At 60.3% G+C, this 48,979-nt stretch carries 48 protein-coding genes and 1 tRNA gene; 35 read left to right on the top strand and 14 right to left on the bottom strand.

Going from position 1 to position 48,979, the window contains the following annotated elements; genetic code table 11:
* Positions 1–329, bottom strand: a 329-nt coding sequence (locus VIH17_01780) for a hypothetical protein (protein HEY4681962.1), incomplete at its 3' end; no start/stop codon positions are given.
* Positions 330–525: 196 nt separating this feature from the next.
* Between VIH17_01780 and VIH17_01775 the strand changes: the two genes are divergently transcribed.
* From VIH17_01775 to VIH17_01735, 9 genes are all read left to right on the top strand, one after another.
* Positions 526–1,671 carry an acyl-CoA dehydrogenase family protein gene (locus VIH17_01775; protein ID HEY4681961.1) on the top strand — a complete coding sequence of 382 codons (1,146 nt, stop codon included), beginning with the start codon at positions 526–528 and terminating at the stop codon, positions 1,669–1,671.
* Positions 1,672–1,686: 15 nt separating this feature from the next.
* Entirely contained in the window at positions 1,687–2,670 is a 984-nt protein-coding gene (gene meaB, locus VIH17_01770) for a methylmalonyl Co-A mutase-associated GTPase MeaB (GenBank protein HEY4681960.1), read from the top strand.
* A gap of 29 nt (positions 2,671–2,699) precedes the next feature.
* The gene (gene mce, locus VIH17_01765) at positions 2,700–3,101 is read left to right on the top strand and encodes a methylmalonyl-CoA epimerase (GenBank protein ID HEY4681959.1); all 402 of its coding nucleotides are present in this window, start codon (positions 2,700–2,702) and stop codon (positions 3,099–3,101) included.
* Positions 3,098–3,952: an MBL fold metallo-hydrolase gene (locus VIH17_01760; protein HEY4681958.1), complete on the top strand. Its 855-nt coding sequence runs from the start codon at positions 3,098–3,100 to the stop codon at positions 3,950–3,952. The genes mce and VIH17_01760 overlap by 4 nt, the downstream gene beginning before the upstream one ends.
* A gap of 25 nt (positions 3,953–3,977) precedes the next feature.
* Complete coding sequence (gene mtnP, locus VIH17_01755) at positions 3,978–4,844, top strand: S-methyl-5'-thioadenosine phosphorylase (protein HEY4681957.1); 867 nt, start codon at positions 3,978–3,980, stop codon at positions 4,842–4,844.
* Between the two features lie 29 nt (positions 4,845–4,873).
* A complete protein-coding gene (locus VIH17_01750) occupies positions 4,874–5,542 on the top strand; it encodes an MgtC/SapB family protein (GenBank protein HEY4681956.1) in 669 nt (222 codons plus the stop codon).
* A gap of 3 nt (positions 5,543–5,545) precedes the next feature.
* Positions 5,546–6,490: a diaminopimelate epimerase gene (gene dapF, locus VIH17_01745; GenBank protein HEY4681955.1), complete on the top strand. Its 945-nt coding sequence runs from the start codon at positions 5,546–5,548 to the stop codon at positions 6,488–6,490.
* Positions 6,491–6,573: 83 nt separating this feature from the next.
* Positions 6,574–6,837, top strand: coding sequence for an Lrp/AsnC ligand binding domain-containing protein (locus VIH17_01740; protein ID HEY4681954.1), 264 nt, complete (start codon positions 6,574–6,576; stop codon positions 6,835–6,837).
* Positions 6,838–6,967: 130 nt separating this feature from the next.
* The gene (locus tag VIH17_01735; protein HEY4681953.1) at positions 6,968–7,804 is read left to right on the top strand and encodes a hypothetical protein; all 837 of its coding nucleotides are present in this window, start codon (positions 6,968–6,970) and stop codon (positions 7,802–7,804) included.
* 60 nt (positions 7,805–7,864) lie between these two features.
* Here VIH17_01735 and VIH17_01730 read toward each other — a convergent pair whose 3' ends face one another.
* Positions 7,865–8,551, bottom strand: a complete 687-nt coding sequence (locus VIH17_01730) for a class I SAM-dependent methyltransferase (protein HEY4681952.1) — start codon at positions 8,549–8,551, stop codon at positions 7,865–7,867.
* A gap of 154 nt (positions 8,552–8,705) precedes the next feature.
* On the opposite strand from VIH17_01730, the gene VIH17_01725 reads away from it, so the two are divergent.
* The 6 genes from VIH17_01725 (at position 8,706) to VIH17_01700 (ending at position 16,280) form a co-directional block, all read left to right on the top strand.
* A complete protein-coding gene (locus VIH17_01725) occupies positions 8,706–9,185 on the top strand; it encodes a metal-dependent transcriptional regulator (GenBank protein HEY4681951.1) in 480 nt (159 codons plus the stop codon).
* A gap of 26 nt (positions 9,186–9,211) precedes the next feature.
* Positions 9,212–11,116, top strand: a complete 1,905-nt coding sequence (locus VIH17_01720; GenBank protein HEY4681950.1) for an Nramp family divalent metal transporter — start codon at positions 9,212–9,214, stop codon at positions 11,114–11,116.
* A 162-nt stretch (positions 11,117–11,278) separates the two neighbouring features.
* The gene (locus VIH17_01715) at positions 11,279–12,967 is read left to right on the top strand and encodes an ABC transporter substrate-binding protein (protein HEY4681949.1); all 1,689 of its coding nucleotides are present in this window, start codon (positions 11,279–11,281) and stop codon (positions 12,965–12,967) included.
* A 32-nt stretch (positions 12,968–12,999) separates the two neighbouring features.
* Positions 13,000–13,914 carry an ABC transporter permease gene (locus VIH17_01710; protein HEY4681948.1) on the top strand — a complete coding sequence of 305 codons (915 nt, stop codon included), beginning with the start codon at positions 13,000–13,002 and terminating at the stop codon, positions 13,912–13,914.
* Positions 13,911–14,942 carry an ABC transporter permease gene (locus VIH17_01705; protein HEY4681947.1) on the top strand — a complete coding sequence of 344 codons (1,032 nt, stop codon included), beginning with the start codon at positions 13,911–13,913 and terminating at the stop codon, positions 14,940–14,942. The genes VIH17_01710 and VIH17_01705 overlap by 4 nt, the downstream gene beginning before the upstream one ends.
* A 165-nt stretch (positions 14,943–15,107) precedes the next feature.
* Positions 15,108–16,280 (top strand): metal-dependent hydrolase, encoded by a 1,173-nt coding sequence (locus VIH17_01700; GenBank protein ID HEY4681946.1) that lies wholly within the window; start codon positions 15,108–15,110, stop codon positions 16,278–16,280.
* Between the two features lie 159 nt (positions 16,281–16,439).
* Here VIH17_01700 and VIH17_01695 read toward each other — a convergent pair whose 3' ends face one another.
* The 5 genes from VIH17_01695 to VIH17_01675 form a co-directional block, all read right to left on the bottom strand.
* Positions 16,440–17,051, bottom strand: coding sequence for an HD-GYP domain-containing protein (locus VIH17_01695; GenBank protein ID HEY4681945.1), 612 nt, complete (start codon positions 17,049–17,051; stop codon positions 16,440–16,442).
* 8 nt (positions 17,052–17,059) lie between these two features.
* Positions 17,060–18,406: a S8 family serine peptidase gene (locus tag VIH17_01690; GenBank protein HEY4681944.1), complete on the bottom strand. Its 1,347-nt coding sequence runs from the start codon at positions 18,404–18,406 to the stop codon at positions 17,060–17,062.
* Positions 18,403–19,023 (bottom strand): hypothetical protein, encoded by a 621-nt coding sequence (locus VIH17_01685; GenBank protein HEY4681943.1) that lies wholly within the window; start codon positions 19,021–19,023, stop codon positions 18,403–18,405. The genes VIH17_01690 and VIH17_01685 overlap by 4 nt, the downstream gene beginning before the upstream one ends.
* A 91-nt stretch (positions 19,024–19,114) precedes the next feature.
* Entirely contained in the window at positions 19,115–21,943 is a 2,829-nt protein-coding gene (locus VIH17_01680) for a CHAT domain-containing tetratricopeptide repeat protein (protein ID HEY4681942.1), read from the bottom strand.
* Positions 21,940–22,563, bottom strand: coding sequence for a sigma-70 family RNA polymerase sigma factor (locus VIH17_01675; protein ID HEY4681941.1), 624 nt, complete (start codon positions 22,561–22,563; stop codon positions 21,940–21,942). Before VIH17_01675 ends, VIH17_01680 begins: the two co-directional genes overlap by 4 nt.
* Before the next feature lie 270 nt (positions 22,564–22,833).
* Between VIH17_01675 and VIH17_01670 the strand changes: the two genes are divergently transcribed.
* The 4 genes from VIH17_01670 to VIH17_01655 all read left to right on the top strand — a co-directional run bounded on the left by VIH17_01670 (position 22,834) and on the right by VIH17_01655 (position 25,784).
* A complete protein-coding gene (locus VIH17_01670) occupies positions 22,834–23,364 on the top strand; it encodes a sigma-70 family RNA polymerase sigma factor (GenBank protein ID HEY4681940.1) in 531 nt (176 codons plus the stop codon).
* Between the two features lie 28 nt (positions 23,365–23,392).
* Positions 23,393–24,427, top strand: coding sequence for a S8 family serine peptidase (locus VIH17_01665; protein HEY4681939.1), 1,035 nt, complete (start codon positions 23,393–23,395; stop codon positions 24,425–24,427).
* Positions 24,428–24,624: 197 nt separating this feature from the next.
* Positions 24,625–25,047 (top strand): hypothetical protein, encoded by a 423-nt coding sequence (locus VIH17_01660; protein ID HEY4681938.1) that lies wholly within the window; start codon positions 24,625–24,627, stop codon positions 25,045–25,047.
* A gap of 170 nt (positions 25,048–25,217) precedes the next feature.
* Positions 25,218–25,784 carry a hemerythrin domain-containing protein gene (locus VIH17_01655; protein ID HEY4681937.1) on the top strand — a complete coding sequence of 189 codons (567 nt, stop codon included), beginning with the start codon at positions 25,218–25,220 and terminating at the stop codon, positions 25,782–25,784.
* 15 nt (positions 25,785–25,799) lie between these two features.
* Here the strand turns inward: VIH17_01655 and VIH17_01650 are convergent, their stop codons facing one another.
* Positions 25,800–26,543 carry a hypothetical protein gene (locus VIH17_01650; GenBank protein HEY4681936.1) on the bottom strand — a complete coding sequence of 248 codons (744 nt, stop codon included), beginning with the start codon at positions 26,541–26,543 and terminating at the stop codon, positions 25,800–25,802.
* A gap of 195 nt (positions 26,544–26,738) precedes the next feature.
* Here VIH17_01650 and VIH17_01645 point away from each other — a divergent pair.
* Both VIH17_01645 and VIH17_01640 read left to right on the top strand, forming a co-directional pair.
* Positions 26,739–26,812 (top strand) — tRNA-Gly (locus tag VIH17_01645).
* A 62-nt stretch (positions 26,813–26,874) separates the two neighbouring features.
* Positions 26,875–27,507, top strand: coding sequence for a hypothetical protein (locus VIH17_01640; protein HEY4681935.1), 633 nt, complete (start codon positions 26,875–26,877; stop codon positions 27,505–27,507).
* Between the two features lie 206 nt (positions 27,508–27,713).
* Here the strand turns inward: VIH17_01640 and VIH17_01635 are convergent, their stop codons facing one another.
* Positions 27,714–29,213, bottom strand: coding sequence for an aldehyde dehydrogenase family protein (locus tag VIH17_01635; GenBank protein HEY4681934.1), 1,500 nt, complete (start codon positions 29,211–29,213; stop codon positions 27,714–27,716).
* 447 nt (positions 29,214–29,660) lie between these two features.
* Here VIH17_01635 and VIH17_01630 point away from each other — a divergent pair, with 447 nt between their 5' ends.
* The 7 genes from VIH17_01630 to VIH17_01600 all read left to right on the top strand — a co-directional run bounded on the left by VIH17_01630 (position 29,661) and on the right by VIH17_01600 (position 37,282).
* Positions 29,661–29,966 (top strand): hypothetical protein, encoded by a 306-nt coding sequence (locus tag VIH17_01630; GenBank protein ID HEY4681933.1) that lies wholly within the window; start codon positions 29,661–29,663, stop codon positions 29,964–29,966.
* 155 nt (positions 29,967–30,121) lie between these two features.
* Positions 30,122–30,514, top strand: coding sequence for a hypothetical protein (locus tag VIH17_01625; protein HEY4681932.1), 393 nt, complete (start codon positions 30,122–30,124; stop codon positions 30,512–30,514).
* Between the two features lie 166 nt (positions 30,515–30,680).
* On the top strand, positions 30,681–31,556 hold the full coding sequence (locus VIH17_01620) for a hypothetical protein (GenBank protein HEY4681931.1): 876 nt from the start codon (positions 30,681–30,683) through the stop codon (positions 31,554–31,556).
* A gap of 240 nt (positions 31,557–31,796) precedes the next feature.
* A complete protein-coding gene (locus VIH17_01615) occupies positions 31,797–33,467 on the top strand; it encodes a GMC family oxidoreductase (GenBank protein HEY4681930.1) in 1,671 nt (556 codons plus the stop codon).
* A gap of 16 nt (positions 33,468–33,483) precedes the next feature.
* Positions 33,484–35,109, top strand: a complete 1,626-nt coding sequence (locus VIH17_01610) for a hypothetical protein (protein HEY4681929.1) — start codon at positions 33,484–33,486, stop codon at positions 35,107–35,109.
* Between the two features lie 65 nt (positions 35,110–35,174).
* Entirely contained in the window at positions 35,175–36,788 is a 1,614-nt protein-coding gene (locus VIH17_01605) for a hypothetical protein (protein ID HEY4681928.1), read from the top strand.
* 14 nt (positions 36,789–36,802) lie between these two features.
* On the top strand, positions 36,803–37,282 hold the full coding sequence (locus VIH17_01600) for a hypothetical protein (GenBank protein ID HEY4681927.1): 480 nt from the start codon (positions 36,803–36,805) through the stop codon (positions 37,280–37,282).
* Positions 37,283–37,313: 31 nt separating this feature from the next.
* On the opposite strand, the gene VIH17_01595 is transcribed toward VIH17_01600, so the two are convergent.
* A complete protein-coding gene (locus VIH17_01595; protein ID HEY4681926.1) occupies positions 37,314–38,609 on the bottom strand; it encodes an aspartate aminotransferase family protein in 1,296 nt (431 codons plus the stop codon).
* Positions 38,610–38,713: 104 nt separating this feature from the next.
* Between VIH17_01595 and VIH17_01590 the strand changes: the two genes are divergently transcribed.
* From VIH17_01590 to VIH17_01580, 3 genes are all read left to right on the top strand, one after another.
* Positions 38,714–39,592 carry a YihY/virulence factor BrkB family protein gene (locus VIH17_01590; protein HEY4681925.1) on the top strand — a complete coding sequence of 293 codons (879 nt, stop codon included), beginning with the start codon at positions 38,714–38,716 and terminating at the stop codon, positions 39,590–39,592.
* Positions 39,593–40,094: 502 nt separating this feature from the next.
* Positions 40,095–40,319, top strand: coding sequence for a hypothetical protein (locus VIH17_01585; GenBank protein HEY4681924.1), 225 nt, complete (start codon positions 40,095–40,097; stop codon positions 40,317–40,319).
* 227 nt (positions 40,320–40,546) lie between these two features.
* Positions 40,547–41,458: an NAD(P)-dependent oxidoreductase gene (locus VIH17_01580; GenBank protein ID HEY4681923.1), complete on the top strand. Its 912-nt coding sequence runs from the start codon at positions 40,547–40,549 to the stop codon at positions 41,456–41,458.
* 122 nt (positions 41,459–41,580) lie between these two features.
* Here VIH17_01580 and VIH17_01575 read toward each other — a convergent pair whose 3' ends face one another.
* Positions 41,581–42,519, bottom strand: coding sequence for a proline dehydrogenase family protein (locus VIH17_01575; GenBank protein HEY4681922.1), 939 nt, complete (start codon positions 42,517–42,519; stop codon positions 41,581–41,583).
* A gap of 44 nt (positions 42,520–42,563) precedes the next feature.
* A complete protein-coding gene (locus tag VIH17_01570) occupies positions 42,564–42,995 on the bottom strand; it encodes a universal stress protein (protein HEY4681921.1) in 432 nt (143 codons plus the stop codon).
* A gap of 261 nt (positions 42,996–43,256) precedes the next feature.
* On the opposite strand from VIH17_01570, the gene pruA reads away from it, so the two are divergent.
* Both pruA and VIH17_01560 read left to right on the top strand, forming a co-directional pair.
* Entirely contained in the window at positions 43,257–44,837 is a 1,581-nt protein-coding gene (pruA, locus tag VIH17_01565; GenBank protein HEY4681920.1) for an L-glutamate gamma-semialdehyde dehydrogenase, read from the top strand.
* 120 nt (positions 44,838–44,957) lie between these two features.
* Positions 44,958–45,557 (top strand): CPBP family intramembrane glutamic endopeptidase, encoded by a 600-nt coding sequence (locus tag VIH17_01560; protein ID HEY4681919.1) that lies wholly within the window; start codon positions 44,958–44,960, stop codon positions 45,555–45,557.
* 391 nt (positions 45,558–45,948) lie between these two features.
* Here the strand turns inward: VIH17_01560 and VIH17_01555 are convergent, their stop codons facing one another.
* On the bottom strand, positions 45,949–46,203 hold the full coding sequence (locus tag VIH17_01555; protein HEY4681918.1) for an Ada metal-binding domain-containing protein: 255 nt from the start codon (positions 46,201–46,203) through the stop codon (positions 45,949–45,951).
* Positions 46,204–46,623: 420 nt separating this feature from the next.
* Here VIH17_01555 and VIH17_01550 point away from each other — a divergent pair, with 420 nt between their 5' ends.
* Entirely contained in the window at positions 46,624–47,130 is a 507-nt protein-coding gene (locus VIH17_01550; protein ID HEY4681917.1) for a hypothetical protein, read from the top strand.
* Between the two features lie 330 nt (positions 47,131–47,460).
* On the opposite strand, the gene VIH17_01545 is transcribed toward VIH17_01550, so the two are convergent.
* Positions 47,461–47,775, bottom strand: a complete 315-nt coding sequence (locus VIH17_01545) for an RNA-binding protein (GenBank protein HEY4681916.1) — start codon at positions 47,773–47,775, stop codon at positions 47,461–47,463.
* 451 nt (positions 47,776–48,226) lie between these two features.
* On the opposite strand from VIH17_01545, the gene VIH17_01540 reads away from it, so the two are divergent.
* Positions 48,227–48,595, top strand: coding sequence for a PilZ domain-containing protein (locus VIH17_01540; protein ID HEY4681915.1), 369 nt, complete (start codon positions 48,227–48,229; stop codon positions 48,593–48,595).
* The last annotated feature ends 384 nt before the right edge of the window (positions 48,596–48,979 follow it).

Genomic DNA, 48,979 nt, shown 5'->3' with positions numbered 1-48,979 from the left:
TTGGTCATGTCATAGAGGCGGTCAAGAATAAGCCACCGGCCGTCGGTGGAAAGATGCACCGTGAATGACTGGACCCGACCAGCCGAACCAATTTCCAGCTTGCCGCGCAGGAACCCGGGCGGGCCGCCGGACTTCAAATTTTTGATCTCCACCCGCATGACAGCCGGAACGTCAAACAGAACGCGAATGAATTGCTCCGCTGCCTCGCTGGCCCGGCTGAACTCGGAAGGATGCTGAGTTTCAGTGGCCTGACCGCTCCGGGCAAACCCCGGCAAGGTGGCGCCAGTCACGAGCACAAGCAGGATGACTGTCGGCCATCTTGGAACCATGCATTCCCCCCTTCCGAAAACTCCGGATAGGCATTCTCGCCGAAAACATTGCGTTTGGGAAGAGGCTGGAGGCGACCTTGGTGCCGAGCGGCAGGTTGATTGGCGCCGGCTCCGCCACTATCGGTTGCTCATGCCTGCCGCGCGTGATATAAAAAGTTTGGGTGCGCCGCGAGTATTGCCCGCTGAGGAAAAGAAAATGGATTTTGAACTTTCCGACGAACAGAAGCAGCTTCAAAAAAGCGTTCGCCGGTTCGCGGAAGCTGAAATCCGGCCGCACGTGATGGAGTGGGACGAAGCTTCCCACTTTCCCATGGGGCTGATCCCCAAGTTGGCCGAGATGGGGCTGATGGGCGTTATCTTCCCGGAAGAGTATGGCGGCGCCGGGATGGGCCATGTCGAATACGCGATCGTCATCGAAGAGCTGGCGCGGGTTGATCCCTCGATCGCATTGAGCGTTGCGGCGCACAACTCGCTCTGCACCCATCACATCTTCCAATTCGGCACCGAGGAACAAAAACGGAAGTATGTGGTTCCGCTGGCGCAAGGCAAAAAGCTGGGCTGCTGGAGCCTCACCGAGCCGGAAGCGGGCTCCGATGCCGGTGGCACGCGCACCACGGCGGTCAAGCACGAAGGTGCCTGGGTGCTGAACGGGTCGAAAACGTTCACGACCAATGGTCACCACGCCGACATTTGCGTGGCGATGGCAATGACGGACAAAGCGAAGGGCCATCACGGCATTTCTGCGTTTGTCATCGAGACGAATGCGGCGGGCTTCAAGCTGGGAAAAAAAGAAAACAAACTGGGGATGCGCGCCTCGGCAACCTCCGAGGTGATTTTCACCGATTGCCGGATACCCGGGGAAAATTTGCTGGGCGCGGAAGGCGCAGGTTTTTTGAACAGCCTGGCCATCCTCGACGGCGGCCGCATCTCGATTGCCGCGCTGGCGGTGGGATTGGCCCAGGGAGCATTTGAAGCTTCCGTCAAATACGCCAAGCAGCGCAAGCAGTTTGGCAAGCCGATCGCCGAGTATCAGGCTATTCAGTGGAAGCTTGCCGACATGGAATCGGAGATTCAAGCCGGGCGAGCGCTGACGTTCCAGGCGGCCTGCCTTGCCGACCGGGGCGCCAAACATACGCTCGAATCTTGCACGGCCAAGCTCTTTGCCGGCGAAATGGCCTGCCGGGTGACGAGCGAAGCGGTTCAGGTGCATGGCGGCTATGGTTTCGTGAAGGATTACCCTGCCGAAAAGTTCTACCGCGACGTCAAGTTGACGACCATCGGCGAGGGAACGAGCGAGATTCAGCGGCTGATCATCGCCCGGCAATTGCTCGGCAAAGTCTGAGGCCGGACGGAGCCTATGGACTCATCCGAGGCGCCTACCTTACAAATCCAGGATTGGGTGGAGCAAATCCGTTCCGGCGAAATGCGCGCCATTTCTCGCGCCATCAGCGCCGTCGAAAACGGCGAACCGGAAGCGCTAGAGATTCTCCGGCAGTTGTTTCCTCACACCGGAAAGGGCTATCTGATCGGGGTTACCGGTTCGCCGGGGACAGGGAAGAGTTCGCTGGTGGACCGCCTGGCGGCGGCGTACCGCAAACAAGGCAGGCGCGTTGGCATCATTGCGGTGGACGCGAGCAGCCCCTTCACGGGCGGCGCCATCCTGGGCGATCGCATCCGCATGCAGCGACACTCGACCGACGCCGGTATCTATATCCGCTCCATGGCGACGCGCGGCTACCTGGGCGGCCTGGCGCGGACATCGGCGGATGTCGCTTTGATCCTGGAAGCGGCCGGCAAGGACGTAATCCTGATTGAGACGGTCGGGGTAGGTCAGGATGAAGTAGAGATCGTCCGGCTGGCCGACTGCACGCTCGTCTTGATGGTGCCGGGAATGGGCGACGATGTTCAGACACTCAAGGCTGGGTTGATGGAGATCAGCGACATCTTTGTCATCAACAAAGCCGACTTGCCAAACGCCGCCCGGCTGGAGCAACAGATCAGGGCAATGCTGTCGTTTGCCGGAACGCGCGAGGGTTGGACACCGCCGGTGGTGCCGACGGTGGCGACGGAAAACAAGGGGGTGGAGGAGCTGGCCGCTTCGATCGAGGGCTATCGGGCTCACTTTGCATCGCCAGCCCGGCGCGATACGCGGCAAAGAGAGCGTTGGCGGCAGCGGCTGATGGAGATGGCCCGAGAGCGCCTGGTGGAGCGGGTGCTGGAAGAGCAGATTGGCGAAAAGCGGCTGCTGGCTTACGCCGACGCGGTGGCCCGCCGGGAGCGCGACCCTTACAGCATCATTGAGGAAATCCTGCGCCAGGTTGGCCTGAGCCAACAACGCTAAGGATTCACCCTGAAGGACACTGGAGGACCATGAAGCTCGACCATGTCGGGATTGCCGTGCGGTCGCTCAACGCGGCTTTGAAGTTTTATCAAGAGACCCTGGGGATTCCCCTCGAGGGTTTTGAGAATATTCCGCAGGAGAAGGTGCGCGTGGCCATGTTGCCGCTCGGCGACACCCGTGTTGAGTTGCTGGAGGGCACTTCCGGAGATTCGGTGATTGCCCGGTTCTTGGAAGAGCACGGCGAAGGCCTCCACCACATTGCTGTCGAGATAGAGCATCTCGAAAAGCGCGCCGGGGAACTCCTGGCGGCCGGCGTGCGCCTGGTGACGCCCCGGGTGCAGGAGGGAGCAGGCGGCCATCGCTATGTCTTTGTTCATCCCTCGAGCACCGGCGGCGTTCTGGTGGAGCTGGTTGAAGCAAAACCAAAATGAAATTTGGCAACCTCGAGTTGTTTGTCATCTCCGACGGCACCTGGTGTTTGGATGGCGGCCAGTTTTTCGGCATTGTGCCGCGTGTCCTCTGGGAGAAGAAATTTCCACCCGATGCTTTGAATCGGGTTCGTCTGGCTGTGAATTGCCTGCTGATTCATACGGGCGATACCTGGATTCTGGTGGAAACGGGCGCCGGGGATCGCTGGACGGACAGGCAGCGTGAGATTTACGGCTTCGCCCGGAGCGGCCGGCTGCCGGAAAAGCTTGCCCGGATGGGTCTTCAGCCAGAGGATATCCACATCGTCGTCAACACCCACCTTCATTTTGACCACTCCGGCTGGAACGTAAGAACGGACAGCGCCGGGAAATTGGCGCCGATGTTTCCCCACGCGCGCTACTTTACGCACCGCGATGAGCTCTCCCACGCGCGCCTGCCGACGGAGAGGGATCGCGGGAGCTACCTGAGCGATACCTTTGAGGCGGTCATGGCAGCCGGTCAGTTCCAACTCCTCGAGGGCGACCGGGAAATCGCGCCGGGGATTGAGCTTATTCGCACCCCCGGCCACACCGCCGACTTGATGGCCCTGAGGATCACCTCCGGCGGGAAGACCGCCTTCTTCTTCTCCGACAATGTTCCTTCCACCGCCCACTTGTCCTATCCATGGATCATGAGCTTTGACCTCTATCCCTTGAAGACACTCCAACAGAAACAAAAATGGATACCGGAGGCGGTGAAGGGCGATTGGCTCTGTTTTTTTGTGCATGACCCGAATACCCCGGCGGCCTACTTGCGCGAGAGGGAAGGTCGCGTAGAAGCGGTGGCGGTCCCGGAAGCTTGGGCGATGAAATAGACAAGGTGCCATGCGGGAGGCAGCGGTGGCTCAAAAAATCCATGTGGGGATCATCGGCGGGAGCGGACTCTATGCCATGGAGGGGCTGACCCACGTTCGGGAGAAGCGAGTGAGCACGCCCTTTGGAAAACCTTCCGACGCATTCTTGATCGGAACGCTGGAAGGGAAGCGGGTGGCCTTTTTGGCTCGTCATGGCCGGGGGCATCGCATTCTGCCTTCGGAATTGAATTTCCGTGCGAATATCTATGCCTTCAAGTTGCTTGGGGTAGAGCGCCTCCTGTCGGTCAGCGCGGTGGGATCGCTCAAAGAAGAACTTGCGCCGACCGATTTCTGCGTGCCGGACCAGTTTTTTGACCGCACGCGGGGCCGTATTTCCACTTTTTTCGGGAAGGGCGTCGTCGCGCATACCAGTTTTTCCGATCCCATCTGTCCGGAACTCGCGGCATGGCTGGCCAGGGCGTGCTCGAGGGCGGGGGTCAAGGTGCACCGCGGCGGCACTTATGTCTGCATGGAAGGTCCCATGTTTTCCACCAAGGCGGAAGCCGAGGTGAACCGAAAGTTTGGTTTTGACGTGATTGGCATGACCAATCTCCAGGAAGCGAAGCTGGCGCGCGAAGCTGAAATTTGCTACGCCACCTGCGCCATGGTCACCGATTACGATTGTTGGCATCCGGGGCACGATGCGGTGACGGGCGAGCAGGTCATGGAATACCTTTCCCGGAACATCGAGAATGTGAAGAAAGTCATCCGCGAGGCCGTGGGCAGCATCAGCAGGGAGCGGCATTGCAAGTGCGGCTCGGCGCTCGCCCATGCCATCATTACCGACCGGAAGCTCATCCCGGCAGCGACGAAAAGGAATCTCAAGCCGATCCTCGGGAAATATCTGAAGTAGCCGGAGGGCTATCCTCCAGGGAGGCGAATATGCGGATTGATCTTACGCTCTCGATCGCCGGGCGGATCTTGCTGGCGGCTTTCCTGGGAGGCATCATCGGTCTGGAACGCGAGATTCGCCGCAAGCCGGCCGGGCTGCGCACGAACATGTTCATCTGCGTGGGCTCAGCGCTTTTCACGATCCTGTCCGCCGAACTGGCAAAGATATTTGGCGGCGAACCGGTTCGCATCGCCGCCCAACTCATCCCGGGCATTGGTTTCATCGGCGCGGGATCGATCCTTCATGCTCGGGGTTCGGTGGTGGGCCTGACCACGGCGGCGACGATCTTTGTGATTGCCAGCATCGGGATGGCGGTGGGCGGCGGCATGTACCTGACCGGAATCTTCACCACCTTCTTTCTCTTGTTTGCCCTCTGGGCTTTGGGGCGGTTTGAGCGGCGTTTCGACCTGAAGACCCAGACCATGAGCTACAACGTGACCTGTCAGAACATCGAGGAAGGGATGAGCGGAATCAACGCCACGCTCGAAAGCCGCAAGCTCGCCTTGCAAAACCTGCGGGTGCAGCGAGTGGGGAAGGAATACGTTGTCGAGTTTGAAGCTGATGTCACGGACTCGCAGCATCGGGAACTGATGAAGCAGATTGAGAGAATGGAAGCCACGTCCGAGCCGGGCTCACCCCGAGGTTCAGCGAAGGATTAAGCCTTGCCACGCTCGATCCCGTTTAGTAAAGCACAGGCTCATGGCAACGATTTCTTGCTGGTGGAGGCCCGGCTCATTCCAGCGCGCCACGCCGGCGCCCTGGCAAGGGCCATCTGCGATCGCCATTTTGGCGTAGGCGCAGACGGCCTCATCCTGGCTCGCCGCGGCGAGCGTGCCGGGCGGGCGAGCGTGGTTCATCGTGAGCCGCGAGACCGGGGCTTCAGGCCGAGGCCTTCCGCGCGGGCGGCGCGAGTGGCGATTCGCATCATCAATGCCGACGGATCCGAGGCTGAAATCTCCGGCAACGGAGTGCGGTGTGCGGCAGCGTGGTTTCTGGATCGTCACCAAAGAGTCGCCGAGACTCTTTTCGTCCTCACCAAGGCCGGGGCGCGTAAAGTCGAACTGCTGGAGCGTGGCGGGCGTCGTTTTCTCTTCCGCACTGAGATGGGGAAACCAATCTTCGCTCCGGAGCGGATCCCGTTTGCCCCCTCGCGCTCGCTGCGGCGAGCGGGCCAGGCCGCCGGGCCGATTCTGGATTTTGCCATTCCGGTGGGAGATGAAGTGGTGCATGCCACGGTTCTTTCAACTGGCAACCCCCACTGCGTCCTTTTTGTGGATGATTTCGAGATGATCGACTGGATGGCGCTCGGCCAGGAACTGGAAAGCCATCCTTTCTTTCCCCAACGAACGAATGTCGAATTTGTGAAGGTGAAGTCGCCGACTGAAATCGAAGTGCGATTTTATGAGCGAGGCGTGGGAAAGACTCTGTCTTCCGGCACCGGCTCATGCGCGGCGGCGGTGGCGTCGCATCTTGCCCGCGGGACGGAAAGAGAGGTGGATGTCCATACTCTCGGCGGAGTTTTGCAGGTGCGGTGGCGGGAAGATGGGATGCTCGCGCAGGTGGCGGGAGCGGAAATTTTGGCGAATGGAAGGTTTTTCTGGAGGTAATGTCTTGGAAGCTGGAGGCTTGACGCTTGAGGGTCCAGCTTCTAGCCTCGAGCTTCTAGCCTCCAGAATTAGGAGGAAGCGCCATGCTGCGAGCCTATATCCTTGTTGACACCTCGACGGACGCCGATCTGCTTCACTCGGCCAGCCAGATTCTCCACATCAAGCACGTGCGCACGATTGCCACGACCACCGGGAGCCATGACTTTGTGGTGAGAGTCGAGTGTGAGGAGGAGGGCGCCCTCGAAGAGACCATTATTGAGATTCGCAAAATGGAGGGCATCAAGAAGACGGAAACTTTGGTGGTCCTCTCCGAATCGACTCCCGAGCGCGATCGGGCCATACGCTAGCGCCGTTCCAACCAGAGGAGGATGGCCGAGGAGTTGGCTCAGACTTTGTGCGTGCGCCCGGGTCGCTCGAAAAGCGTTCTGGTATTAGAATCGCCACAGGATCGCTCTCTTCCGCGTTGAGAAGGTAACCGTGCGCAACGGGCAGCGGCAGCGGCGACACGTCCTCTATAAGTCTGGTTGGGCGCTTTTGTTGACTTTCTTTCCCTTCTTTTGGCAGCCAGGAGCCTTTGTCAACGGGGTTGGCCAGCGAGGCGCAAGCGGTTCAGGCCCGCCTCAAGTCTCGGAATACAAAATCATCTTTGGCGGAAAAGAGGTGGGGAACGAAAGGCTGGAGCGAGGCGAGGCGCCTACCGAAACGCTGCCGGGCGTGCGCTCGGCCAAGGCCAGCAGCCACGTCACCCTCTTGGACACGGTCTATCGCCTTACCGAGGAGATGCAGTTTGACCGGCGCGGTGAATTGGTCTCGTTTTCGCTGGTTGGCGACATGGGGGCGCGGAAAATCTCCCGCCATGTGCGAGTGGAAAACGGCCAGGCGATGATTGATTTTGACGGTGACAAGATGAGCAAAGCATCTGTGCCCACGAGCTTTGTCGCCTCGGATGATACGCTCGCCTCGATGAACGCCTTGCTCTTCGAAGGCATGATGAAAAGCGCCGGGCAGCGCTTTGTCGTGCCGCTTTTGCCGCAGGGCAAAGCCCGCGTCAACCGTCGCGGCGAAGATATCTTTCAAGTTGACGGGAGAGAAGTCCGCGCCACCCGCTTCTTCGAAACGGGCATGACAACCAGGAGCAGTTTTGCCTGGCTGTTGCCGAGCGGGGAAATGCTCGTCACGACGGGCGCGGACGCGACGGCGTTTGTCGTGCTTGCCGGCTATGAGTCCATTCTCGCTCAAATTCCTGACATCGTCGCGGGCGACCTTCAGGCCATGAAGCGGGGAAAAACCAATCGCACCGACAAACGGCCCTAACGGCTTACAAGGCAGGAGGGTGCCAGAGGCGGACATCCCGCAGCGCGCGACGTGTCCTCCTCAAGCCGGTCTGCGCGCCGTCAGCCAAAGAACCCAATTCTTCTTGATTGGTCCTGGATCGGGAACCAACGACGAATCGAGTTTCTCAAATCCAGCCGCTTTCAGGTAAGCGTCCATTTCGGATGGCTTGTACTTGCAACCGCGCCAGGTGCTCTTCTTGGTGAAGAATTCGCGCACGGAGTGCCACAGCGTATCCGGAACTGCGAAAACTTGAAAACGAAAAATGCCCCCGGGCTTCAGTACGCGAAAAGTCTCCCGGATGTACTTCCGGGCCACCTCTTTTTGGGGAAGATGAATGAACACCAGCATCGAGTAACAAAGGTCGAAGTATTGGTCGGGGAAGGGAAGGGAGCCGTGACCATCCACCTCTTCTAGGCGAATCCGGAGGAGATGCCGCAGTTGCTCGCGGCCCTGGCGTACCATTTCGCCGGATACATCCACGCCAATCACTTCGGGAAAATGACGCGCCATGGGTCCCAGCAAGCGGCCGGTGCCGCAACCGATTTCGAGAGCGCCGTCTCGGCCGGGCAGCCAACGCGCCACTGACTCCAGGATGAGAGCGGCATGCTCCTCGCCCGAGCGGCGGAAATCCTCCTCTGTAAAATCGCGAGCCGAACAGATATAGAAGCGGCTGGCCTCGCGAGCGCGGGCGTTCCACTCCCCTTTCATACGGTCGAGCGCTTTCACCAAGGCCTGCGAGTGTACCACACAGAAATACACCGGCACGAGTTGGTGGCTTGGGCGGCCACGGCCGGGCAAGCCTTGGAAATACTATTGACATAGCCCCCGGGGCGAAAGTAAATTAGCATTGGCTAATTAGTGCAGGCTAATATCGGCTGAAATGTTGACACCGAGCCAGCAGGATTACCTGGAAGCGGTGCTTACCTTAAGTGAGAAGAACCGCGTAGTGCGGGTGACCGACATTGCCCGGACGTTAAAGGTGCGGCTGCCGACCGTCACCCGCGCGGTGCAACACCTGCGAAGGCTTGGCTATCTCCGGCAGGAGGAACGCGGGCCGGTCCGCATCAGCCACCGAGGGCAGGCGGTCGCCGCTGCCCTTCGCCATCTTCACCGGGACCTCATCCATTTTTTGGTGGAGGTGCTGGGAGTGCCGCGCCAGGTGGCGCGGCGTGACGCCGGCAGGATGGAACACAGCCTCAGTTCGCTTTCGGCTCAGCGCCTCCACGAGTTTCTGATTTATTTGACCGGGCAGGAGGAAAGATTCCGGCAGCGATTGGACGGGTTCAAGCGCGCCGGTGCCCGCCGGGCAGGATTGTTCCGCCGGCTGACGGCAAGCCGGGCTTCCGGCTGGCGGGCTTGAGCAAGATTTTTGGGAACGGGAACCGGATGGTTACTGAGCAAAAAAGCGTCTCCCTTCCGGAAGTGCACGCCACGGTCGGTGTGCCGCTCAACGGGCGGTTTTGGCGGCGGTTGTTTGCCTTTGCCGGGCCAGCTTATATGGTCAGCGTCGGCTACATGGACCCCGGCAACTGGGCGACGGACATCGAGGGAGGGGCGCGATTCGCTTACCAGTTGATCTGGGTCCTCCTGATGTCCAACTTGATGGCGGTGCTTTTGCAGACCCTTTCGGCGCGGCTGGGGATCGTCCACGGCCGGGACCTTGCTCAAGCCTGCCGGGACGCCTACCCCCGGCCCGTCTATCTTACCCTTTGGTTCGTCTGCGAAATTGCCATTGCCGCCTGTGACCTGGCTGAGGTGCTGGGCACCACGATTGGCCTCAATCTGCTTTTTGGCATTCCGATGCAATGGGGCGTGCTCCTCACCGCGCTCGATACTTTCCTGCTGCTTGCCATCCAACGCTTTGGCATCCGCAAGATGGAGGCCTTCATCCTCAGTTTGATCACGATGATTGGCGTTTGCTTTATTCTCGAGATTTTTCTGGCCAAGCCGGATTGGCACGGAGTCCTGGGCGGGTTCCTGCCGCGTCTGAATTCGGAGAGCCTCTACATTGCCATTGGCATCATCGGGGCAACGGTGATGCCCCACAACCTCTATCTTCATTCAGCGCTGGTGCAGTCGCGGCAGATTGCGAACGGCGGCAACGGCAAAGCCGAGGCCTGTCGCTTCAACCTGATTGACTCGGCCATCGCCCTGAATGCGGCCTTCTTCGTGAACGCGGCCATCCTGGTCATGTCGGCCGCCGTCTTCTTCCGCAACGGGCAGATGGTGAGGGAGCTGCAGCAGGCGCATCAACTGCTGGCTCCGCTCTTGGGGACGGCACTGGCGGGCACCGCTTTTGCGGTGGCGCTTCTTTGCGCGGGGCAATCTTCCACGCTGACGGGAACGCTTGCCGGGCAGATCGTCATGGAGGGCTTCTTGCACATTCGTCTCCGGCCCTGGGTTCGCCGGCTCCTGACCCGTTCCATCGCCATCATTCCGGCGGCCATCACCATCGGGATCGCCGGCGAGCACGGCACCTATCAGTTGCTGATCCTGAGCCAGGTCATCCTGAGCCTGCAGTTGCCCTTTGCCATCGTGCCGCTGGTCCACTTCACCAGCGACCGGGAGCGCATGGGATCATTTTCGAATCGCGTCTGGGTTCAGGTCTTGGCCTGGTTGGCCGCCGGGATTATCATTGCGTTGAACGTGCGGCTGGTGGCGCAGCAAATGACGGAATGGGCGGCAGCAGCGGGGCAGTGGGGCTGGCTGGTGGGGTTGCTGCTGGGGACAGTGGCGGGAGGTCTCGGTCTGCTCCTCCTCTGGCTTATCTTTCGCCCCTGGGTGCGCCGTTGGCGCGGCCTGGTGCCGGTGGCAGAAGTTGCTGGCTTGGGCAGACTGCCTGAGCCCCGGTATCAGCGCATCGGGGTCGCCCTGGAGAATCAACCGGCCGACAAGCTCATTCTCCAGCACGCCATCCCCGTGGCGCGCGCCCATCAAGGCACGCTCATACTGATCCACGTGGTGGAGGGCGTTTCGGGCCAGGTGTTTGGCGCTCAGGCCGCTGACCTGGAGGCGCGGGAGGATCATGCCTATTTAGAGCGCGTCGCCAGCGAGCTTGCCGCCATGGGCATCAAGGCAGAAGTGGACCTGCGATTTGGCAGCCCGCCGGCCGAATTGATCGCTGCCGTTTCGGGCAAGCAACTCGACCTCATGGTGCTGGGCGGCCACCGCCACCGGGGTCTCGCCGACCTGATCTTCGGCAAGACGATTGACCCTGTCCGTCACAAGGTCCCCATCCCGATCATGACCGTCGCCAAGCCGGAAAGTCCGCGTAGATTGCCCCGCCCCTAAATCGCCCGTGAAGACCACGCTTGCGCCCACGAATGGCTTGCGCTGGTGCCGTTCCCAACTACTTGGGGCTATTTCTCGTGAGCCACAGGCATCCCGGATGCTTGCCGGACGCAGGTATAATGCATAGGCTCTTTAGGTGGGAACAGCAGTAGGAGCCAGCGCATGAGCCTACCTCGATCGAAGCGCCCGTGGGTTCGACTCTTTCCCGTTTTTCTGGCGTTTGGACTTCTGATCCAATCTGACGCGGGGGCGCAACCCCGCCCCCTCACGGTGGCCCAGCTTGCCGGCCCGCGCACCTTCAACTTCCTTCTCGCCAACGACGAGCAAACCAACTCGATCGCAGCGCTGGTGATGGGCAACTTGATCAATGTCAACCGGCAGACCCAACAGCTCGAACCGGGGCTGGCTGAGAGATGGCGGTTGTCGCGCGACGGCAAGACGTTGACCATGAGCCTCCGCCAAAACGCGAAGTTTTCCGACGGAGCGCCTTTTACCGCTGCCGATGTGCTCTTTACCCTGGAAGTTCTTTACGACGAAAAGTTACATCCGCCGCTCCAGGACGCCTTTTTGATCGCGGGCCGGAAGATCACTGCCGAGCGCCTGGATGATCGCACCGTTCGCTTTCGCCTGCCTGCCCCGCTCGCCGCCATCGAGCGGATCTTTGACGGACTCTATATTTTGCCCCGCCACAAGCTGGAAGCGGCGTATCGGCGAGGCGAGTTCGAGCGGACATGGTCGCTCGGCACACCGGTGGAAGAGATTGTGGGGACCGGACCCTATCGCCTTCAGGCGTACGTCCCCGGCCAGCGCACGGTGCTGGCGCGGAACCCGCATTATTGGAAGAGAGACGGCACCGGGCATCGCCTGCCCTATCTCGACACGGTGATCGTCGAAATTGTTCCCAGCCGGGCGACCCAACTGCTCAAGTTTCAAAAAGGCGAAATTGACATCCTCAGCCCGGTCAGCGCCGAGGATGCCCTTGCTTTGCGCGAGGAGCAGAAGCAGGGGCGATTTGTCCTTTTCAACGCCGGCCCAAGCCTCATCCACGAGGTGTTTTGGTTCAACCTGCAGCCCGGCAAGGCAGACGAGAAGAAACGGGCATGGTTTGAGGATCGGCGCTTCCGCCAGGCAGTGGCCTATGCGGTTGACCGCGAGGCAATCATCCGGAACGTTTTTCTGGGAATGGCCCACCCGGTGTTTGGCCCTACCTCGGAGGCAAACCGGGAGTGGTTCTATTCCGGTCTGCGGAAGTACAGCCGCGATCTTTCCCGGGCGCGAACGCTGCTTTCTGAAGCCGGCTTTCGGTGGGAAGGGCAGGAACTGCGAGATCGAGCGGGCAATGCGGTCGAGTTCACGATCATCTTCAATACCGGGGTGAAATTTCGCCAGAACCTGGCCACGGTGCTGCAGGAAGACCTGGCCGCGCTCGGCATCAAGGCAAGTCTTGTGCCGCTCGAGGGGAAGACGCTCCTCGAGAAGATCAATCGCACGTTCGATTACGACGCCTGCCTGCTGGCCACCGCGAGCGGCGACACCGATCCGGTGGCGGAGAGCGCCGTGCTGCGGTCGAGCGGCACCAACCACTGGTGGTTCCCGCGGCAGGAGCGGCCGGCAACGAGCTGGGAGGCTGAGATCGATCGGCTGGTGGATGAGCTGGCCACAGTGCGCAAAGCAAGCCGCCGGCGCCAGCTTTACAACCGCGTGCAGATGATCCTGTCCGAGGAGGTTCCTTTTATCTACCTGGTGGCGCGCGACCTCATCGTGGCCGCCGACGCCCGCCTCGTCCCTCTCCGGCCGGCGTTGCTCCCGCCTTTTGCCATTTGGAATCTCGAGGAACTTCATTGGAAGTAGCCCGGCGATTGCTCCGTCCCGCGCTCCTTCGTTTGGCAAGCTCCCTCCTGATTGTCGTCGCCATTGTTTTTCTCTGTCACGGGATGGTTTCCCTGGCCGGCGGGCGTTTCGGGGATACGTGGGAGAGGCCGGGCTGGACAGGCGGCGCGACACTGGGGAGGGAAGAACTTCCCTGGTACGCGCAGTCGGCGCGCTGGGTCGGCCTGGCGGCGCGAGGAGACCTGGGCGACTCTTTGACCTACCGCCGCCCGGTCACGGAACTTCTCGCTGCCGCCATCCCGCACAGCCTGGCGTTGGCGCTGGCCGCAATCCTTGGCGCCCTGGCGCTATCCATCCCCCTGGGGATTCTTTCCGCCGTCAAGCGCGGAAGCTATTCCGATCGTCTGCTTGCCGCAGCCGTCTTTGTTCAACTCTCGGTGCCGACTTTATTTCTGGCGCTGGTGGCGCTGATGGTTGCGGCGAGGACAGGCTGGTTCCCTTTGGGGGGAGCAGGAAGCGGCGCTGGCGGCAGCGGCCTCGGCGACTATTTGCGCCACTTGTTTCTGCCGACGCTGGTGCTCACCGCCAGGTTGACCGCCATCTACCTCCGGCAGGTGCGGGCAAGCATGCTCGATGTCCTGCGCGAAGACTATCTCCGCACTGCTCTCGCCAAGGGGCTGCCGCGCATGCGAATCTATTTCCGCCATGCTTTTCCGAATGCCTCCCACGCCCTGATTACCCTGGTGGGGATGTCCTTCGCCACGGTGATGAGCGGGGCGCTGGCGGTCGAGGTGGTGATGTCGTGGCCGGGGCTTGGACGGCTGACGGCTGAGGCCGTATTGAGCCGGGATATGCCGCTGGCGGTGGGCGGCGTGGTGGCGGCAACGCTCGCGCTGCTCGCGGGCAATGCGCTGGCCGAGGCGTTCCTGCGGGTGGTTGACCCGCGCATCCAGGCGGAGGTCCGATGACGATACGGGCCAGGGCACCCTACATCGTCCTGGCGGCGCTCTACTTGTTGAGCGGGCTGGCGGGTTTTCTTTCCCCTTACCGTTACCAGGAGCAAGACCGCAACCATTTCTATGCCCCGCCCACGAAACTTCATTTCCAGGACACCGCCGGCCGCTGGCATCTCCGGCCGTTTGTCTATCGCATGGTCTTGAGCGACCCGCTCGAGGTTCGCTACCAGGAGGATCCGAGCGTCGCCTATCCCGTCAAGTTCTTCGTAGCCGGCAGCTCCTATCGCCTGCTCGGGCTCTTCCCCATGCGGCACCATCTTTTTGGCGTGGATGCGCCCGGTCGAATCTTTCTTCTGGGCTCGGATCAACTCGGCCGTGATGTCTTTTCCCGCTCTGCCTATGCCTCGCAGGTATCTCTTGCCCTGGCGCTGGCGGCGGTCTTGCTTTCGTTTGGGATTGGCCTGCCAGTGGGATGCGTGGCGGGATATTACGGCGGCAAGACAGATACGTTGTTAATGTGGCTCGCGGATCTCGTGCTGGCCATCCCCGGCCTGTACTTCATCCTCGCTGTCCGGGGTGCCTTGCCGCTCGATACCCCGACCCTGCCTGCCCTGGCGTTGCTAATCTTGATCCTGGGGCTGCTGGGTTGGGCGCCGGTCGCCCGCGTGGTTCGGGCAAGCACGCTTTCCTTGAAAGAACGGGAGTTTGTGCTGGCGTCTCGAGCTTCGGGCGGAAGCAGCGCCGGAATCCTTATCCGGCACATCGCGCCTCATCTCGCCAGTTTTACGTTCACTCAGGCGGCGCTGACTGCCCCGTTCTACGTTTTGGCCGAAGTTACCTTGTCCTACCTCGGGCTGGGCGTGAGCGAGCCGCTACCCTCTTGGGGAAACATGCTCACCGAAGCGCACAACCCGGTGGTGCTCCAGCGTTTTTGGTGGATGCTTTCCCCGGGACTTTTCTTGTTCCTGACGGTGGTGGCATGGAACTGGGTTGGTAATGCGCTGCGCGATTTCTTTGATCCGCACTCCGAGCCGCTCTAGCCCGCCCAGCTCGATGGCGGGGTAGCCCAACCGGGACAAGCTCGTGGCTGCGGAGTTCGCACGATAATCCGGATTGTCGTGCGCCGCGTCAATGTTGACACGGAGAATATCGGCTTCTATTCCAGTTTCTATCGCGAATCGGTCTTTCCGAGTAGAGTGTAAGTAATGGACACCATTACCCACGGCATCACCGGAGCGCTGATTGGCAAGGCGTTTTTCGCCGAGTGGCAGGGCCCGGCACCAGACGGTGCAGGGGACGGGCGCGTGGCCACGTTTGCCGCCACGCTGGGTGCCATCTTCCCCGACAGCGACGTAATCGCCGAACTCTTCAGCAAGAACAACCTGGCCACGCTCGAACTCCACCGCGGCTTTACACATTCGTTTGTGTGTCTGCCGCTGTTTGCATTGGCGCTGGCCGGGCTGACGTGCTGGTTTGCGAGGCGCCGGGAGATCCGATGTCCGGACTGGACGCGGCTCGCGCTCATCTATGCCACCGGCCTTGCCGTTCACATCGTGCTCGACTTGCTCACCTCGTTCGGCACGATGATCTGGAGCCCGCTCTCGAATGCCCGCGCAGCCTGGGACCTCACCTTCATTATTGATTTCCTCTTCACCGGCATTGTTCTGCTGCCGCAGGCGACCGCGTGGGTGTATCGCCGGCGAGAGCGGCACCGCCGGCGCGGGCTGCTGGTGTGGGTCTTTTTTAGCCTGTGCGCCGTGGGGATCGAGAGGCTGGCACGGGCGACGGGCGTCCCGTTTTCACCCTGGGTCGTTCTGGTGGCGAGCCTGGTGATGGCGGCGCTGTTCTTTTTACCGGCGTGGGGTGGTTGGGGCTTTGGCGTGCGGCGAGCAAGTTGGTGCCGTGCGGGCGTATATGCGCTGGCGGCGTACTTGGGCCTCTCGGCCACAGCGCACCAGGTGGCACTTCACCGGGTCGAAAAGTTTGCCGCCACGCAGGAGCTCACCGTTGAACGCATGGGCGCACTGCCGATGCCGCCCTCACCGGCTTACTGGAGCGGGCTGATCCGCACCCCCGACGGCGTTTGGCAGTCCTGGTTCAGCCTGCTCGAGCGGCAGCCGCCTGCGTTCCGTTTCTTCGGCGACTCTCCGCCGAACGGCTACACGGAAGCCGTGAAGCAACTCCCCGAAGTGAGAACCTACCTCTGGTTTGCGCGCTTCCCGGTCGTCCGTTATTCCCAACGGGGTGACCGGAACGTCGTAGAGCTCACTGACCGGCGTTTTGTCGCCTGGCGCAGCCGGCGAACCTCGGCCTTCACCTTTCGCGTCACGATCGATTCCGCCGGACGCGTGCTCGACCAGGGCTGGGTGGAGGACTAAGACTCGTTCCTGAGCGCGTACCGCCTACGCTCATCTCATCTGATTCCGGTTAGCAGAAGAATACTGGCGTTCGGATGGTTCACTCAGAAGAGTAGGGGTTCACTGCCGCGCGAGCGCGGAAGCAAGGAGGGAGATGGAAGTTCTCCTGTCCAGCGGCATTCACCGCGACATGCGCGCGCTTATAAAGTGTTCCACGACGGCGGGGTCAAACTGCTTTCCGGCGTCCTCCCTCAGCCGCCGAAACGCTTCCTCCGCCGGCAAGCCAGCGCGATAGGGGCGTGAAGTAGTCATCGCGGCAAACGCGTCCACTACCGCCAATATGCGCGATCCCAATGGAATTTGTTCGCCCCGGAGTCGCCCGGGATAACCCTCGCCGTCGTAACGCTCGTGGTGATGCAGCACGATCAGGCTGGCATTGGCAAAGCCTGGAAAGAGGCGAAGGATCGCCCAACTGAACTCCGGGTGTTTGTTCATAGCCAGGCGCTCTTCCTCGGTGAGCGGGCCGGATTTGGTGAGGATATGGTCGCGTATCCCGATTTTGCCGATGTCGTGCAGGGTCGCCGCCATTTCCAAATCGGACAGTTCAGCCGAATGCATCCCCATGCGTTCGCCGACCTCCAGCGCCATCTCCACCAGGTCGGTGCTGTGGACGCCGGTGGCCAAGTCCCTCAAATCAAGAAGCTGGGTAAGGGCGCAGATGACAGCATCGCGAAACCGAGCAACGTCGTCCTCCAGCCCCAGCACTTGTTGTCGAGCAGCGGCATCCGGCATGGCAGCGTCTATTGTCTAGCGGTCAATTGCAGTGCATTGACGAAGTCCACCCGCGTCTTGCCAAGATGACGGTCAGGATTGAGCTTGTCGATCGCCGCCCCGGTGGTTTCCAGCATATTCGCCACTGCGCTTTGATCCAAGCTCGGTTTCGCAGAAATGACCAGAGCGCCCCCGCTCGAAAGAAACGGCGTGCTAAAGGATGTCCCGGAGACCAGGGCGTAGGTGCCGCCCGGGAAAGTGGTGATCACTCCCAAACCTGGGGCGGCAACGTCAGCGCTTTGGCCGAAGTTCGTGAACGGCGCGGCCACATCTTTCATGTCCGTCGCCGTAACTCCAGTCACCGGAGCGTACTTCGCCGGATAGACTGTCAAATCAGCTCCTTCATTCCCGGTCGAGCTGGCGCAGAACACGCCACGCGATTTGGCGAACTCGATCGCCGCGTTCAGTTCCTTATTATCCTCCGGGAGACTGAAGCTCATGTTGATGACGCGTGCTCCCCGCTCGACCGCGTAGCGAATCGCGCGCGCAATGTCATAGATTTCGCCTCGACCATCCGGGCCAAAAGCTTTGAGCGGCATAATGCGGCTGTTTGGCGCCACAAGCCGGATGATACCGGCCACTGCCGTACCATGGCCGTAGGCGGGAGGCACGGCGATGCCATCCAGGAGCGCCACCGTGGATTGGTCCAACAGTGCGACGGTGGATTGGTTCACCTGTACCGGCACCAAACCATTCGCACCACCGTCCAGCAAGGCCACCGTCGATTGTTGCAGCAGCGGAGCTTCCGTAACGTCGCTTGAATCCTGAATAAAGTTGTAACCTGGCGTCAATGCGCCCATCAGGGCGGGGTGAAAGATATCTACCCCAGTATCGATGACGGCCACGGTGACGGTGGCACCGGTCGAAGCGCCATGAGCCTTCAGCACGCGCGTCAGCTCCGCAGCCGTTTGTTCCAGGTAGCCCTGCCTGACGTTCGATCCGTAATAGAAAACGAGGGGGGACTGGCCAACTTGCGCTAGTTGGGTGGTGGCCGCACTGTCAAGGAGGGCCACAGTGGATTGCTGGAGCAAGGGATGAGGACTGGCATCGGGCAATTCCACTGAATCGTTTGGCGATGCCACAGGACCCAAACGGGTAGCGAATTCATCCGCGCTCATCCCTCGCGGCACCGATAGCCGAAAGAGGTTCAGGTCCAGGTCCCCTTCCAGGATTTTTACGTGCCAATTCCGACAGATGGCTTGGACCGTTTTGGTGTCGGCGCGCACAAGCACATCGTCCGCGTCATCAGCCACCCCGGTTGCTGAGAACACCTGGAGAAGCGCCACGATCAAGAGAGCTTTGGCTAGTTCCTTCATGTGGCATCCTCCTTCCCGGTTGGCGGAGCGCCGACCCAGACCATGGCTTCCTTATCGTCCAAGCATAAGGTGATCGTCGATGCATATTCGGGAGCGTTTTCAAAGGAGAACTCGCCCAGCGGGTTGGTCAGCGTGGTGGCAATCAGCTCACTCTGGTGAAAAAGCTTGACCATGAAAAGTGTGCCTGGAGGCGTGGGTGGATCCTCGCGGAGGATTTGTCCGGTAATGTTCAGCTTGTCGTCAGGCAACCTTTCGACGTTGAGATCGATGTAATACCCACTGGCAGCATAGAGACGCTGCCGGTACGCCGCCTGGCGTGGGCTGCGGAGACCGGCGCTGGCGGGGAGAGCAAAACTGTCAAAGACGAGCGTGGCCAAGACGGTTTGAATGGGGGCAGGGCATTCGCTGGCGGATGCGAAAAGCCCAAAGGCGCCATCGAGTGTTTCTGCCGGCGGTTCGAAAGATAGGTCGTTTTGGGCAAAGGCTCGAAAAGCCTTCCATAGGTGATGGTTCCGGGTGCATTCCGGGCAGCCTGAGGCGAGATGATCCGCCACAGCCGCTGCTGCCTCGGCCTGCGCCAGGCCGCAAACGTTCATCACAAGGTCGTATGGGCTCATGTGGTTCTCGTACACCGCCGTTTCCCTACTTTCGTGTTCCTAACTAATAAGAGCCTCCAGCGGGCTCCAAAAGTATAGGGAGGCCAAAATTTCAGGCCTTTCCCATGACGAAAAAGGGCGCCCAAAAGAAGGGGTGCGGGCGGCGCTCGCGGATGGCCAGCATCGCCAGCCGGAGCGCTGCCCCCTTGCCTGTGCCATCTCGCAAGTGCGAGTAGAAAATTTCCATGAACTCCCTGGTTGTCTCGTCGTCAATCGCCCAGAGGCTTCCCATGAAAGCGCGACATCCGGCGGCCAGGAAGCCGCGGATCAATCCGATCAATTCGTCGCCGCTGCTCACCTGCGCCAGGCCCGTTCCGCAGCCGCTCAGCGTCACCAGGTTAGCGTTCAGCCGCAGACCGTAAATATCAAACACGCTGAGCCAACTGTCCGCCAAACGAATCGCTGAGAACAATGGGTTGTCCTGCCGGAACACGCCATGGGTGGCAATGTGGATGATGTCGGCGCTTTGACCCTCGTCTTGCAGCCGAGCCTGGCTTGCCTTTTCGGCGAGGAAAAGCCGCGACTCCGGAAGGGCCGCCACAACTGCCTTGACTTCTTGCTCGATCTGCGGCGCCGCTTCGTCGGCCAGGCCAAAAATGACAGCTTTCTTTTCGTTTACGGCGGCCTGTCGCTGGGCAAGGGCATACACGGTTCCGCTCGGCGAGTGGATGACTTCATGCCTGTCCACGAGGTAGCCGTCTCGGCCACGTAGGGCATGAAAGGGAATCAAATGCATGCATCCGTGCGGCACGATCACCAGACGGGGGGTTGTCAGATAGGGGCTCAATGGTTCCAGGAGCAACCTGTAGAGTTCGCCCAGGTGTTCGTCGGTGTTGTGAAACAGCACCTGGCCGAAGCGCTCCAGATAACCGGGCGAGAGACCGAATTTGGCAAGCTGGAAGCGGAGCAGCTGCGTCACCTTGGCCACGCGGCGGTAGTTCGCAATCCGTGGGAGCACATGTACGCTCCGGCGGGTGATGACAAGCGCCAGAATAGCTTCGCGGACGACGAAGTATTCCACCAGCGTGGTGCGCTCATCGAGCGTCGCCTGCACTTCAGCCATGTCAAAGTTCCACCGGTTCGAACCTGCCGTGGCCGCATCACTTGATATGTGACGGAAAGCGGCTACCAGTTGGTTCTCCAGCTCGCGGATCTTGTCCAGAAACTCGCCGGTGCGCCCCGCTCCGCCGGTACGCATCTCCTCCAGGGAGACCTTGCGCTGGTACCAATTCAATTCCTCGCGCAGCCGGCTGATTTCCGATACGGTCCCACCCGGTTGCGGTTCGTTCGTCCGGCGTGGTGAGTAGTTCAAGAGCAAATCGACAAGACTTCTCGATTTCGCCATTTCCACGTATCGGAAAATCTGACCGGGGTCGGGCCGGGGATCGTTGAGAGCCAGGGCGACCAGACTCTCGTAGGGCACCGTCTTGTCCTGGAAGAAATGAACTTTGAAGTCGTCGCTGGGCACATAGGCGCGCAGTTTCTCGATCTTCTCGACCGACTCAAGGTAATGCGTTTTGGCGGCGGCCGAGTCGCCCGCCTCCTCAGCCAGCAGCCCGAGAATGAGGTCACACTGATACTCGAGCCAGGGCGACTCGCTGTTTTGCAGGAGTTGCCGTGCCCGGTCGGCGGCGGCGAGCGCGGCCGCCTGATCACCCAGCGCGGCGGCAATCTGTGCCAGCAAGAGTTCGGCGTAGGCCAGCCGCAAGGGGTGTTCGCTCGAGGAAAAGAATTTTCTTGCCCCTTCACAGAGGGCCCGCGCCTCGCAATGGCGGCCTTCCTCGAAAAAGAGGACGGCCTTGTGCAAATCGAGCGTGGCGAGCCAGGGATCGTTCTGTTCGGCAAGGAAGATCTCCCGTGCCCGGTCAAACAGATCCAAGGCGCGGACAGCCTTGCCCAGGAGGCGATTGGCGATGGCGGTAATCGCCAGCGCTCGGGCTGCTTCATAGCGGTGAGAGATCTCGACGAACGCACCGTAGGCCGCTTCGCCCAGGCAAGCGGCATCGGCGTAGAGGTTCAACTGGAGATACATCTCTGCCTCATCCAGGTCGCAGAGTGCCTGGTGATAGCGGTCACCCAGCTCGCGGTAGAGCAATCGAGAGGATTGAAGCCATTGGAGCGCCCGCGAATACTGGCCGCGCAGGTAGTAGAGATAGGCGATGTTATAGTCCGCCTGAGCAACCAGGCGGGGCATCTTCAGCTTCGAGCAGAGGTAGCGGGCTCGTTCATAACTCGCCATGGCTTCGCCCGACCGGTTGAGCACCATGAGGACGACGGCGCGATTGATCAAAACACCGGCAATCCCTTCTTGGTCATCGGCGCCGAGGAGCACCGGATAGGCGCGGTCGTAGTGTTCGATGGCTTCTTGGAATCGGTCCATGCGGTGATAGATGTTGCCGACATTGACCTCCAGCCGGGCCAGCCGCAGTCCGTCCCCCGCCTGCTCGAACAACTGCTTTGCCCGCGCCGCGCGCTCGAGCGCCTCTTGATAACGACCCAGCAGGATGAGCGGCTGAAGCGAGGTACTCAGGGTGCGACCGGTCTCCAACGGGTCGCCCAGTTTTTCAAAGATGGCCAGGGCTTGATGGTGGAAATCGGCGGCTTCCCGCTGTTGTCCGCTGGCGTGCCGTACGTTTCCGTTGGCTCGCAACGCCAGTGCAAGAGTTCGTTCATCCTGGGCAAGCTCGGCCAGGAACAAGGCGGTTTGCGCCAAAGCGGATGCCTTCGCGGTGTCCGAGCGCACCTCGACGAGCGCTCCCGATGCCAGGGCTTCGCTAGCCGCCAGCAGGTCGTTGCGCTCAAAGCGTTCGGCAAAGCTGCCGAATTCATTCAAGCGAACGCGCCCGACGGCCTCCAGGAGTTCGCTTTGCTTGGTGCTCATCTGCCGAACCCGATCTTCTTGAGTTCCCGCGCCAGCTTTTCCAAACAACGGCTGCGAAGGAAGCCAATCGAATTCTTGGCTACGCCCAGCCGCTCGGCCACACCGCGGTAGCTGGGCGCGCTCTGATCATAGAAAAGCATCTCGATGAGGGATTGGCATCGTGGGGGAAGCTGCGCCACCGCGTCGCGGACCGCCTGTTCCAGCTCGATCTGCCGGGCAAAGTCGCCGTCGCCATCCGGGTTCAGCGAGGACTCCGGGTCTTCGCCATTGACCTCTCTCGCTTCCGACTTCTTCCGGCGAATACATTCGTGGCGTGTCACCGCGCATAACCAGCCACCAAGATGGTCGGGCCGGATCGACGCTAGATTCCTTAGGAGTTTGAGACAGACTTCCTGGAAGACATCGGCGGCGCTCTCCGGCGAAAGGCGAAATCGAATGGGGATGGAGTAGATGAGTCTTCGGTAGCGGAAGACGAGTTGGCGCCAGGCAAGCTCGTCCCCGGCGAGGCACTTCTCGAGAAGGCTGGCATCTGAGGTGCCGCGGTCTTCGGTACAGTCGGCCCGCTCCGTTGGAGTGGCAGCGCGGTTGGCGCGAGCGGCATCTATAATCGCTCGTGGCATGAGTAATACCTATGCGAGATCAAGTAGAGCGATAAGCGGGCGGGTGGGTCAATGGAACCCATGACTAAGTCGGAACGGTACGCTTGTACTAGAGCCGCTCTAAATGACTGAGCCGTCTGGAGCGGCGGCGTGAGACGTGCGCATTGCCCAGCATTCTCTTTTCATGCGGGGAAAGTAAGGCTAAGCTGGGCAGGATGAGGTTCGGAGCGCTTCGAGCCCTTGCGCGGTGGCCACCGGGGGGCGGTGCTCTGGCCGCCTGTTGAACCTCGCGTGCATACTTCCAAGATGGCCGGCCTCGAAGAACAGAGCGACCAGCAATTGATTCGCAGGTGCTTGAAGGGCGACCAGCGAGCGTGGGAGGTCCTGATTCTGCGGTACGAACGGCTCATCTACTCCATCCCGGTTCGCTACAGCTTTGATCAAGATGCCCGCGCCGACATTTTCCAAACCGTCTCTCTTCGCTTGCTCGAACAGTTGTCTCACCTGCGCGATCGCTCCAAGCTGGCAAGCTGGCTCATCACCACCACCCTCCGCGAATGTTGGAAACGGAAGCGTGAGCGTGCTCGACTGATTTCCGACGCGGAGGCTTGGCCGGAAGGGGAAGAGCCTTCCGAGCAAGCGCGAGCGGTTGAGGAGCGCCAGCTCTGGGAAGAGCAACACTTGGTTCGGCAAGCGCTCCAAAGCATGGATGAGCGCTGCCGGCGGCTCTTCGACGTTGCCGCCTCGCCCTCCCCTCGACCGGCGGACTCCGATCCTGGGCGGTCAGGTCATTGCCAAGATCAGCGCTACTGCAAAGATTGAGGATATAAACCGGCGCCACGGCACATCCGTGATTGCTCAAATTCCGGCTACCAGTATTTACCTTTTGGCGGTTTCACCGGGCCAGACCGAGGACGAAGAGGCGGCCGAATTAGAGGGTGACCTCGAGGTCAGCTATAGCGATCCGAACTTTCTCTTGACGACTCCGGAAACCGATCAGGGAAGCGTGGCGTTTCTCGATCCTTCGGGGCCCGTCTTTCTGCGGGGCAGCTCGCCTTCCCGCTACTACACTCAGGCCGCCTACGTCCGCACCAACGCCCATCAAGCCCAATCCATCTCAACAGGCAGGAACGTGATCGTTGCCGTCGTGGATACGGGCATCTCGCCGTCCCATCCGGTTCTTTCCGGTCGGATCAGTCCCCTGGGGTTCGACTTCGTGGACAATGACCCGGATCCCACCGAACCGGCCACCGGCGGCCCGTCCTTCGGACACGGGACTTTCATCGCAGGCATTATCGCTTTGCTTGCCCCCGACTCCACCCTGTTGCCGCTGCGCGCCATGGACGCCACCGGACGCGGCAACGCCTTTGCCATTACTGCGGCGATCCGCTTTGCCGTGAACAGCGGCGCCAGGGTGATCAACCTCAGTCTGGGCATGGAAGACAAATCGGACGCCATCGACGATGCCATTGACTACGCCGTTCAAAACAATGTTGTCGTAGTCGTTTCCGCCGGCAACCGGAATCGTCGCCAGCCGCAGTTTCCCGCCAATGAAAGCAGCGTGGCTGCCATTGCTGCCGTGGATGATTTTGATGTGAAAGCCAATTTCTCCAACCATGGCTCTTATGTGTCTGTCTCGGCGCCTGGGGTGGACTTGTATAGCGCCTTTCCCGGCGACAGGTTTGCCGCCTGGAGCGGCACATCCTTTGCTGCTCCCCTTGTCGCCGGCCAGGCGGCTTTGCTCTTGTCCCTCGAACCCACGCTTCGCTTTGACGCTGCGATCAGGAAAATCCAAGATACCTCGGTCAACATCGATGGCCTCAATCCGAATTTTCAGGGGCAACTGGGCCGGGGCCGAATCGACATCCGCGCCTCTCTCAATTAGGGCACAAAGCAGGCCCGAAAATACCGGTAAGCCTCTATTTTCGTCTTTAGTTATCTTTGTCTTGACCGTTGCTTCTGGGCGGTGTTAGTTTGTTCGCGAACATGGCGTGTAGGGCTGACAGGCCATAGCCGCCCGGTCAACGCCATTACGGTTCGACGCCGCGCCCCGGATGAGAGCAGTGGAAGGAGGGACGCGCGATGGCAGCGCCTCCGGGATCACTGGACAGGGCGAACAGGGCTGTCGTCGCCTACCTCGATGGGCGACGGCTGAAGGGCTACGTTTACGATTTTTCCGCGCTGAAAGACCGCTTCCGCCTTTTTCCGGCGGACGACGCGCTCGGCCGGGGGGGAACGGAGGTCGAGATGAAGGACCTCAAAGCCGTTTTCTTTGTGAAAGACTTCGCCGGCCAGCCGGGGTACCACGAATCACAACTTGCCGAACCGTCCACGCATGGTCGCAGGATCGAAGTGACCTTCAGCGATGGCGAACAGATGCTGGGGACCACGGAGGGATACAATCTCCAGCGAGTGGGCTTTTTCATCTTTCCCGCCGACGTCAAGAGCAACAATGTTCGCATCTTCGTCGTCAACAAAAACATCCGCCAGGCCAAGTGGGTTTGATCCATTCTTGCGATCGTGTGACTTCGGTCATAGTGGCGACTTCTCGCGGTCGCTAGACTGGCAGTGTGTTCAAAAAAGTCCGAGATGCCGAGTGCCGGGCGGAACGACACCGCCTCCGGGCTTTTGGGAGCAACCGGCTCAATCAAAAAATCTTGCGAAGGGAGCAGTCCATGACTAAAGCCACAGAGATGCTTCGCCGCGAACACGAAGGCATCACCCAGGTCCTGGAGGTGCTCGAGGCGAGCGCCGACCGGCTCGAACGCGGGGAAAATGTCCCCGGCTCCGTCCTCGACGGTTTGGTCGAATTCATGCGGGTCTTTGTGGATCGTTGCCACCACGGCAAGGAAGAGACAGCCCTTTTCCCCCTGCTCGAAAGCCGCGGCATCCCGCGCCAGGGACCGATCGGCGTGATGCTCACCGACCACGAACAAGGACGAGCTCTTGCTCGCGAGCTGGGCGAGGCCATCGAGCGAATCAAGGGAGGGGAAGAGCTGGCCGGCAAGCGATTCGCGCAAGTTGCCCGGCAATACTCGGCTCACCTCCGGTCGCACATCGACAAGGAAAACAACGTTCTCTTTGTGATGGCGGAACGCATACTCTCGCCCGATGAGCAAACGCGCCTGGCAGAGGATTTTGAGCGCATCGAAATCGAAAAGATTGGGGCGGGCGAACACGAACGTCTGCACGGATTGATCGGCGAGATGCGGCGGCAGGTCCTCGGCCCCGTCGTGCGGTAGCGCCGAAGCAGCGCCCTATACCAGGAGCCGTCCGCTCACTGCCAGTTGCCAGGCGAGATAGAGGCCAAAGAGGCAGGAAACCGCGCCGGTGAGCACCCGCACGCGCAAGTTCCACCGTTCAAAGCGCGAGGTGGTCAGCGCAAAGGGCAGACCAATCAGCCAGCTCAGGCTGAGCATTCCGCCAATCGAGCCGGCGCCGAACACCCCGATGTAGCCCAGCGCCACCCAGGGCGAAGAAATCGTCGCCAAGACCAGCAGCATGACCGATGCGCTGCCGGCCAGCCCATGCACGATCCCCACCAGGAAAGGACGCAGGCCGACGCCGATGCGATGGACTCCGGGGTGGTCGTGGAGAGTCGGATGTTCTGTGCCGACGTGCGTGTGCCAGTGCGCGTGCCCCGATTCTATCGGGGCGTGCTCTTCTCCCTCATGCCGGTGAACGTGCCGGTGGAGCTTCACGGGCGAACTTTTCCAAAGGACGTTCGCCCCCAGCAGCACCAGCATGGCCGCTACCGCCAGTTCCAGCCATTCGCTGACCGGCGCGGGGATTCTCAACTTCAGCAGCACGAGCGCCAGCCCGGCGACGAGCAAGGATGTCGTGTGGCCTAACCCCCAAAGCGCTCCCGCCCAGGAAGCGCTGCCCACACTCTTCCGCTCGCTGACAATCGTCGAGACAGCCACCACGTGGTCGGCGTCGGTGGCATGTTTGAGACCAAGCAGGAACCCAAATCCGAAGATGGCAACGACCGAGGTTTGCAAGCGGTGTCTCCGTGACGGATCGAACCCGCCCTCGAGCCTCTTCTACGACACCCGAAGCATTCGGTCAAGGTGAAAAGCAAAACCTCTTTCTGCTGCCGGGGTCTTGCTGCGTTCGGCAGACCCTTCGGCAAGCTCGCGGACAACGGGCTCTTATTGAACATCCGGCAAGGGCATGCTATAAGACGAATGAGGCAAGCGACCGTAGTTTAGGGGTAGAACGACAGCTTGCCAAGCTGTAGGCGGGGGTTCGAGTCCCCTCGGTCGCTCCAGCCGCAGGTCATTTTCCCGTTGCTTCCTTTGTTTCCTTCACTTCCTGCTTTACAATCCTGCCGTGCGCTGTCCCAACTGCAACGAGCCGCTCGAAGAGGAGTGGTGTGACGCCTGCGGAATGGATCTGCCAAGGCTCCGCCGGGCAGCGCTCCATCGGCTGATCTCGAAGCTCGGCATCTTCCTCCTGGGGATTTTGGCGCTTGTGCCGGCAACCCGCATCTATCCTCCGCTCGAGATTGACCGCATGTTCATTTTCTTCGGTGTTTTGTTTGTCGTTGCCCTTGGCCTTGCTGTGCGGGTGGAATATCAGCTTCGGCGGAATCGCCCGGCGGAGACTGGTTCGAGGATTTTTCGCTCGCTGGTGGTCGTGCCTTGGATTCTGACCGGGCTGCTCTTGGCCAATGGTCGCTTCGACCGGGATCCGCCGCAACTACACCAAGCACAGGTTGCCGGAACATTTCGTTCCGGTGGCATGGCCATGACGCACCGGCTGGTGTTGCCTTCCTGGCGCAGCCGTCGTCGTTGGGAACGGGTGGCAGTCAGCGCAAAGTTAATCGCCGCCGTGCGTACCGGCGACACCGTGCAAGTCCTGATCAAGCCGGGGCTCGCCGGCATCGCGTGGGTGGCGGGGGTCGAAAAGGTGGAGACTCTGCCTCTCTCTCCCCCTCCGCCCGTACTCAAACAGATCCGCTAGCCCCGTTCCAATTCAATCTACCTGCAATAGATGGACGCCGAGACCCCGGGAGCGCCACCCGTTGACTTTTATCAACCTGAGCGCAGCGTAAGAGCTTGCCCTGAGCTTGTCGAGGGGATCGCTGTACGGAGATGCTTCATCCCGGCAGGCCGGGGTTCAGCGGGACATCCTTTCACCTGCCGAGCGCGTAGCACAGGCACTTGACTTCAATAGATATTCGAAGTTCGCTTGGTGCCGGTATAGTCGATATAGACCGTTTTCAGCTCGGTATAAAAATCGATCGCCACCCGGCCCATTTCACGCAACCCGACGCCGGTGGCCTTCATGCCGCCGAAGGGGAGGTGCGCCTCGCCGCCAACGGTGGGCGAGTTCACATGGGTGATGCCCGTTTCAATCCTGTCCACAAATTCAAACATGCGCGACGCATCGTTGGTGTAGATGGACGAGGAGAGGCCGTACTTCACCGAGTTCGCTGCCTGTAAGGCTTCTTCGAAGTTTTTCACCCGGATGACGGAGAGCACCGGGCCAAAGATTTCTTCCTGGGCAAGCCGGCTCTCGGCGCGGACGTGGTCAAAGATGGTAGGCGCGACAAAATAGCCCTTGTCGTAGATTCCGCCGGCGAGCCTTGCGCCGCCGAGAAGAAGCTTGGCTCCTTCCTTTTTCCCGATCTCAATGTACTCCAGCACGGTTCGGAGTTGTCCCGGATCGACCGAGGGGCCGACGTAGGTCTCCGGGAGCAAGCCATCGCCCACCTTGATCTCTTTCGCGCGAGCGAGCAGCAATTCCACAAAGCGTTCGGCAACCGCGTCCACGACAATGGCCCGGCTGGTAGCGGTGCAGCGCTGGCCGGTGGACGCAAAGGCCCCTTGCACGGTAGCCTCCACGGCAAGCGGGAGATCGGCGTCTTCGAGCACCACCAGCGGGTTTTTGCCGCCCATCTCGCACTGCACCTTGATCATTCGCTTCGCGCCTTGCGCGTAGAGCTGCGAGCCGATTTCGTTGGAGCCGGTGAACGTCACCGCCCGGACGTCGGCGTGCTCGATCAACGCCTCGCCGACCTCGCTGCCCGCGCCCACGACCATGTTCAGGGCGCCGGCCGGCACGCCTGCCTGCTCAAAGATCTCGACCACCTTCTTGCCGGCAAAGGCGGTGTGGGTGGCTGGCTTGAAGACCACGGTGTTGCCGGTGACGAGCGCGGGAGCAATCTTCCACACCGGAATCGCCACCGGAAAGTTCCACGGCGTGACGATGGCCACCACCCCGATGGGTTGTTTGATGGTGTAACAAAAGTTCTTGGGCAGCTCCGAGGGAAGCGTTTCCCCGGCGATGCGCCGGGCCTCGCCGGCAAAAAACTCGAGCACGTTGATCGAGCGCTGCACCTCGCCGCGTGATTCGCCCAGCGTCTTGCCCTCTTCCCGCGTGAGCAGCCGGGATAACTCTTCTTTCTGCTCGGTCATCAAGGTCATGGCGCGAAAGAGGATTTTGCCGCGCTGCGGGGCCGGGGTGTCGCGCCAGGAGGCAAAGGCCCGCTTGGCTGACGCCACCGCCTGGCCAACTTCCTCCCGCGTCGAAAGCGGCACCAGGCCAATCAGCTCGTCCAGATTGGCCGGGTTGCGCCGCTCGACGGTGCGCGTCGAGGCTGAATCGACCCAGCGGCCGTTGATAAAGTTGCGACAAATCTGAGCCGTGGTTGTGGCGGTGGCCATCTTGCCGTCCTCTCTCCTGATCGCCTGCCAGGGCAGGGCCAGGCTTTGGCCAAACGATGAGGGTGACCTGGAAATGGTGCAGGGAGAACGGAGAAAGGTCAAGTGGGCCGGCCACTGCCCTGAGGTGCCCGCGGGGCAAAACGGGTCGCGTGTTACGAGCCACTTCCACTGCTCTGTTCAGTCAACTGAACAACTCCGTTGAGAAAATCCACTTGTCCGTCACCCCGCCCCAGCCCAATGGCGGCCGCGTCCGGCGAGCGTCGCCTCCAATTGTCTGGATGCATGCTGGCAATCCATACAAAACAAACAGGAATCGCCCTGGTGATCGCTCGTGTGCGTGCTCGTCTTCATCCTCCCCACTCTCGGGATCCTGGCCGTTTCAATCATTCTGTTCAGTCAACTGAACAATTTCACTTTTCCTTGATCCCACCCACCGGAAGGGGGTAAATGAGAGTTCAATCATTAGAAGGCAATAGAGCATCGCTGCAGACAGGCATCGCTTTGCAAGGCAGAGGGAGGGGGAATGCCTCGCCGACCGGTCGGGTGGGCCGCACTGATATTGCCCGTGGTAGCTCTTTTGGGCTTGATTCTTTTGGTCGTGGCCACGGCTGCCTTCTCGCCATACCATTCGGACAGCAAGGATTCTCCGGAAAAGAAGCAGGTTGTGGTTTGGGCCATCATGCCAACCAGGGTCTATCACTGCCCTGGATCACGCTGGTATGGGAAGACAAAGGACGGAAAGTATTTGAATGAATGCGAAGCCGTTCGCGAGGGCTTCCGACCTGCTTTTGGTCAGGGCTGTGGATCAGAATGCAAAGAATAGGCGGCCAGAGGACGAGCCTAGACGGAGTGGCACACACGAGGCCAATCTTGCTCAGACTTTGGGGCGACCTTGGGAAGGGGGCATTATGAGCATTCGCGGTTACTTTGACCTTAGCCAGCCGGCCACGTTTGGTGCGCGGCGCCCTGCGTCAACTGCCTCGGGAGCGCAAACACCGGCTCCAACTTCAATCCCATCCCGGCAATTGACTCTGGCGTGGCAGATTGCGATTTACTTTATCCTTCTAGGGGCGATCGTTGCCAGCCGTTTTCTCGATCTCTATCGGGCCGGCGTGCCTTTCGCTTTCCAACTGGACTGGGCGTATTTGTCATTCATCGCAATCTGCTCGTTGCTGGCATTTCCTGTTGTTTACGACAAAGCTCTGCTTAGCAAAGATCAACCTTTCTTCCTGCAGATCGGGCTGATCTTCACTGCCGGGATGGGTTGGGAAAAGATAGTCTCCACGGCAGTCGGCAAATAGCAGATAGTCAGTTGGATGTAGAAGTGACAGTTAGTTGATGCAAAGGCAGCGGAGAGACACACCAGGTCGTGCGAGGCGACCATCGTAAGAAAAATGGGGTGAGAGTCGAACACACCATTGTCCGGAGGCAGCGCACGGTGCCTCAGTTTGCGGGCTCGACGAGGGGTTGGACATGAACGACGTTAACCGTAGCCCGGTGATTGTCAATTTGAGAGACGTCCAAGCGAGGGCCATAGAGGATCAGGTCGAGCTGAAGTTTTATAATCAACGGGCGGGAAGCCTCAACCAGCGCATCCCCCCGACGATGCGAACCTGGGGGAGCGTGACTTTGGAAGGTATCCCCGCCTTCCCCTTCGGTCTGGCCGAGGTCTTCATTAACCCGCACAAGTATCGCTACAAGAGTATCTTCATCAATGTGCCGGCTGGCCAGCCCGGCCTAATCGACGAAGCCTTTTTTGTCGACCCCGACCAAGTAAGGCCTACTTTCCGCGACTTTACGGAAATCCAGACGAATCAACGATGGATCGAACTTTGGCGACTCCTGCAAAACTCGGGGATCGCGAATGTAGCAGCTTGGAACGGCCTCAGCGATCGGCAAAAAGCCGGTCTTTTCAACCTCTACGCTAAGATGCAGCGAGAGGTTGTCGATGGCGACCGGCCCGTCTGGAGCTTCGTTGAGCGGATTACGGAGTTTCGACCAGCACGGGTCTTCGCGATGGTGCAAAACGCCTTGCACGACCTCGTCCGTGGCTACGTAACAGGCTTTCACCCGGTGCCCGGAGCGCTCCATGATTTTGGTGAGGGATGGCGCCTCGTCGATAGTTTCAAGACGCACGACCCGGCCGGGAATCTCCAACTGACTTTTGCGCAGAACGCCGCAGGCGAATGGAAGGCGGATATCGATATCGACGACCATCAAGGGATCGAGCATGCAGCGGACGTTTTGAAGCACAAGATCACGGGCAAGGATACCCATCCCTACGACATCCACCAGATCCTGACCTATTTCCAAGGGCTCGATCCGGGGTACCAACTGGTTTGATGGGAGGTTGTCTTCGGCAACGAAACTCGGAGAGTTTCTCCGCCGGCCGGCGCTCTTCGATCCTCGGGCGGGGCTGCTTCGAGGGGGAGTTCCTACAAAAAAGTTACTTCCCATGTCCAACAACTTCGACGCCATTATCCGAAGCGCATTAGAGGCCACCGTAAAGGGCAACCAGACTGCCGAAAAGTGCTAATCAACGGCAGGATTTCCTCGAAGTAGCAAGCGAATGGGGAGATGAGAATGACAGAACCTTTAGCCAATCACTGGGACAGCCATGCCGAGGAGTACGACGTGGTGATTATCGGGTCGGGATACGGCGGGGCCATTACCGCTGCGCGGCTCGCGACCGCGAACATCACGCCCAAGCGCCGCATTTGCATTCTGGAACGCGGAATGGAATGGATCCCCGGAACGTTTCCTGACGAGCCACTCGATGTCCTGCAGCATTTCCTGAGCCCGCTGAATCCGCTCGGCCTGTATGAGTTCGCGCGGTACAACGAAATCAGCGTGATCAAAGGCTCCGGCCTGGGCGGAACTTCCTTGGTGAATGCCAACGTGGCCATCATTCCCGAGGATGCGGTCTTTAACCGCGCCCCATGGCCGGCCGCCATCAAGATGAATGCCCTGCGCGAGTTTTATCAGAAGGCCGCGAATACGCTCGAGATCTCCGAGCACCCTCGCGGAGCAGACCTGCTGAAGATTAAGGCACTGAAAAAGCGAGGCGATCAGGATCCGGTTCGCAAATTCGAGCTCCTCAAGCTCGCCGTGAATTTCACCCGCGACGGAGTGGATGAGAATGGCGTCGAGCGCCATCCCTGCATTGACTGCGGCGACTGCGTGACCGGTTGCAATGTACGGGCCAAGAACACGCTCTACATGAACTATCTGCCCATCGCCAAGAACCACGGGGTCGAAATCTTCACTCAGGTGCGCGTGCTCTACCTCGAGAAGCTCGCTGCCGGTGGTTACCGCATCCATTACGAACGCTATGCCCCGCGCAATCCCATCCCGGAAGCAGGGGTGCTGCGCGCCCGCCAAATAGTTGTGCTCTCAGCGGGGTCGTTGGGTTCCACGGAGATCATGTTGCGCTCTCGCGAGCACGGATTGCAGTTGCCCAATACCCTTGGTATCCGATTCTCCGGAAATGGCGACTTCTTCGGCATCGCCTATAACAGTGACCAGCGGACTGACATCATGGGCTTCGGCAACCATCTCGATGACCCTGTGCGCTCGGCGGTGAAGGCTGGGCCGACGATCGTGGGCGTTATCCGGTATAACCTGACCAAGCCGCTCGATCAGCAAATGACATTCGAAGATCTCTCCGTGCCACGAGCGGGGGTCGAAGCGGCCCGGCGCGTGTTGGCCTTGTTGCCCGGAACCGATACCGACAATCGTCCCATTCTCGATTGGCCGGACAATCTGGAGGAAATGCGCCGGGTGGCCCGGGATCTCCAATTTGACGCGCGCGGGGCCCTGAATCACACCATGGCCTACCTGATCATGTCCGATGACGGTGCCAAAGGAACTATGTCGCTCAAGGACGACCGGCTGTGGATTGACTGGTCCAAGGCTGGCGATCAGCCCATCTTCAAGCAGATCGACAAAGAGGTGCTCGCGCACGCCAAGGCTCTGGGCGCAAAGTTCATCGGAAATCCGGTCTGGAGTTTTCTCCAGTTGCATCACCTGATTACCGCTCACCCCCTGGGCGGGTGTCCCATGGGCGATTCCCACGCCACGGGTTTGGTGGATGACCTCGGCCGGGTGTTTGACCCCAACGGCGCAAAGCACAACGGCCTATACATTGCCGATGGATCCATCATTCCAACTGCTCTCGGGGTCAACCCGTTCCTCACGATCTCAGCGCTTTGCGAGCGTATAGCCGATCATCTTATTCAGCAATTGCGCCAGTAGGCGCGGTGGTGTGGGTATGAACGTTAATCATCTGGAAGTGGTGGGCTATCGGCAGGACCAGTTGAACAAAATCTTTGATGCCGTGGAAACCGGACCGATCGCTTTGCTGTTCAACTCTGGGGTGCGGCGATACGACGTCCGCAGCCGGACCATTTTCAACGACACTGCGTGGAAAGGGTATTTCCCGGTCGGTCAAATCTTGAATGCCATTGCCGCCAATATTCAGGCCGGTTTCCGGAAACGCTTCTTCAAGCAGGACGGAGCCATCCACGGAATCACCAGCGACAGCGATTTCTTTCTCCAGGCCCGCAACACCGTCGAAGAAGTAGTGCTCACCGCCCCAAGGGGAAACCTCCGCCCGGGTCGGTACATTTTGCTGAAGTACACCGATTGGCAGTGGCGAGGGTTTTACGACGTGATCAAGGTGATCAACGACAAGCTGCTGATCGGCAAAGTTTTTATAGGGCTACCCTATCCCGGCGGCCTTGAACTCTTCACCTTCTCGATGGTTCGCGAATACGCGTTTGACGAGATGACCGTCGAGGACCACCGTGAGCTTTACGATGGCGTGGGCGTTGCTCCCGACCCGGCATCGCTCAAAGGCACCTGGAACCTCCGTGCCCTCGCCAACAGCAATCATCGCGCGGACGCGGCCCAGCTCTCTTTCGACGTAAAGCCCGACGGCAAGGTCGAAGCTCGCTACCTCTTCCTGCGCACGATCCAAGGCCAATCCCGGACGGAGATGGGTCCGGACCAACTCCGCCTGACCGATTTCACGCCGCTACACGACGAAATCCGTGCCCTCGACGCAAACTACATGCTCGGCAAGTGGATCACCGACCAGCGCCTGCCCTTCGGCCCCTTTTCCGTCGGGCTGCTTCAGGTGGAGCCGGCAGGGCCTGGACGGAGTCGCTTCGGCTTCTATTACACCTTGCGGCGTGCCGAGCCCGTGCGGCCTCCCACCGCCGCTCTCCTGGACAAAATCCTGAGCCGGCGCCTTGGCGTGGGTCTGACCTTTCAGGAACAGATGGACGGCTCCTTCTACGCGGGAGACGCGGATCGGAGCCCGGCTCACCTCCGCAGCTTGAACCCGGCCAACGGCAAGAAATGTCAGTTCAATGTGATCATGACCATCGCCGACTTGGACGCATTTGTGGCAAGCGCCGAGCATCGCGCCGAACTCACCGGGAACGTCCAACTTGAGGAATTTCACGGCGATACCCATCTCATCCTCCCTGTGGAGAAAGACAGTTTCTTCAACTACCTCATCCTCAACCCGGCCACCCGCGAGCACGAGATGCGCTACTACATCCGGTTCAAACACCGGGGAGCGATGTTTGTGCTCGACGGCACCAAGTTCATGCAGAAGGATGGCAAGGGCGACTTCGCGGAAATCTTGGACGACTACACCACCTTGTTCGTGCAAATCACGGCGGAGGACTCAGGCGCTGTGCAGGGTGTCGCCCTGATGAAATTCCGTGCCTTTGAATCTCTTGCCGCCGTGGCGGGCATGGCGCAGTTCGGGTTGTCCTTTACTGTGACCGGCACCGACGATCCACCGATCCAGGCTGCCGCCATCGCCAAATTCAACGCCATGACAACAAAATTCATCTTCGAGGAGTACAACCCCTTGGCGCCGTAGCCAAGCGACCTATCCGGAACGGCAGAGTCCTCGCTGCCATCCTGCGCAAGGTAGGAGAGTAGGCCATGTCACCAGCGCTCGAAGAGTACGACCTCCTCATTGTGAGCGACCTGCATTTGAGCGAAGGTCGCCACCCGGCGACCAAGAAGCTCTCGCTCAACGAGGACTTCTTTTTTGACGAGGAGTTCGCTCGCTTCCTCGACTTCCACGTGCACCGCGTGCCGGAACGCCCGCCCGGGAAAAAGTGGCACCTTATCATCAATGGCGACTTCCTCGATTTCCTCCAGGTCACGTCCATCGAGGGCGCTCCCCCTGAACTGAGCCGCGACCCCGACCGTCCTGACTACGGCCTGGGCTGCGGCGCCGCGGAAACCGTCTTCAAACTCAAGATCATTCTGGACGGCCATTGGCTGTTCTTCGAGGCGCTCGCTGAATTTATTGCCGCCGGCAACATTGTCACCATCGGCAAGGGCAACCACGACGTGGAATTCCACTACCCGGAGGTGCGCGAGGCATTCCGCAGCGAACTCCGCCAGCTCTACGCGAAGAAGCTCGACCGCGAGAATGACTCCGGCAAAGCCCACAAGCTCGCAAAGCTGACCGATGAGGCGATCCGGTTCCTGGACTGGTTCTACTACGAAAAAGGACTTCTTTGGGTGGAGCACGGCAATCAGTACGACAAGCTCAACTGCTTCAAGTATTGGCTCGCGCCCCTCCTGCCGAAAGTTCCGGGTCTCGCCCGGTCCCGCGCCGGCGACGTTGACCTGCCCTGGGGCTCGCTCTTTGTCCGCTACCTGTTCAACCGCGTCGAGACTGCTGTTCCATACGCCGACAACATCAAGCCGCAGTCGAAATTCATCGCCTGGTTTATCTCCTACCAGCCACTCCTCGCCGTCCACTTCCTCCTCCGCCACGGGACTTACATGCTCGCGAAGATGGCCCGCGCTTGGAGGCGGGTGCCGCCTGCGGATTACGCCAATCGCGAGGCCCAGCACCGCAAACGCCTGGGTGAGTTGGCCGGCGAGTGGCAGATTCCCGAGGCCCATCTCCAATACCTCGACAGCCCGAGCCTGCGCGCCGCAAGCGTCCTAAAGGAGCCGCGCGGTTGGTGGAGACTCTATGGCTGGCTGACTCGCCAATGGCGTTTCGTGGTCCCTGTGGTGGTTGTACTTCTTCTGCTGCCCCAGTTAAGCTTTCTTGCTCCCCTGTTCGACTGGCTCGATCGATTTCCCGCCGTTCATTACTGGTTGACAACCACTGCCGGCCCTTTTGTCCGCAAGGCAGTTTCCGTTTTTCGATGGTTGGCGGCAATTTCGGCTGCCGTAGCGATTCTTTTGCCTCGCCTGCGCTCCTTAGGCAAAGTTCGACTTAAACCGAAGAAAAAACTGAGCGAGCTTGCCCGGCGCGCCGGTCCGATCCGCGAGCGACTCAACGTTCGCTACGTCATAATGGGCCACACGCACGATACTGATCTCCAGTCCCTCGGCCCAAACGGACAGGAGTACTTCAACACCGGCACCTGGACAAAAGTCTTCCGGCCGGAGGAGGAACGCCTCATCAGCGACGAGAGCGAATTAGTTTTCGTGCAGGCGATGCGTCAGGCAAACGGCCTGAAGCTTAAACTCCTAAAGTGGGACGACCCGGCCAACCAGCCGCGTCTGGTCAAGCTGTTTCAGTAAGTAGGAGGTGCAAAATGCAGATGGTCATCATCGCCGTAACCTTCTTTCTCGGGGTAGCTTTCGGCATCGTCGCTGTGGTCGCCCTTTTTACAAGGCACAGGGAGGGGAAAGGCACCTTCAAGTTTGCCGGCGTCGAGCTTTCCGGCAGTGGCGCCCCCACTCTGTTTCTGTTCGTCGGGGCCGTTCTTATGCTGTCCGGGTTTGGCTGGGCCTCCAGCCAGAAAGAAGTGGCCGCAAAAGACAAAGAGGTAAAAGCGAAAACACACCAAGTAACCGAGGCGGTACAGGAAAAGACCCAGGCGGTTCGCGAGGCGGCAAAACTCTACCGCTCACTCGAAAAGCAGTTGCAGGTGAATCAGGAGCTTACCGCTCGGGTTCCTTCGGCAGCGCTCCAGTCCCTGAAGGCAACGCGACCTGAATTGATGGCGGCGCCAGTCTACCAGCCCTCAGCAAAGCTGCGCGCAGAAATCGCCAGGGTGTCCGCGCGGGAATAGCGGCCAAGCCTGTTCGGCAGCACCTTTCGCATCAAATCCGGGCGTGGACTTCGGCAAAGGATTGGTCAAGCAGGCGAATGGCTTCGTCCACCTCGGCCTTGCTGATGTTGAGCGGCGGCGAGAGCCGCACGACGTTGCCGTAGAGTCCACCCTTGCCGATGAGCAGCCCGCGGCTTCTGGTTTCTTCCATCAACTGTGCCAGAGCTTCCGGCGCGGGCTCTTTCGTTTTGCGGTCTTTGACCAATTCCAGCCCTTGCATCAATCCCATGCCGCGCACGTCGCCGATGAGGGCATGTTTCTGCTGGAGCTCTTCGAGCTTGGCTCGAAAGTAGCTGCCTACCTCGTGGGCGTTGTCCATGAGCCGCTCTTCTTCAATGACCTCGATCGTGGCGCGGGCCTGCACGGCGGTGACCGGGTTGCCGCCGAAGGTGGAGATGGTCAGGCCTTGGAAGGCGTCGGCAATCTCCGGTCTGGCAACGGTGGCCCCGACCGGCGCGCCATTGGCAATGCCTTTGGCGCAGGTGATGATGTCCGGCTCGACTTCCCAGTGTTCGATCCCAAACCATTTCTTCCCGGTGCGGCCGAAGCCGGTTTGCACCTCGTCGGAGATGAAAAGCCCGCCATACTTTTTCACGATGTTGAAGACGATCTTGAAATACTCCTTGGGCGGCGTAATGAAGCCTCCGACGCCCTGGATCGGTTCGGCGAGAAAGGCGGCGATCTTGCCCGAAGTGGTGGTCTGGATGACCTCCTCGACGTCTTGGGCACAGGCGACGCCGCAATCCGGGTAGGTCATGCCGAGCGGGCAGCGATAGCAATAGGGGCTGAGGGCATGAACGATTCCGAAGGTGATCACGCCCCCGCGGCGCCAGGGTGCCTGGGCGGTGAGCGATTTGGCGAGCTGCGAGCTGCCGCTGTAAGCGTGGCGCAGCGCCACCACCTCATAGCTGCCGGTGGCCATGCGCGCGAGCAGAATGGCGGCCTCGTTCGCCTCCGTGCCGCTATTCGTAAAAAAGCTTTTCTGCAGCTTCCCGGGCGTGATCTGGGCCAACTTTTCCGCCAGGCTGACAATGGCTTCATTGGGATAAAGGGTCGAGGTGTGTCCGAGCTTGGCCATTTGCTGGCTGACCTTGCTCGTGACTTTCGGGTGGCAATGGCCGACCGAGATCGTCAGGATACCGCCGAAAAAGTCGAGATACTTTTTCCCTTCAATGTCCCAGACATGATGGCCGGCAGCGTGGTCGGCTACGAGCGGCTGCTTGTAGTAGTTCGCGACACAAGGCCAGAGATATTCGCTGTGTTTGCGAAGGACTTCCGCTTGATCCAAGTGACCTCCGGAAAGGAAGAGAACGCGCCGGAAATCATACCGGAAGCAGCGACCCGCTGCAAACAGACGCCGCCGAATGGAGGAATCGGTTAGAATAGTGGCCTATGCTTGGCCCAGAAATGCCCGCCCGTCCCGGCCGGGCGCGGCGGATCACCGGCCAGTTTGGCCGGGCGCTCTTTCGTGTGTTCCACGGCGGTTCTGTTTCTCAAGCCCAGGCGGCTGCTTTTTTGATGTTGCTCGGTTTTTTCCCGCTTCTTCTGCTGCTCGCCAGCCTGCTCTCTTTATCGCCGACCCTGTCGGCAATCGCGTTTGAAATTGTGGAGACCCTCCAGTCGGTTCTTCCCCCGGGGAGCCGCCGCCTGGTCTTCGAATATTTCGATCGCCTGGCGGCTGAGCCGGTGCCTCCGTTGCTGTTTGGGTTAATCGGAACGATGCTGGTCGGCTCGCAGATTGTCTATACGCTGACGCGGGCGATGCAGGGGCTCTGTCCCGGTGCGCGCGTGCTGGGTTTCTGGAAGGGGCAGCTTCGAGCGCTGGGCCTGATGTTTGTCGTTATCGGCCCATGGGTCATGACCACTCTCCTCACGGTTTTCGCAAAACCATTCCGCGAGCGTTTGACGCAAGAGCTTGGATTGGTGCGACTGGTGCGATTGATCTGGGTGGCCGGTTATGCCGGCCTGGCCTTGCTCACCGCCATTCTGGTTCTGGTCTTGCTGTACCGCTGGGGCGTGGCTGCCCCCCAGCGCTGGCGGGACGTGCTGCCGGGAGCGGCGCTGGCAACAGTGCTCTGGTGGCTGGTCAATTCTGGCTTTGGGTACTACGTGCGTCGCGTGCCGGCCGTCAACGTAGTTTACGGGGGCTTCGCCGCGGTGGTCGGCCTGCTGTTCTGGATGTACTTGATGGCGATGGTGGTGCTGATCGGCGTTGCCTTCAATGCCGAACGCCAACCGCATCTTAAGCGCGAGCCGGGTACGCCCGATTGAATCTTCTTGACGGGCCGCCCATCCGGCGTTTGAGCAAGCGCTCGCGGTTGCCCGCAGGCATCCGAGCTGCAGGGAGTTCGGCGAAGGGAAAAACCTTCGCGTGCGCGGCCACTACCAGTGGACGGAACTCCCGGAGCTGAGAGCATTCAAGGACGCGGCCTGGGAATTGCGCCACAAGCGCGCCTTCGTCCACGGGGAGGAGGTCAAATGGGATACGATGGCCCAGGTTACCTGGTGTTTCCACGAGCGGATCACCCGGCAGAAGGAACAACACTGTTTTTTTGACGAAAATTTCGTGAACCCGTGGGGCTGCCGCTACGCGCTTTCAAACCTCGACGCCGAGCCCGGTGGCACCCGCCACCGGGTTTGTTCTTCGTCCCCAGGCAGGTGCCTGGGGGCTCGGCGCTTGGGGTGGCGAGAAACCCGAGTCTTCAGACGGGCTCTTTGGGCCGGCATATGAGAAAGGAAGCCAGCCGGTGAAATAGAGGAGTACAATATCAGCATGCGGGTGGCGGTTGAGTGCTATGCCGGTTACAAGGCCGACGAACGGCCGCAGAAGTTCACGATGCGCGGGCGGCCGTTTGAAGTGCTGGAAGTGCTTGACCGGTGGTACGACCCGGAAGCCATTTTCTTCCGCGTGCGGGCCGACGACGGCAATCTCTACATCTTGCGGCACGATGAAAGGGTAGGGGATTGGACGCTGGAGTCGTTTCGAGCCGCCCGCTGATTCCGTCTTTCACGTCTTAGCAGGATGCTGAAAAACGTCTAGGGTTGTCATTCCGAGGGTCGGTGGTCTTGGCCGACCCGAGGAATCTGCTTTTCGTTGAGCGTCCTGGAACCACAAGCAGATTCCCCGTCCCGAAGCTTCGGGACTGGGAATGACACGCGTCCCTTTTTCACTATCCTGTTAGAAACATTTGCTCCCATACACTCTCTCTGAGGAAGGTAATACCGATGCAAGCAACGATCGGGTTTGTCGGCTTGGGGACGATTGGCTTGCCCATGGCCGAGCGCCTATTGGGCCAGGGCTTTCCCATGGTGGTTTACAACCGCACTGCCGCCAAAGCAGATGCCATGGCGGCGCGCGGAGCGCGCCGGGCGGCTGACCCCGCCGAGGCCGCGGCCGTAGCAGACATCGTCATTACGATGGTGAGCGATTCGGCGGCGCTCCGGGAAGTTGCCCTCGGAGAAAGAGGAATTCTTTCCGGCCTGGCGACGGGGAACATCCACGTGGACATGAGCACGGTGGACCCGGAAACGACTGCCGCGCTCGCGGGAACATACCGCGAACAAGATAAATTCTTCCTCCATGCGCCTGTCCTCGGCAGCAAGCGGGCGGCCGCCGAGGGGAGCCTTCTGATTTTTGCTGGTGGGCCGCGCCAGGCCTATGAAAGATGCAGCCATGTTTTTTCCGCGCTGGGCAAGAACAGCTGGCATTGGGAGGAGGTGGCGCGGGCAACAAGGATGAAGCTGGCGTGCAACCTTCTCCTGGGCGGTCTTATGGCCGTTTACGCCGAAGCGCTGGTCTTTGCCGCCAAGGCGGGAATCGCTCCCTCCGATCTGATGGAAGTCATTTCTCTCTCCGCCCTGGCCGCGCCTAATTTTCAAAACAAGGGCCGCTCCATCAGCCAGCGGAACTTTGTCCCGAACTTCTACGCAAGTCACATGCTGAAGGACATGGACTTGATCCTTTCGGCGGCGGAGAAGCTGCATGTCTCCCTGCCGGCGACGGCGGCCGTGCGCGAACTTTTTCGCGCTGCGGTCTCGAGCGGCTTCGGGAGGGAAGACTATTCCGCCGTGGTCAAAGTCCTAGAAGAAGCCGCCGTATGCACGGTTCAAAAGGCGGCTGCGAGCGGCGCCGGTTAATTCCTGCGAGAACCCCTTCCAGTAGCGCTCGGCGCAAGATGGCCGGGTCGCTCAACGGGTGATCAGAATACATGCCCGGTGACGGGCCAAGCGCTGCGCTGGATGTGCCTTGCCGATTCGATTTAGCCGCGTGGCCGCAGGCCTTCGCGGAGGAGACTTCGCACCACGAAGAGAGCATTGGCCGGGCGCTCAGCCAGGCGCCGCATGAAGTAGGGGCACCACTCGGTGCCGAAAGGAACATAGATCCGCAGGGGATGCCGGCGCTCGACCAGGTATCGCTGAAGGTCGCGGCGGATCCCATAGACCATCTGGAATTCGTACTCCTCAGGGGTGAACCCGCGCTTGCTCAGAAGCTCTTCGGCGTAACGCACCATTCGCTCGTCATGCGTGGCGACGATGGGGAAAAACGAATCGGTCAAAATCAAATCCAGCAGCCGCCGATAATTTGAATCCACTTCCGATTTCCTCCGAAAGGCCACCGCTGCCGGCTCGAGATATGCCCCCTTCACCAGCCGGAGGCGCGGGCGTCCCGCAGAGCGGGACAACCGGCGCACGTCCGCCTCGCTCCGCCGCAGATAGGCCTGCACCGCCAGGGTGACCGGAACCTGGCTACGCGCCACCTGCTCGAACAGGCCGAGGGTGGGCTCCGTGTAGGCTGATCCCTCCATGTCAATCTCAAGCGTGCTGCCGGCCCGCTCGACGGCGGCAATGATTTCTTGCAAGAGGCGGCCGCAAAGTTCCCGATCAAAGTCCAGCCCAAGCTGGGTAAGCTTGACGGAGATATCGCAATCGAGTCGCGCCGCCGTGATGCGTTGGATCATTTCGAGATAACTGTCGCGAGCTCGCTCGGCTTCAGATGGCGTGGCGACGTTTTCGCCGAGATGATTCAGGCTGGCGCGAATACCGGCGCGGTTGAGCTGGGCGACGGCGGCGAGCGCGTCGTCAATGGTTTCACCGGTGACGAAGCGTTGGGCAAAGCCGTACTTCATGCCCCGGCGAGCAAGAGCGCCGGTAACCCTTTTCTTACTGGAGAGCCAGAAGATGAACTTGCGGATGAGCAAGGCATTCCTCCGGGGCGCGGGGAAGCAAGCGTTCGAGAAAAACCCTAGCCTCTGGGTGGTATCGAAACCAAGACCGAACAGGCAGCATGCCGGGAAACATATTGCGCCGTGGAGCCCAGCAAGATTTCGCGCAGGCTGCGTTTGTGATGGTAGCCGACCACGGCCAGGTCCGCCCCGATATCTTCAATCTCCTCGATCAACGTCTTGCCGGCCGTGCGGGCGCGATAGAACTTGAGCTCGATTTTGCGCCGGCGGCTGTGCCGCCGGATGGCTTTTTGAGCGGCCTGGCGGACATCCTGCTCTTCACCGACAATGGAAGGCGCGTCACTATCAAGGGGAGTAGCCTCAGGAATTTCTGTGATGTGAACGGCGGTAATCGTGGCCTGGGTGCCTTCCGCCATCCGGCAGGCCAGCCAGATCAGGTGGTCCGCATGCGAGGGTTCCTTCAACCCGACAAGGACCCGCTTCAGCTTCATTTCAGCTCCTTGTGGACTTCGGGGTTTGGGCGACAATGTGAAAGCCCGGCCGCTGATCGCTTCTTGCCGCCGGCCAGCGCCTCACGGGTAGCCCAGGGAGAGATTCCGCGTGCAGTTTACCCTGAAACGGGACGCTCCGCATCCCTCGACGCAACTTGACCTGGCGCGGCCGCCCCGGTTCAATCGTGGCCCATGCCCGCAGTCCTGCGCCGTGGGATACTGGGCATGGTAGGATAATGCGCTCCTGTAGGAGGCTCATTCATGGCAAGCGCGATTGTGACCGAGAAGCTCAGGACTGAATTCCGCAACGAACCCTTCACTGACTTCTCCAAGCCGGAGAAGAAGCGGGAAATGGAAGCGGCCTTGGCGAAGGTGGCCAAGGAGCTCGGCAGGGAGTATGACATCGTCATTGGCGAGGAGCGGATCCGCACGCCCGAGAAGAGCAAGTCCTTCAACCCCTCTCACAGGAACCAGGTTGTCGGAATCTTCCAGAAGGGTACGAAGGAACTGGTGGACAAAGCCGTGCAGGCGGCCAACGAGAGCTTCCGGAGTTGGAGCCGGGTTCCTGCCGACGAGCGCGCCGAATATCTGTTCCGCGCCGCCGAAGAATTGCGAAAGCGGCGTCTGGAAATGGATGCCTGGATCGTGTACGAGGTCGGGAAAACCTGGATGGAGGCGGAAGCCGACGTGGCGGAGACGATTGACTTCTGCGAATTCTACGGCCGGGAGATGCTGCGCCTGGCGCCGCCGCTGCCGCTGACGCCGATAGCGGGCGAGCGAAATGAGTTGCGCTACATCCCGCTGGGCGCGGGAGCGATCATTCCGCCATGGAATTTTCCGGCAGCGATCATGGCCGGCATGACGCTTGCGTCCATTGTCACCGGCAATACGGTGGTGCTGAAGCCATCGAGCGATTCTCCGACGGTGGCCGCCCGGTTCTTGGAAGTCATGGAGAGCGTCGGCTTGCCGCCCGGGGTGATCAATTTTTTGACCGGAAGCGGGGGCGCGGTCGGCGACCCGCTGGTAGCGCATCCGAAGATTCGCTTTGTCGCGTTTACGGGATCCAAAGAAGTGGGGTTGCATATCAACGAGCTGGCGGCAAAGGCGCAGCCCGGGCAGATCTGGATCAAGCGGGTGGTGGCCGAGATGGGAGGAAAGGACGCCATCATTGTGGACAAGGATGCTGACCTCGACCAGGCGGTGGAAGGGGTGGTTGCCTCGGCCTACGGCTACCAGGGTCAGAAGTGCTCGGCCTGCTCGCGAGCGATTGTGGTGGCCGATGTTTACGACACTTTCCTCGACAAATTGAAAAAGCGAGTCGGGCAACTGAAGGTCGGGCCGGCTGAGGATCCGTCGAACTACATGGGGCCGGTGATTAACGAGACGGCGATGAAGAGTATTTTGGACTACATCGAATGGGGAAAGAAGGAGGGCCGGATGGTGGCGGGCGGCGGGGTTGTCCCGGGCGAGGGTTACTTCGTTCAGCCCACTGTCATAGCCGACCTGTCACCCAAGTCGCGCGTCGCCCGGGAAGAAATCTTCGGTCCTGTGCTCGGGGTGCTCAAGGCAAAGGATTTTGAGGAGGCGCTCGCCATCGCCAACGATAGCGAGTATGGCCTGACGGGCGCCGTGTACACGCGCTCGCCGCAAGAGATGGAAAAGGCCCGCGAGCTTTTCCACGTCGGAAATCTCTATTTCAATCGGAAGTGCACCGGCGCGCTTGTCGGCGCTCATCCCTTTGGCGGCTTCAACATGTCGGGCACCGACTCGAAGACCGGCGGCAAGGATTATCTGCTGCTTTTCTTGCAGGCGAAGACAATCGCGGAGAAGATAACGATGTAGCGGACGGCCCGCCTTTAGACGGTGTAGTCGCATTCCCAAACGATTTTTGCCTGACCGGCCCGGGCGCCAAAGGCAAACTCGCGGCAACTCTCTTCTCGCTCCTCGGCCGAGGATGCTCGTATGACCCTTTCCTTTATTTTCTTTCGCGATGGCCGGGTGCGCGCCGGATGGCGGTTGCTGATCTTTTTGGTGGTTTTGATTGGCATTTCTTTTGCCATCAGCCGAGGGGTTCGGCTCACCGGACTCCGCTTTGCTCGCACGGCCGCGGAGATGGAAACCCAAACGTATCGCATCCTTTTGTTGAGGCAATTCCTCGCTCTGCCGGCGTTGTTCCTTGCCACGTATTTTATGACGCGCTGGATTGACGGCAGGCCTTTCCGTTCTGCCGGACTGCATTTGCATCGCACCTGGGGAAGGCAGCTCTGGTTCGGATTCTGGTTGGGCAGTGTCCTGATCTCGGTGGTGTTTGGAGCGATCTATCTTGGACGGGGATTTTCCATCGAGGCGGTCGTTATGGGTGGCGGGGCGCTGGTGGTGGCGCTGCTGGTGAACCTTGTCTTCTTCTTGATGGTGGGCGTAACGGAAGAGTTTTTGTTTCGAGGGTATTTTCTTCAGGTGCTTTCGGGCGGAGTGGGTTTCGCGGCGGCGGTGGCGATCAGCTCTTTGCTGTTTGGCCTCGGACATTGTTTTGGACCGCGGCAGAATCTCCTGGGGGGGTGAATGCCGGGCTGGTGGGCGCGCTTTTTTGTCTCATGGTCTATCGCGCCCGATCCCTCTGGATTCCGATCGGGGCTCACGCGGGTTGGAATTTCTGCGAGAGCTGGCTCTGGTCGGTGCCGGACAGCAGCTACATGTTTCCCGGCCATTTGTTGAAGGTGGGAATCCATGGGCCGCAATGGCTGACGGGCGGAAGCGATGGCCCGGAAGGAAGCGTGGTTACTTGCCTCGTCCTTGTGCTCGCGGCGGTCTTCGTCTGGCGAGCGCGCCGCTTTGAAGGCGAGCCGGAGAGCCACGAGATGTGGAATCGCTTCGTCTCAGCACATGTAGGGGCTGGCCTTCAGGCCGCCCCAAATCGGGCAAGCCCCCAAATCGGGCAAGCTGAAGCTTGCCCCTACGATATCGGATGGCTGCGGTCAGGCCGGCAGATCTTGCAAGGGATGAACCCGGCCTTCTTGGCTTCCTCTGCGGTAGAAAATTCGATGCGATTGCGCGGGGCGATTTTCTGCGCCCAGGTACACGCCGCGACGTGATATTTCTTGCTGTTCTTGTTTCCCAGATAGGCCTTTTCGGCCGCCAAGGCAGCGATTGTGATCGCAGCCAGAAAAGCCATGACGACGAATGCCGCTATCACTCTTTTCGCTGCCATAGGGGTTGCTCCGCCGAACCAGAATCGAAAAAGCGCCGCGCGGCGAGAGAAATTCCAGGGCGGCTGTCGCCTGCCCGCCCGCGCGCATGCGTTCATCCGGCTGCCGGTAAACGAAAGTAACAAAACAAATGAATCGTTCGTACCATTGCCGGGGCAAGCATGAATCTTAGAATCGAGTTGACTTAACTCCACGAGTGCTCGCTCAATTGACCTCCCAAGGGGCCCCGCCGGGAACGGGGCCCCACCTCTTTTAAGCCATAGCGCGGACACATTCTATGCCGTTCCCGATTTGGGAGGGGGACATTCGGTACCGCAGTACTATTGCCGGCATTAGGGCGACAGTCGAGAGTAGAGCGAACGAATGAGCTCCCCCTAAGCCTCTTCTCCCCTTCCGGCCCAGCCGCCCCAGTGAAGCCTGCGATGAGGAAATTTACCGGTCTTGTAACGCTCGTTCTTCTGGCCGCAGAGGTGGTCTTTGCCGCCAATGACCTGGCTGAAATGGAAGCCATCGCCAGGAGCGCCGCCCTGGAAAGAGTGGAACTTTCCCGGGCGGGAGCGCCCCTCGCTCGAATCGTCGAAAAGCTGGGCGGCTCGCGTGAAACCGCGCAGATCACGCGACATCAGGCGGTATTCCTTTTCCCCGGCGCCTTGAAGGTTCGGGTCCGCGTGAGCGACTATCTCTTGCACCGCTTTGGCATGGAACAGATCGGCATCTGTTACGAACTGGAAGGCAAGGGCGTGGCCTTGACCGACTTGCCGAGGGAATGGGGAAGGCCTTATCGAGTGGAGGCTGGCGCGGACGGGCACGTTCGATTCTTTTATGCGCGGCCGTTTCCCGAACCGGCTTCAGCGCAAGTTGTGGTGAGCTTCGGTCGGGCCACCCGGAGAATTGTCAGCCTGATCTTTATTTTCTGGATGCGGGTCTAGCCCTGTACGGCTAACATTCGCAGACCAACCACCCTCCCATCGAAGGGAAGGAAGATCGCGAAAGCCTGCCCGGGGGCCCTCAGGCGCGAAGGCAAGAGAGGCGCGCAACCATCGGAAAGCGCGCCGGCATCCCTCCGGAAATTCTCCTGGTTTCGATGGCGCGCCCCATCGCCATCTGGCGTGGATGTTGGCTCGTGCAAGCTTGCTGCGCGTTCAGGAGGGGAATGCCGTAGAAACAGCCGGCGGGGTGTCTCTGCGGATAGAACTCGATCCCCTACAGGTGCATCCGACCTTCGCCCGCCAGGAGCAAGCGGGAAACGAAAAGGGCGCTTAATATCTTCGCCGGGAGGAACCGCCTGAATCGCGTCCGCCGCGTCCACCCCCGCCGCCAAAATCGCGTGGTGGTCGCGCTTCGTTCACGATCAGGTTGCGGCCCATAAAATTCTGGCCGTTCAGCTTCTCAATCGCAGCCCGTGCCTCGTCGTCAGAATTCGTCTCAACAAAACCGAATCCTTTCGGATTTCCAGTCATGCGGTCACGAATCAAAGTAACGCTGGCGACTTGCAAACCAGACTGTTCGAAAAACGCTCGCAATTCCTCTTCAGTTGTCGCGTAGGGGATGTTCCCGACGTAAAGCTTCTTCAAGGTCCGTCCTTTCTCAGGTTGGGGCCTGCACCAAATCACTGAAGAGGCAGAATGGCACGAGCCGGAAAGCCAAGCAGCGTCGGGCAGGCAATCTGACGCTTCAGCGCAACCCCTATCCTCCCTCAGGCGACGGTGGCGCGTCAACCCCTCAGGCAGAAATTGTTGGCCCCCGGCCCAGACCCTGCGCCTTGCGGGGAAGAGAAAGGAAGGATCGCGGCCAAGGGCATGCTTCGGCGCTCCGCCGAAACGCAGAGTCAGGACGATTTATGGGCGGAGAGCGGTGGAAGGTGATTCTCGCTGATAGAACGGGCCAGCCAGCTTTGGGATTTCACAATGGAACTGGTCCCTCGTTTGGTTCCTGGTACGTTATGACAATGCGCTGAAAATGCAGGCAATTCCCTCCTCGCCGCGTGGCCAGCAAGGTGCATTAGCAAAAGCCCGAGGTATAGAAATGTTGGAACGTCGTCGAGCGAAGCGCTTTATGCTGTGCCTTCGAGCGGTCGGCCAGTATAGGGAATCCCGCCATCAATTAGTTGAGCTGCGCGGCGAGACCTTCGATGTGAGTCGCCTCGGCGTCTATCTGGTGACGGACCGGATCGTCCCTGAGGGCACGCCGATCGATCTGGAATTGGAGCTTCCGATAGCGCGGGAGGAGGGAGATTGCGTTCGTGTCCGATGCCGAGCGCGGGTGGTGCGCACCGACCCGGCAGGGCAACCTGCTCTCCCCACGCCCATGGTCGGCCTGGCTTGCGCCATCGAACAAATCTACTCCTATGCCGGCCTGAGCGATGACACCGCTTGCCTTGCCGCCACAGCATGAACTGGCCGGATTTGGTTTCCACTGCCTGGCGAGGCCGGTTCCATGTGGCCTCCCGAAACTCCGGCATCGGGACTGGCACCGCGCTGGGTCGAGCACTTAGACAGGCGCTCGGCTGTTTTGGCGGCGGTCTCTCAACCGGCGCCTTCGCCCAACGGCCGTAGCCGTACTTTTCTTGAGAGTTTCATCCTGGGCCCGGCCATCATCTGACCATCAGAAGAGAACAGCGAGGAGAGTGTTATGTCCGGCGAGGCAGGTGGCGTGGTCTCGCCTACCACCGTTCTCCTTCGGCAAGGCCTTGGGGAGAGGAAACGGTAAAAACCTCCGCCGCCACCCGCTCACCGGACCTACTGGAACGAAAGTCAGTCGAATAGAACAACTATAGGA

Source organism: Candidatus Acidiferrales bacterium (genome assembly GCA_036514995.1).
In the GTDB taxonomy this organism is placed as follows: domain Bacteria; phylum Acidobacteriota; class Terriglobia; order Acidiferrales; family DATBWB01; genus DATBWB01.
Note: the sequence above shows the minus strand (reverse complement) of the source record. Positions and strands in the feature narration are given on the sequence as shown.

What these genes read in the sequence shown, in the direction of transcription:
- VIH17_01750 (HEY4681956.1), top strand. Translation starts at nt 4,874, where the DNA reads ATGCGGATTGATCTTACGCTCTCGATCGCCGGGCGGATCTTGCTGGCG.
- VIH17_01775 (HEY4681961.1), top strand. Translation starts at nt 526, where the DNA reads ATGGATTTTGAACTTTCCGACGAACAGAAGCAGCTTCAAAAAAGCGTT.
- VIH17_01725 (HEY4681951.1), top strand. Translation starts at nt 8,706, where the DNA reads ATGTTGACACCGAGCCAGCAGGATTACCTGGAAGCGGTGCTTACCTTA.
- mce (HEY4681959.1), top strand. Translation starts at nt 2,700, where the DNA reads ATGAAGCTCGACCATGTCGGGATTGCCGTGCGGTCGCTCAACGCGGCT.
- VIH17_01585 (HEY4681924.1), top strand. Translation starts at nt 40,095, where the DNA reads ATGCGGGTGGCGGTTGAGTGCTATGCCGGTTACAAGGCCGACGAACGG.
- VIH17_01705 (HEY4681947.1), top strand. Translation starts at nt 13,911, where the DNA reads ATGACGATACGGGCCAGGGCACCCTACATCGTCCTGGCGGCGCTCTAC.
- VIH17_01600 (HEY4681927.1), top strand. Translation starts at nt 36,803, where the DNA reads ATGCAGATGGTCATCATCGCCGTAACCTTCTTTCTCGGGGTAGCTTTC.
- VIH17_01550 (HEY4681917.1), top strand. Translation starts at nt 46,624, where the DNA reads ATGAGGAAATTTACCGGTCTTGTAACGCTCGTTCTTCTGGCCGCAGAG.
- VIH17_01715 (HEY4681949.1), top strand. Translation starts at nt 11,279, where the DNA reads ATGAGCCTACCTCGATCGAAGCGCCCGTGGGTTCGACTCTTTCCCGTT.
- VIH17_01700 (HEY4681946.1), top strand. Translation starts at nt 15,108, where the DNA reads ATGGACACCATTACCCACGGCATCACCGGAGCGCTGATTGGCAAGGCG.
- VIH17_01560 (HEY4681919.1), top strand. Translation starts at nt 44,958, where the DNA reads ATGACCCTTTCCTTTATTTTCTTTCGCGATGGCCGGGTGCGCGCCGGA.
- VIH17_01590 (HEY4681925.1), top strand. Translation starts at nt 38,714, where the DNA reads ATGCTTGGCCCAGAAATGCCCGCCCGTCCCGGCCGGGCGCGGCGGATC.
- VIH17_01610 (HEY4681929.1), top strand. Translation starts at nt 33,484, where the DNA reads ATGAACGTTAATCATCTGGAAGTGGTGGGCTATCGGCAGGACCAGTTG.
- VIH17_01635 (HEY4681934.1), bottom strand. Translation starts at nt 29,213, where the DNA reads ATGGCCACCGCCACAACCACGGCTCAGATTTGTCGCAACTTTATCAAC.
- VIH17_01625 (HEY4681932.1), top strand. Translation starts at nt 30,122, where the DNA reads ATGAGCATTCGCGGTTACTTTGACCTTAGCCAGCCGGCCACGTTTGGT.
- VIH17_01760 (HEY4681958.1), top strand. Translation starts at nt 3,098, where the DNA reads ATGAAATTTGGCAACCTCGAGTTGTTTGTCATCTCCGACGGCACCTGG.
- VIH17_01555 (HEY4681918.1), bottom strand. Translation starts at nt 46,203, where the DNA reads ATGGCAGCGAAAAGAGTGATAGCGGCATTCGTCGTCATGGCTTTTCTG.
- VIH17_01685 (HEY4681943.1), bottom strand. Translation starts at nt 19,023, where the DNA reads ATGAGCCCATACGACCTTGTGATGAACGTTTGCGGCCTGGCGCAGGCC.
- VIH17_01675 (HEY4681941.1), bottom strand. Translation starts at nt 22,563, where the DNA reads ATGCCACGAGCGATTATAGATGCCGCTCGCGCCAACCGCGCTGCCACT.
- VIH17_01605 (HEY4681928.1), top strand. Translation starts at nt 35,175, where the DNA reads ATGTCACCAGCGCTCGAAGAGTACGACCTCCTCATTGTGAGCGACCTG.
- VIH17_01615 (HEY4681930.1), top strand. Translation starts at nt 31,797, where the DNA reads ATGACAGAACCTTTAGCCAATCACTGGGACAGCCATGCCGAGGAGTAC.
- meaB (HEY4681960.1), top strand. Translation starts at nt 1,687, where the DNA reads ATGGACTCATCCGAGGCGCCTACCTTACAAATCCAGGATTGGGTGGAG.
- VIH17_01570 (HEY4681921.1), bottom strand. Translation starts at nt 42,995, where the DNA reads ATGAAGCTGAAGCGGGTCCTTGTCGGGTTGAAGGAACCCTCGCATGCG.
- VIH17_01540 (HEY4681915.1), top strand. Translation starts at nt 48,227, where the DNA reads ATGTTGGAACGTCGTCGAGCGAAGCGCTTTATGCTGTGCCTTCGAGCG.
- VIH17_01695 (HEY4681945.1), bottom strand. Translation starts at nt 17,051, where the DNA reads ATGCCGGATGCCGCTGCTCGACAACAAGTGCTGGGGCTGGAGGACGAC.
- VIH17_01660 (HEY4681938.1), top strand. Translation starts at nt 24,625, where the DNA reads ATGGCAGCGCCTCCGGGATCACTGGACAGGGCGAACAGGGCTGTCGTC.
- VIH17_01630 (HEY4681933.1), top strand. Translation starts at nt 29,661, where the DNA reads ATGAGAGTTCAATCATTAGAAGGCAATAGAGCATCGCTGCAGACAGGC.
- VIH17_01580 (HEY4681923.1), top strand. Translation starts at nt 40,547, where the DNA reads ATGCAAGCAACGATCGGGTTTGTCGGCTTGGGGACGATTGGCTTGCCC.
- VIH17_01720 (HEY4681950.1), top strand. Translation starts at nt 9,212, where the DNA reads ATGGTTACTGAGCAAAAAAGCGTCTCCCTTCCGGAAGTGCACGCCACG.
- pruA (HEY4681920.1), top strand. Translation starts at nt 43,257, where the DNA reads ATGGCAAGCGCGATTGTGACCGAGAAGCTCAGGACTGAATTCCGCAAC.
- VIH17_01740 (HEY4681954.1), top strand. Translation starts at nt 6,574, where the DNA reads ATGCTGCGAGCCTATATCCTTGTTGACACCTCGACGGACGCCGATCTG.
- VIH17_01690 (HEY4681944.1), bottom strand. Translation starts at nt 18,406, where the DNA reads ATGAAGGAACTAGCCAAAGCTCTCTTGATCGTGGCGCTTCTCCAGGTG.
- VIH17_01680 (HEY4681942.1), bottom strand. Translation starts at nt 21,943, where the DNA reads ATGAGCACCAAGCAAAGCGAACTCCTGGAGGCCGTCGGGCGCGTTCGC.
- VIH17_01655 (HEY4681937.1), top strand. Translation starts at nt 25,218, where the DNA reads ATGACTAAAGCCACAGAGATGCTTCGCCGCGAACACGAAGGCATCACC.